This is a genomic window from Actinacidiphila cocklensis, from assembly GCF_907177275.1.
GTDB lineage: Bacteria > Actinomycetota > Actinomycetes > Streptomycetales > Streptomycetaceae > Actinacidiphila > Actinacidiphila cocklensis.
The window spans coordinates 402,132-450,369 of record NZ_CAJSLV010000001.1 but is presented as its reverse complement, the minus strand read 5'-3'; the positions used below and the strand labels follow the sequence as shown (position 1 = coordinate 450,369).

General features: G+C 73.1%; 40 protein-coding genes (1 of these 40 running past the window's edge). 21 read left to right on the top strand and 19 right to left on the bottom strand.

The window, feature by feature from the left end:
* From NFU81_RS01805 to NFU81_RS01765, 9 genes are all read left to right on the top strand, one after another.
* Positions 1-1,746 (top strand): M1 family metallopeptidase (locus tag NFU81_RS01805; protein ID WP_251484076.1); only part of this gene is annotated, 1,746 nt, incomplete at its 5' end.
* Between the two features lie 179 nt (positions 1,747-1,925).
* Positions 1,926-4,763, top strand: coding sequence for an AAA family ATPase (locus NFU81_RS01800; RefSeq protein WP_251484074.1), 2,838 nt, complete (start codon positions 1,926-1,928; stop codon positions 4,761-4,763).
* 87 nt (positions 4,764-4,850) lie between these two features.
* Positions 4,851-5,723, top strand: a complete 873-nt coding sequence (locus NFU81_RS01795; protein ID WP_251484072.1) for a patatin-like phospholipase family protein — start codon at positions 4,851-4,853, stop codon at positions 5,721-5,723.
* A complete protein-coding gene (locus NFU81_RS01790) occupies positions 5,720-6,826 on the top strand; it encodes a lysophospholipid acyltransferase family protein (RefSeq protein ID WP_251484070.1) in 1,107 nt (368 codons plus the stop codon). The genes NFU81_RS01795 and NFU81_RS01790 overlap by 4 nt, the downstream gene beginning before the upstream one ends.
* 339 nt (positions 6,827-7,165) lie before the next feature.
* Positions 7,166-9,094, top strand: a complete 1,929-nt coding sequence (locus NFU81_RS01785; RefSeq protein ID WP_251484068.1) for a lamin tail domain-containing protein — start codon at positions 7,166-7,168, stop codon at positions 9,092-9,094.
* 423 nt (positions 9,095-9,517) lie between these two features.
* A complete protein-coding gene (locus NFU81_RS01780) occupies positions 9,518-10,042 on the top strand; it encodes a PadR family transcriptional regulator (protein ID WP_251484065.1) in 525 nt (174 codons plus the stop codon).
* On the top strand, positions 10,039-10,737 hold the full coding sequence (locus NFU81_RS01775; protein ID WP_251484062.1) for an ABC transporter ATP-binding protein: 699 nt from the start codon (positions 10,039-10,041) through the stop codon (positions 10,735-10,737). Before NFU81_RS01780 ends, NFU81_RS01775 begins: the two co-directional genes overlap by 4 nt.
* Positions 10,734-13,001: an FtsX-like permease family protein gene (locus NFU81_RS01770; RefSeq protein WP_251484060.1), complete on the top strand. Its 2,268-nt coding sequence runs from the start codon at positions 10,734-10,736 to the stop codon at positions 12,999-13,001. The genes NFU81_RS01775 and NFU81_RS01770 overlap by 4 nt, the downstream gene beginning before the upstream one ends.
* A gap of 352 nt (positions 13,002-13,353) precedes the next feature.
* Positions 13,354-14,454 (top strand): NADH:flavin oxidoreductase/NADH oxidase, encoded by a 1,101-nt coding sequence (locus NFU81_RS01765; RefSeq protein ID WP_251484058.1) that lies wholly within the window; start codon positions 13,354-13,356, stop codon positions 14,452-14,454.
* Positions 14,455-14,548: 94 nt separating this feature from the next.
* On the opposite strand, the gene NFU81_RS01760 is transcribed toward NFU81_RS01765, so the two are convergent.
* Positions 14,549-16,480 (bottom strand): hypothetical protein, encoded by a 1,932-nt coding sequence (locus tag NFU81_RS01760; protein ID WP_251484056.1) that lies wholly within the window; start codon positions 16,478-16,480, stop codon positions 14,549-14,551.
* A gap of 461 nt (positions 16,481-16,941) precedes the next feature.
* Between NFU81_RS01760 and NFU81_RS01755 the strand changes: the two genes are divergently transcribed.
* On the top strand, positions 16,942-17,823 hold the full coding sequence (locus NFU81_RS01755; protein WP_251484055.1) for a S1 family peptidase: 882 nt from the start codon (positions 16,942-16,944) through the stop codon (positions 17,821-17,823).
* A gap of 47 nt (positions 17,824-17,870) precedes the next feature.
* On the opposite strand, the gene NFU81_RS01750 is transcribed toward NFU81_RS01755, so the two are convergent.
* Together NFU81_RS01750 and NFU81_RS01745 are read right to left on the bottom strand one after the other, a co-directional pair.
* Positions 17,871-18,044 (bottom strand): hypothetical protein, encoded by a 174-nt coding sequence (locus NFU81_RS01750; RefSeq protein WP_251484053.1) that lies wholly within the window; start codon positions 18,042-18,044, stop codon positions 17,871-17,873.
* Between the two features lie 240 nt (positions 18,045-18,284).
* Positions 18,285-18,455: an RICIN domain-containing protein gene (locus tag NFU81_RS01745; RefSeq protein WP_308208254.1), complete on the bottom strand. Its 171-nt coding sequence runs from the start codon at positions 18,453-18,455 to the stop codon at positions 18,285-18,287.
* On the opposite strand from NFU81_RS01745, the gene NFU81_RS40725 reads away from it, so the two are divergent.
* Positions 18,439-18,570, top strand: a complete 132-nt coding sequence (locus NFU81_RS40725) for a hypothetical protein (RefSeq protein WP_274037460.1) — start codon at positions 18,439-18,441, stop codon at positions 18,568-18,570. The two genes, NFU81_RS01745 and NFU81_RS40725, sit on opposite strands and share 17 nt — an antisense overlap.
* Positions 18,571-18,992: 422 nt before the next feature.
* On the opposite strand, the gene NFU81_RS01740 is transcribed toward NFU81_RS40725, so the two are convergent.
* Complete coding sequence (locus NFU81_RS01740) at positions 18,993-19,835, bottom strand: NAD-dependent epimerase/dehydratase family protein (protein WP_251484051.1); 843 nt, start codon at positions 19,833-19,835, stop codon at positions 18,993-18,995.
* 239 nt (positions 19,836-20,074) lie between these two features.
* Here NFU81_RS01740 and NFU81_RS01735 point away from each other — a divergent pair, with 239 nt between their 5' ends.
* The 4 genes from NFU81_RS01735 to NFU81_RS01720 all read left to right on the top strand — a co-directional run bounded on the left by NFU81_RS01735 (position 20,075) and on the right by NFU81_RS01720 (position 24,136).
* Entirely contained in the window at positions 20,075-21,370 is a 1,296-nt protein-coding gene (locus tag NFU81_RS01735) for an enolase C-terminal domain-like protein (protein ID WP_251484048.1), read from the top strand.
* Positions 21,371-21,815: 445 nt separating this feature from the next.
* The gene (locus NFU81_RS01730) at positions 21,816-22,391 is read left to right on the top strand and encodes a hypothetical protein (RefSeq protein WP_251484045.1); all 576 of its coding nucleotides are present in this window, start codon (positions 21,816-21,818) and stop codon (positions 22,389-22,391) included.
* A 155-nt stretch (positions 22,392-22,546) separates the two neighbouring features.
* Positions 22,547-23,458, top strand: coding sequence for an EamA family transporter (locus NFU81_RS01725; RefSeq protein WP_251484042.1), 912 nt, complete (start codon positions 22,547-22,549; stop codon positions 23,456-23,458).
* Between the two features lie 180 nt (positions 23,459-23,638).
* Complete coding sequence (locus NFU81_RS01720) at positions 23,639-24,136, top strand: FadR/GntR family transcriptional regulator (protein WP_251484039.1); 498 nt, start codon at positions 23,639-23,641, stop codon at positions 24,134-24,136.
* Between the two features lie 101 nt (positions 24,137-24,237).
* On the opposite strand, the gene NFU81_RS01715 is transcribed toward NFU81_RS01720, so the two are convergent.
* Positions 24,238-25,551, bottom strand: coding sequence for a DHA2 family efflux MFS transporter permease subunit (locus NFU81_RS01715; RefSeq protein WP_251484102.1), 1,314 nt, complete (start codon positions 25,549-25,551; stop codon positions 24,238-24,240).
* Between the two features lie 256 nt (positions 25,552-25,807).
* Here NFU81_RS01715 and NFU81_RS01710 point away from each other — a divergent pair, with 256 nt between their 5' ends.
* Both NFU81_RS01710 and NFU81_RS40720 read left to right on the top strand, forming a co-directional pair.
* Positions 25,808-26,374 carry a TetR/AcrR family transcriptional regulator gene (locus NFU81_RS01710; RefSeq protein ID WP_251484036.1) on the top strand — a complete coding sequence of 189 codons (567 nt, stop codon included), beginning with the start codon at positions 25,808-25,810 and terminating at the stop codon, positions 26,372-26,374.
* Complete coding sequence (locus tag NFU81_RS40720) at positions 26,371-26,514, top strand: universal stress protein (protein ID WP_274037457.1); 144 nt, start codon at positions 26,371-26,373, stop codon at positions 26,512-26,514. The genes NFU81_RS01710 and NFU81_RS40720 overlap by 4 nt, the downstream gene beginning before the upstream one ends.
* 110 nt (positions 26,515-26,624) lie before the next feature.
* Here the strand turns inward: NFU81_RS40720 and NFU81_RS01700 are convergent, their stop codons facing one another.
* Both NFU81_RS01700 and NFU81_RS01690 read right to left on the bottom strand, forming a co-directional pair.
* Positions 26,625-27,245: a CBS domain-containing protein gene (locus NFU81_RS01700; RefSeq protein ID WP_308208253.1), complete on the bottom strand. Its 621-nt coding sequence runs from the start codon at positions 27,243-27,245 to the stop codon at positions 26,625-26,627.
* A 325-nt stretch (positions 27,246-27,570) separates the two neighbouring features.
* A complete protein-coding gene (locus NFU81_RS01690) occupies positions 27,571-28,266 on the bottom strand; it encodes a CBS domain-containing protein (RefSeq protein WP_251484100.1) in 696 nt (231 codons plus the stop codon).
* 203 nt (positions 28,267-28,469) lie between these two features.
* On the opposite strand from NFU81_RS01690, the gene NFU81_RS01685 reads away from it, so the two are divergent.
* Positions 28,470-32,081, top strand: coding sequence for a hydantoinase B/oxoprolinase family protein (locus NFU81_RS01685; RefSeq protein WP_251484032.1), 3,612 nt, complete (start codon positions 28,470-28,472; stop codon positions 32,079-32,081).
* Between the two features lie 19 nt (positions 32,082-32,100).
* On the opposite strand, the gene NFU81_RS01680 is transcribed toward NFU81_RS01685, so the two are convergent.
* The 5 genes from NFU81_RS01680 to NFU81_RS01660 all read right to left on the bottom strand — a co-directional run bounded on the left by NFU81_RS01680 (position 32,101) and on the right by NFU81_RS01660 (position 38,473).
* A complete protein-coding gene (locus NFU81_RS01680; protein WP_251484030.1) occupies positions 32,101-33,213 on the bottom strand; it encodes a hypothetical protein in 1,113 nt (370 codons plus the stop codon).
* A gap of 402 nt (positions 33,214-33,615) precedes the next feature.
* The gene (locus NFU81_RS01675; protein ID WP_251484028.1) at positions 33,616-34,638 is read right to left on the bottom strand and encodes a S66 peptidase family protein; all 1,023 of its coding nucleotides are present in this window, start codon (positions 34,636-34,638) and stop codon (positions 33,616-33,618) included.
* Between the two features lie 407 nt (positions 34,639-35,045).
* Positions 35,046-36,095, bottom strand: coding sequence for a magnesium transporter CorA family protein (locus NFU81_RS01670; RefSeq protein ID WP_251484026.1), 1,050 nt, complete (start codon positions 36,093-36,095; stop codon positions 35,046-35,048).
* Between the two features lie 209 nt (positions 36,096-36,304).
* Positions 36,305-37,618: an MFS transporter gene (locus tag NFU81_RS01665; protein ID WP_251484024.1), complete on the bottom strand. Its 1,314-nt coding sequence runs from the start codon at positions 37,616-37,618 to the stop codon at positions 36,305-36,307.
* A 189-nt stretch (positions 37,619-37,807) separates the two neighbouring features.
* Positions 37,808-38,473 carry a cysteine hydrolase family protein gene (locus NFU81_RS01660; protein ID WP_251484022.1) on the bottom strand — a complete coding sequence of 222 codons (666 nt, stop codon included), beginning with the start codon at positions 38,471-38,473 and terminating at the stop codon, positions 37,808-37,810.
* A gap of 161 nt (positions 38,474-38,634) precedes the next feature.
* On the opposite strand from NFU81_RS01660, the gene NFU81_RS01655 reads away from it, so the two are divergent.
* The 3 genes from NFU81_RS01655 (at position 38,635) to NFU81_RS01645 (ending at position 41,042) form a co-directional block, all read left to right on the top strand.
* On the top strand, positions 38,635-39,207 hold the full coding sequence (locus tag NFU81_RS01655) for a TetR/AcrR family transcriptional regulator (RefSeq protein WP_251484020.1): 573 nt from the start codon (positions 38,635-38,637) through the stop codon (positions 39,205-39,207).
* A 113-nt stretch (positions 39,208-39,320) separates the two neighbouring features.
* The gene (locus tag NFU81_RS01650) at positions 39,321-40,082 is read left to right on the top strand and encodes an SDR family oxidoreductase (RefSeq protein WP_251484019.1); all 762 of its coding nucleotides are present in this window, start codon (positions 39,321-39,323) and stop codon (positions 40,080-40,082) included.
* Between the two features lie 135 nt (positions 40,083-40,217).
* The gene (locus NFU81_RS01645) at positions 40,218-41,042 is read left to right on the top strand and encodes an enoyl-CoA hydratase/isomerase family protein (protein WP_251484018.1); all 825 of its coding nucleotides are present in this window, start codon (positions 40,218-40,220) and stop codon (positions 41,040-41,042) included.
* 47 nt (positions 41,043-41,089) lie between these two features.
* Here NFU81_RS01645 and NFU81_RS01640 read toward each other — a convergent pair whose 3' ends face one another.
* The 7 genes from NFU81_RS01640 to NFU81_RS01610 form a co-directional block, all read right to left on the bottom strand.
* The gene (locus NFU81_RS01640; protein WP_251484017.1) at positions 41,090-41,935 is read right to left on the bottom strand and encodes an SDR family oxidoreductase; all 846 of its coding nucleotides are present in this window, start codon (positions 41,933-41,935) and stop codon (positions 41,090-41,092) included.
* Positions 41,936-42,075: 140 nt separating this feature from the next.
* Positions 42,076-42,318 (bottom strand): acyl-CoA carboxylase subunit epsilon, encoded by a 243-nt coding sequence (locus NFU81_RS01635; protein ID WP_251484015.1) that lies wholly within the window; start codon positions 42,316-42,318, stop codon positions 42,076-42,078.
* Positions 42,319-42,389: 71 nt separating this feature from the next.
* Positions 42,390-43,967, bottom strand: coding sequence for an acyl-CoA carboxylase subunit beta (locus NFU81_RS01630; RefSeq protein ID WP_251484098.1), 1,578 nt, complete (start codon positions 43,965-43,967; stop codon positions 42,390-42,392).
* A gap of 70 nt (positions 43,968-44,037) precedes the next feature.
* On the bottom strand, positions 44,038-45,531 hold the full coding sequence (locus tag NFU81_RS01625) for an FAD-dependent monooxygenase (RefSeq protein ID WP_251484014.1): 1,494 nt from the start codon (positions 45,529-45,531) through the stop codon (positions 44,038-44,040).
* 108 nt (positions 45,532-45,639) lie between these two features.
* A complete protein-coding gene (locus NFU81_RS01620) occupies positions 45,640-47,145 on the bottom strand; it encodes an FAD-dependent monooxygenase (RefSeq protein WP_251484011.1) in 1,506 nt (501 codons plus the stop codon).
* A gap of 2 nt (positions 47,146-47,147) precedes the next feature.
* A complete protein-coding gene (locus NFU81_RS01615) occupies positions 47,148-48,092 on the bottom strand; it encodes an aromatase/cyclase (RefSeq protein WP_251484010.1) in 945 nt (314 codons plus the stop codon).
* Positions 48,093-48,167: 75 nt separating this feature from the next.
* Positions 48,168-48,238: the 3' end of an SDR family NAD(P)-dependent oxidoreductase gene (locus NFU81_RS01610; RefSeq protein ID WP_251484008.1), read on the bottom strand. It continues 712 nt past the right edge of the window; 71 of the gene's 783 nt are visible here — the last part of the coding sequence; its start codon lies beyond the right edge, outside the window — the gene reads right to left on this strand; its stop codon occupies positions 48,168-48,170.

Genomic DNA, 48,238 nt, shown 5'->3' with positions numbered 1-48,238 from the left:
GGGTTCGAGAACGGGAGTTCGCCCTGGACGGCGTCGAGCGGTGTGATCACCGCCGACAGCGGCCAGAGCCCGCACTCGGGCAGCAGCTTCGCGTGGCTGAACGGCTACGGGTCGACGCACACCGACACCCTCAGCCAGTCGCTGGCGATACCCGCCGGGTGCAGCGCCGCCTCGCTGACCGTGTGGCTGCACGTCGACACCGCCGAGACGACGACCACCACCGCGTACGACAAGCTCACCGCGAAGCTCGGCAGCAGCACGCTGGCGACGTACTCCAACCTCGACGCGGCCGCGGGGTACGTGCAGCGGACGTTCGACGTGTCGTCCTTCATCGGGCAGAGCGTGAGCCTGGCCTTCAGCGGTACCGAGGACTCCGGGCTGCAGACCAGCTTCGTGATCGACGACGTGGCACTCACCACCTCGGGGGACGGCACCACCCCGCCGACCACTCCCCCGACGACCCCGCCCACCTCGCCGCCGGCCGCGGACACCACCCGGACGCCGGCCTCGCCCTCGTACACCGTCAGCCTCACCAGCGACGCGACCGGCGTGACCTGGAACGGCCACGAGAGCGTGACCTTCACCAACGCCTCGCCGTCGCCGCTGAACGACGTCTACCTGCGGCTGTGGGACAACTACCACGGCTCCTGCCCGACCACGCCGATCACCGTCAGCAACGTGACCGGCGGCACCGCGGGTGCGCTGACGGTCGGCTGCACGGCCCTCGACATCACCCTGCCCGCGCCGCTGACCCAGGGCCAGTCGGGCACCGTCGGCTTCGACCTGAAGATCGCGGTGCCCAGCGGGGCCGACCGGTTCGGGCACGACGGCGCGTTCAGCTTCATCGGCAACGCCCTGCCGCTGCTGGCGATCAGGGACGGCTCCGGCTGGCACCTGGACCCGTACACCAACAACGGCGAGTCCTTCTACTCGCTGGCCGCGGACTTCCGCGTCACCCTCGACCACCCCTCGACCCTCCAGGTGCCCGCCACCGGCACCTCGGTGGACACCCCCGGGACCTCCGGACGTACGGTCACCACGGCCACCGCCACCAAGGTCCGCGACTTCGCCTGGGCGGCGGGCGCGTTCAGCAAGGTCTCCGGCACCTCGGCCGGCGGCGTGAAGGTCAACGTCTACGCGGTCAGCGGGATCAGCTCGTCGAGCTCCCAGTCGATGCTCAGCACCTCGATCTCGGCGCTCGACGCGCACGCGGGCCGCTTCGGCGCCTACCCCTACGGCGAGGTGGACGCCGTGCTGGACAACAACTTCTGGTTCGGCGGGATGGAATACCCCGGGTTCGTGCTCGACCTGGTGGACAGCACCGCGCTCACCCATGAGCTGGGCCACCAGTGGTGGTACGGGATCGTCGGCGACGACGAGTACAACAGCCCGTGGCTGGACGAGGCGTTCACGGACTACTCCACGGACCTCGCGCTCGGCAAGACGGGCACGAGCTGCTGGAACAGCGTGTCGTGGGCGTCGTCGAGCGAGAAGATCACCAACTCGATGGCGTACTGGGACGCGCACTCCTCGCGGTACTCCACGGTGGTCTACGGGTACGGCAAGTGCGCGCTGCACGATCTGCGGCGGCTCATCGGCGACAGCGCGATGACCACGCTGCTGCGCACCTACGCGCAGGCGCACTGGTACGGCGTCTCCACGACCGCCGAGTTCAAGGCGGCGGCGCAGGCGGCGACGTCGACCGATCTCACGTCGTTCTGGAGTACGCACCGGATCGACGGGTAGTCGTCCCGTCGCGGGCTTTCTCAGGGGCCTTTGAGAACGGCGGGCGTGCCCCCCTCACCGGGGGCACGCCCGCCTTCTGCTGCTCACCGCCGGGAGGCGGCCGGCCGGGCCGAGGCGGGATTGACCGATGGGGCGGGGATTCCGACACTGAGGGCTCCGGCTCCCAGGTTGGCAGGTGCATGGTCAGACGGATCGGATCGGTCAGTTCGGACGCGCGTCCCGCCGGCCGGGGCGCGCTGCTCGCGACCGCCAGGGCCGCGCTGGACGCCGGCGGCAGCGTGCTGCTCACCGGCGAACCGGGCATCGGCAGGTCCACGGTGCTGGACACGCTGGCGGCCGAGCGGGCGGGCACCGGGACCGCGGTGCTGCGGTGCGCGCCCGCGGAGGGCGAGCGGCATCTGCCCTTCCTCGGCATGATCGACCTGCTCTGCGAGGTGGGCGACCCGGTCCTCGCGACGCTCTCGCCACGCGAACAGGCGGTGATGCGTGCGGCGTTGCACCGGTCGGGGCACGAGGCGCCGCAACCCGGGAGCGCGTACGACGCCGTCCTCACGCTGCGGGTGGCCGTGCTCAAGACGCTCACCGCGCTGTGCGAGCACTCCCCCGTGCTGCTCGTCCTGGACGACGCGCAGTGGCTGGACCGCCCGAGCGCGGAGGCGCTGGCGTTCGTGGCCCGGCGTGCCCGGCGGCTGCCGCTCGCCGCCGTCGCGGCCTGGCGCACCCCGTACGGACCGGCGGGGGCCGGCAGCGGGCGGGCCGAAGAGCTGTGCCCCGGGCCCGTGGTGCCGCTGGCCGTGCCGCCGATGGCCGAGCGCGAGGTCGCAGCGCTGCTCTCCGGGCAGGAGGGACCCGCGTGGCCGCGACCGGTGCTCGCCCGGCTGCACGCGGCGTCGGGCGGCAATCCGTACGCGGCCCTCGAACTGTCCCGCGCGCTGGCCGAGGAGAGCCGCACGACCGGGCGGGACCCGGCGGGGCCGCTGCCGATCCCGCCCGCCCTGCGCCGCCTGCTGCTCGCCCGGCTCGCCGCGCTGACGCCGCGCGCCCGCCGCACCCTGCTCGCCGCGAGCGCCGCGGCCCACCCCACCGTCGCGCTGCTGCGCCGGGCCGGCTGCGACACCGCGCAGGCCGACGTGCAGGAGGCGGTACGGCTGGGCATCGTCGAACCGTCGCAGGCCGGGGCCGTACGGTTCGCCCAGCCGCTGATGGCACGGGTCGTGTACGACAGGGCCGCCCCCGCCGGGCGCCGCCGGGCGCACGCCGCGCTCGCCGAGGCGGCCGACGACCCGGTCGAACGCGCCCACCACCTCGCGTCGTTGTCGCCCGGCTGGAACGCCGAGACCGCCGCAGCCCTCACCGCCGCCGCCACCGCCGCCCGGCGGCGCGGCTCCCCCGCGACCGCCGCCCGGCTCGGCCGGCTCGCCGCCGACCGCACCCCGTCGGGCGACCCCGCGGCCGACGCCGACCGGCGGCTCACCGCCGCCGAGGACGCCGTCGCCGCCGGCGACTACGCGCTGGCCCGCGACCTCGCGCACGAGGTGCTCGCCGAGTCCGCCCGCCCCGCGGACCGGGTGCGGGCGTGGATCGTGGTCCTCGACTCGTGCGGGCAGGCGATGGCCGAGGTCGCCGACGTCTTCCCGCGGGCGCTCGAAGACGCCCGCGACGACCCGGAGTTACTGGCCCGGCTGTACTACCGGCTCAGCTGGCGGGCCTGGTTGGTGGAGGGCTCGGCGGCCGCCGCGCTGCCCCATGCGGCACGCTCGGCGGTCCTGGCGCTGCGCGCCGGCGACCGGCGGACCGAACTGCTCGCGCTCACCCAGCAGGCGGCCCTGGAGTTCTACCTCGGCCGTCCCGCCGCCGAGCGGACCCTGGCGCGGGCGCTGGCCGCACCGCAGGACCCGCAGGTCCTCTTCGACCACAACGGCCCGGTCTTCCTCAAGCACCGCCGCCACCTCCTGCACGACCGGCTCGACGACGCCAGGACCGAACTGCGGGCGCTGGTCTACACCGTGCGGCACCGGGGTTCCGCCGAGAGCCTGTGCCACTGCCTGTCCGGCCTGGCACAGGTCGAGATCCTGCGCGGCCGCTGCGAGGCCGCCCTCGACCTCGCCCACCAGGCGCTGCGGGTCACCGAGCAGGCCGGGCTGAGCCAGGGGCCCGCCTGGTACGCGGTCGCGCTCGCCGAGGCGGCCGGCGGTGCGGCGGACCGGGCACTGGCCGCCGCGGACCGGGCCAGGCGGCACAGCGAGGACGACGACGACCAGCTGTTCCTGCCGCGCGCGCTGCACGCGGAGGGCCACGTCCGGCTGCTGCGCGGCGAACCGGCCGCGGCCGTGCACGCCCTCCAGCGGGTCCGGCTGCTGGAGACCGGGCAGGGTCAGGGCGATCCCGCCGTACGCCGCTGGCAGCCCGACCTCGCGGAGGCGCTGGTCGCGACGGGCCGCGCGGACGAGGCGGCGGAACTCCTCGCGGAGACCCGCGCGCAGGCGGCCCGGCTGGGCAGGAACGGGCTGCTCGCGGTGCTGGACCGGGCGGCGGGACTGGTCGCAGAGGCGCAGGGCGACCCCGCCGCTGCGGCCGCCCGGCTCGAACAGGCAGCCACGCGGCTCGCAGCCCTGCCGTACCGCCTGGAGGAGGCCCGCACCCACCTCGCCCTCGGCCGGTTCCACGCCCGCCGCGGCGAACCTGCCACGGCCCGCGCCGCCCTCACCGAGGCCGCCCGCCTCTTCACCCGCGCCGGCGCCCACCCCTGGCTGGCCGTCACCACCACCACCCTCGACCGCCTCGACGTCCCCGCCGCCGCGCCCGCCTCCCCCGCCGGCCTCGACGCCCTCACGCCCACCGAGCACCGTGTCGCCCTCCTGGTCGCCCAGGGCGCCAGCAACCGCGAGATCGCCGCCCACCTCACCGTCAGCGTCAAGACCGTCGAGGCCGCCCTCACCCGCGCCTACCGCAAGCTCTCCGCACGCTCCCGGGTCTCCCTGGCCCGCGCGGTCATGGGCACGGGCGGTCCGCCATGAAACCCGGCGCCAATCGGCCGCACCGCGGCCGCAACACCGCTCCCGTTGTGCGTGGTTGGGGTCGGCAACGCGGGGCATCCGAGAGGCATGGACGGCAGTTCGGGTGACGTGCGCGGCCCCGCGTTCGTGCTGGGCGGGGGCGGTGCGCTGGGAGCGTACGAAGTCGGCATGCTCAAAGCGCTGCTGGCCGCGGGAGTGCGGCCGGGCCTGGTCCTGGGGACGTCGGTCGGTGCGATCAACGGGGCCGCCGTCGCGGCTGATCCGTCGCAGGCGTCGGTGAACCGCCTGATCGACCTGTGGACGGGGATGGGCAGGGCGGGGGTGTTCACCGGCTCCGTGGTGGGGCGGGTGTCCACCGCCGTGCGGACGCGTACGCACCTCTACCCGCCGGCGCCGCTGCTCGATCTGCTGCGCACCCACCTGCCCGTCGCCCTCATCGAGGAACTGGCGTTGCCCTTCCAGTGCGTGGCGGCGAGCATCGAGAACGCAGCGGAGCACTGGTTCGGCAGCGGTCCGCTCGTCGAGGCGGTGCTCGCCTCGTCCGCGGTGCCGGGGCTGCTGCCGCCCGTCAGGATCGGCGACGAGCACTTCGTGGACGGCGGGCTGGTCAACAGCATTCCGGTGGGGCGGGCCGTCGCCCTGGGCGCCAGGGAGATCTACGTCCTCCAGGTCGGCCGGATCGAGCGGCGCCTCAGGCCGCCGAGGCTGCCGTGGGAGGTGGCGACCATCGCCTTCGAGATCGCCCGCAGGCACCGCTTCTCGCGTGACATGGCCGACCTGCCGCCGGAGGTCACCGTGCACGTCCTGCCCAGCGGGGCGGCACCGGGCGACACCGGTACGCCCCTGAGACAGCTGCGCCACCGGGCCTTCGGGCAGACGGCGGAGCGCATCGAACGCGCCTACGCCGCCTCCTCCCGCCACCTGGACCTCGTCCTCGACACCGCACGCGGCCCGGCGTGAGCGACGGCCCCCTGACCGGCGGGACGGCCGGCGGCGCGCGTGCCCGTCCCGTCGGCAGAACGCGCCCGCGGCCCACCCGGGCCATATCCGCGCTGTCCACCGGAGCCCGGCGGTTGGTCACCACCGTGCTCCTGGTCGCCCTGATCCCGGTGGCGGCAGCCCTGCTGGTCGCCGTGACCGCCGTCGGCGCCCCCGTCTCGCTGGCCACGCGCGGGCCGTGGCGTCCGACGCGGATGGCCGCCTTCCTGCTGGTCTACCTGCTCGCGGACCTCGGCGGCCTGCTGGCGGCCGCGGCGCTCTTCCTGCGCAACCCCGTTGCGGGGCCGGACGCACGCGCCCGGCGGGCGGCCGACGCCTTCGCGCTGCTCGCCCGGCTGCTGCCCGTACTGCGCCGGGCGGCGGAGCGGCTGTTCCGCCTGGAGGTCGAGACGACCCCGGCTCTGCCCGCGCCCGCCCCGCCGCCGCGCGGGCCGCTGCTGGTCCTCGTACGGCACGCCGGGCTGGGCGACTCCTTCCTGCTCCTGCAGATCCTGCTCACCGAGGCCGGCCTGCTGCCGCACACCGTGCTGAAGGGGGTGCTGCGCGCCGACCCGTGCCTCGACGTCCTGCTCGGCCGGGTCCCGCACTGCTTCCTGCCGCCGGAACAGGGCACCGCCCAGGACGCGATCGCGGAGCTTGCCGCGGGGCTGCTGCCGCGGGACGCGCTGGTGATCTTCCCCGAGGGCGGCAACTTCACCCCCGGCCGCCACCACCGCGCCGTCGCCCGGCTGCGCCGCCTCGGCCAGTACCGGCGGGCCGCCCGTGCCGCGCGGCTGCACTACGTCCTCCCGCCCCAGGAGGCCGGGAGCCTCGCGGCGCTGGCGGCGGCTCCCACCGCCGACGTGGTCTTCGTGGCCCACTCCGGGCTCGACGTCATCGCCTCCCCCCGCGCCGCCTGGTCCTTCCTGCCGCTCCGGCGCCCGGTGCGGGTCCACTGGTGGCGCGTACCGGCCGCGGACATACCGGCGGGCGACGCGGCCCGCGGCGAGTGGCTCCTGCGGCAGTGGGAGCGGATGGACCGCTGGACCGCCGAGCAGGCGGTCGCGGCGACACCGCACGTGTGAGCCGGACGGGACCAGCGCAGCCGACGGTCACCGCCCCGCGGGAGCCGCGTTCGACACGGACCCGTCCGACGGCACGGCCGCGCCCACCCTCAACTGACCCCGTCCCCGCACCCGGAGTGCCGGCTCCCGTGCGGGAGCCGGCACTCCGGCACGGCCTCCGGGTGGCAACGTTGCGGCGGCCAGCGTTCCGGTTGCCAGCAACCGGTATTCGGCCGCAGTTCACGCCGTTTCCACGTTCTGTCAGCAGAGTTCGACCCCGTGCCTACAACCAACTCGCGTGCCCGCGTGGCCACTTTGTGTGCCGCTGCGCTGACGTTTTCCGGACTTCTCGTCACAGGGGTGCTTGCCGCTCAGCCCGCGGCTGCGGCGGACCCGGCCGGCTACCAGAACGTGCGGATCAACGAGGTCACCTCGTCGAACAACGACACCGTGGAGCTGTACAACAGCGGCCCGAGCGCGGTGAGCATCAGCGGCTGGAAGATGTCGGACGACAGCTTCTCGGCCCAGTCGTTCAGCCCGTCCTCCACCACGATCCAGGCCGGCGGCTTCGTCACCTTCAACTCGCCCAAGGGACTGGGCGACTCGGACAAGGTGGTGCTCTACACCTCCGGCGGGACCGTGGTCGACCGCGTCGACTGGGCCACGGACAAGGCGAAGCCGTCGATGGCGCGTTGCGGCGGCGACGGCACGGGGGCGTGGGTGACCGCGACCGCGACGGCCACCTTCGGCGCCGCCAACGCCCCGGGCTGCCCGTCGTCGGTCCCGGCGGCGGGCAAGGTGCGGATCAACGAGGTCACCTCGGACGGCTCGGACACCGTGGAGCTGTACAACGGCGGTACGAGCGCGGTCAGCGTCGGGTCGTGGAAGTACGTCGACGGCGACACCAGCCACTCCGCGGCCTCGGTCTCGTCCTCCTCGCCGAGCGCGACCAGCATCCCGGCAGGCGGCTACGTCACGTTCAACTCCACCATCGGCCTGGGCGACAACGACTCGGCCTTCCTCCTCGACGGCAGCGGCAACACCGTCGACTCGGTGACCTGGGCGACCGGCGCCGCCAAGCCGTCGGACGAGCGCTGCGTCAACGGCACCGGGTGGTTCCAGACCGCCACGACCGCGACGCTCGGCAGCGCGAACTCCTGCTCGGGCGGCGGCGGTTCGACCGGCGGCACCACGGGCGGCACGACCGGCGGCACCGGCGGCGGCCAGCCCGGCCAGCTGCTGGGCGGCGGCGGCTCGCTCACCAGTGGCTGCACCCCCGAGGCGCCCTCCGGCACGGGTTCCACCCCGTCGGGCACCCTCGCGTGGCCCGGCGGGCAGGACGTCACGATCGCCGACGACGTCTGCGCGTTCACCACGTCCACCGGCCCCGAGGGCCGTGACGTGAGCGGCCTGGCGTTCGACCCGGCGAACCCGTCGGTGCTGTGGGCCGCCAAGAACAAGAACTGGCTGTACAAGCTGGTCAAGAGCAACGGCAAGTGGGTCCCTGACGCGTCCTGGAGCGCGACCGGCAAGCAGATCCGCTTCTCCGGCGGCTCCGGCGAGCCGGACTCCGAGGGCGTGACGGTCGGCGGCAACGGCCACATCTACGTGACCTCCGAGCGCGACAACACCAAGAACACCGCGCCCAAGGACACGATCCTGGAGTTCGACCCGGCCGCGACCGGGTCCACGCTCACCCCGGTCCACCAGTGGGACATGACCTCGCAGTTCCCGCAGCTCAACACCGGCAGCAAGGACGACGCCAACCTCGGCTTCGAGGGCGTCGGCTACGTGCCGGACAGCTGGCTGACCGCGGGCGGCTGGGTCGACCCGCTCACCCACGCCGCCTACAACCCGGCGAACTACCCGCTGCACGGTTCCGGCCTGTACTTCGCCGGCCTGGAGTGGGACGGCTCCCTGCACGTCTACGGCCTGAACTCCGACGGCACCTTCACCACCTTCGGCACGATCGCGACCGGCAAGTCCTCCGTGATGGACGTGACCTTCGACGCCGGAACCCAGCGCATCATCGCCAGCTGCGACAACACCTGCGGTGAGACGCACACCTTCATGAAGGTCGACGCCGGCGGCGCGATCGTCCCCGACGTGACCTACACCAACCCGGCCGTCATGCCGATCGACAACCTGGAGGGCTTCGCGATCGCCCCGACCTCCACCTGCGTCGACAACACCCGTGAGGCCGTCTGGTCCGACGACGGCATCTACGGCTTCGGCTCCAAGACCTCCTCCAGCGGCCACGCCATCTACAGCGGCACCTTCCCCTGCTGACAGCTCCGCTTCACTGCTGACACCTCCGCGCCCCGCCCGGGTCCACCGGGCGGGGCGCGCTCACTCCTGGCGCAGCCGCAGGGCGTCCCGCAGCCCGTTGTGCCGGAACCGGTACGCCGCCCCGTACGCCCCCTGAGCACGACGACGACACCGCCGAGTGCCGCCGGAAATACCGCCGGGCCTTGATTGCCGCCCTGCTGTACCAGCTGTAGGAACCGTCCGCCAGGGACATCGAATAGCCCTGCTGAGCGGATACGTCCGACGACGGGACCGTCACCGCATTGCCCCCCAAGCGCATACGGCGAGTGTTGCTCTCACGTTAGAGCAAGCACGGACGATTTCAGCGAGTCGGTTGAACTGACGCAAAGTGACCGGCCGTTGGCGCTGTTGACCGGGTGTGCACACCGAGTGTATACACGGAGTGTGAACGTACCTCTGACACTCCTGGGACTGCTGGAACGGCAGTCGAGCCACGGCTACGACCTCAAAAGGGACTACGACACGTACTTCAGCCCGGGCAAGCCGCTGCTGCTCGGGCAGGTGTACTCGACGCTCGGGCGGCTCGCCCGCGACGGCAAGGTCGTGGTCGGCGCGGCGGAGCCGGGGGCCGGCCCCGACCGCAAGCGCTACGTCATCACCGAACGCGGCGCCACCGAGGTGGAGGTCTGGCTGACCGAACCGGTCGAGACCGAACAGCACCTGCAGACCGAGCTGTTCACCAAGGTCGTCCTCGCCCTGATGCTGGGCCGCGACGCCTCGGCCTACCTGGACCTGCAGCGCACCGCGCACGTCGCGCGGATGCGCGAGCTCACCGAGATCAAGCGCACCGGGCTGCTGATCGACAAACTGCTCGCCGACCACAGCATGTTCCGCCTGGAGGCGGACCTGCGGTGGATCGACGTCACCCAGGCCCGGCTGGGCGCGCTCGCCGAGGAGGTGCGCAAGTGACCGGCTCCACCACTGCCCTGATCGAGGCGCGGGACGTCGTGCTGTCCTTCGGGCAGACACCCGCGCTGCGCGGCGCCGACCTGTCGGTGGCGGCAGGCGAGATCCTGGCCGTCATGGGTCCGAGTGGCTCGGGCAAGTCGACGCTGCTGCACTGCATGGCCGGCATCCTCGTACCCGACAGCGGCGAGGTCCTCTTCGACGGCCGCCGGGTGGACCGGATGCGCGAGCCCGAGCGCAGCGAACTGCGGCGCGACCGCTTCGGCTTCGTCTTCCAGTTCGGCCAGCTCGTACCGGAGCTGACCGCGGAGGAGAACGTCGCGATGCCGCTGCTGCTCGGCGGGGCACGCAGGGGTCCGGCGCTCGCTGAGGCCCGCGGATGGTTCCCGCGGCTCGGTCTGGACGGACTGGAGGGCCGCAGGTCCGGTGAGTTGTCGGGCGGTCAAGCCCAACGAGTCGCGCTGGCACGCGCCATGGCCGCGCGGCCCGACGTGCTGTTCGCCGACGAGCCGACCGGGTCGCTGGACTCGCTCACCGGCGAGCAGGTGATGGAGCTGCTGGTCGACGCGGTCCGGGAGAACGGCACGACGGCCGTCATCGTCACCCACGAGGCGCGCGTCGCCGCCTGCGCCGACCGCGAGGTCATGGTGCGCGACGGCAAGGTGACCTCGCTGCGCCTGGAACGGACCGGCCCGTGATCCGCCTCGGAGTGCGGCTCGCACTCGGCGGCGGCCGCGACGCCCTGATCCGCCTGGTCATCATCGCCTCCGCCGTCGCGCTGGGCACCGGCCTGCTGCTCGGCACCCTGGCGGCGCTCAACGCCACCGGCACCCAGAACGACCGCAACGCCTGGCTGAACACCGGCCGGGACGGCTCCGGCGGGGCTCCGGCGGCCGATCGCCAGGAGGGCGCGGCGGCCGACCCGCTGTGGTGGCAGCTCGGCGCGGACGGCTTCCAGGGAAAGCTCATCGGCCGGATCGACGTCGCCGCCACCGGCCCGCACTCGCCGGTCCCGCCGGGCATGCCCCGGCTGCCGGGGCCGGGCGAGTTCTACGCCTCCCCTGCGATGAGCGCGCTGCTGCGCGACACCCCGGCCGGTGAACTCGCCGCCCGCTACCCGGGCCGGCAGGCCGGCGTCATCGGCGACGCGGCACTCCCCGGCCCCGACTCGCTGATCGTCGTCGTCGGCCACCGCCCCGCCGAACTCGCCGGGCAGCGCAACGCCGTGAAGGTCGCCGCGATCGCCACCCTGTCGCCGAGCACCTGCAACGGCCCGAGCTGCGACATCGGCACCGACAGCAACGGCATGATCCTCATCCTCTCCGTCGTCGCCGCAGCAATGATCTTCCCGGTGCTGGTCCTCGTCGGCACCGCCACCCGGCTCTCGGCGGCCCGGCGCGAGCAGCGCTTCGCCGCGATGCGGCTGATCGGAGCGACACCACGGCAGATCTCGGTGATATCGGCGGTCGAGTCGACCGTCGCCGCGGCGGCGGGGGTCGCGGTCGGCTTCGGCCTGTACGGGCTGCTGCGCCCGCTGCTGGCGAAGGTCAGCTTCACCGCGACGCCGTTCTTCTCCAGCGACCTGTCCCTCACCACCGCCGACGTCCTCGCGGTCGCCCTCGGCGTCCCGGTGGCGGCCGCGGTCTCCGCGCGGATCGCGCTGCGCCGGGTACAGATCTCCCCGCTCGGCGTCACCAGGCGGACCACGCCGCGGCCGCCGCGGGCCACGCGGGCGATCCCGCTGGCGCTCGGTCTGCTCGAACTCGGCTTCTTCATCGGCCGCCGCCCCGCGACCAGCGGCGGCCAGGCGCTGGCCTTCCTGCCCGGCACCCTGCTGGTGCTCGGCGGGATCGTGCTGGCCGGCCCGTGGCTGACCATGGTCGGCGCCCGGCTGATGGCCGCCCGTGCCCGCCGCGCCTCGGGGCTGGTCGCCGGCCGCCGGCTGGCCGACGACCCCCGGGCGGGTTTCCGTGCCGTGAGCGGGCTGGTCCTCGCGCTGTGCGTGACGACCGGGGCGGTCGGCGTGATCGACGCGATGGTGCACGAACGCGGAGTGCCGAGCAGCCCCGAGCCCGTACGCAACACGGTGCTGAGCGACCACACCGAGTACCTCCCCGGTCGCACGGTCGGCACCGCCGCCCAGCCGGCGGACGGCCTGCTGGCCGCGCTGCGCGCGGTGCCCGGTGTCGGCGGCGTCACCGTCATCCACTCCGACCCCGCGGCCTTCGACCGCTCACCGCGCGGGGACGGCGGCGGGCTGGCCGACTGCACCGAGCTGGCGGCCATGCCGGTGTACGGCACCTGCCCGCCCGGCGCCCGGACCGCGTCCGTGCCCGTCGGCTTCAGCTCGTACGGCCTGGGGCCCGACCCGTCGTGGCCGTCCGGCTGGCCGGCCGCCACGGCGAGCCCCGAGCAGCTGCGGCGGCTGCCGGTGACGCAGATCGCCGTCACCACCGACGGCTCCCGCAGCGCCGTCGAGACGGCACGTACCCTGCTGGCCGCCGCATACCCGGCGGACGACCCGCCTTATACGATCGCCGAGGGCCGCGGCCGGATGTCGGCGGAACTGGACGGCTACCGGCAACTGGCCGACGTGGTCATCGCGGTGAGCTTCCCGATCGCCGGATGCAGCATGGCGGTCAGCGTGGCCGGCGGGCTCAGCGACCGCCGACGCCCCTTCAGCCTGCTGCGGCTGACCGGAGTACGGCTGCGCACCCTGCGCGGGGTCGTGCTGCTGGAGAGCGCCGTCCCGCTGCTGGCGGTCGCAGTGGTCGCGATCGCCACCGGATTCCTCGCCGCCCAGCTCTTCCTCCAGGCGCAGCTGGGCTACTCGCTGCACCCGCCCGGCGGCGAGTACTACGCGATCGTCATCGCCGGCGTCCTCGCGGCACTCGCCGTGATCGCCGCGACCCTACCCCTCCTCTCCCGCCTCACAGGACCGGAGAACACCCGCAACGAATAGCGCCGCCCTGGACACCGGCCTCCTGCTCCGCACCGCGGAGTGGGGGGTCGTCCTGGGCGTCAACTCCCGGCGAGCGTTCAGGGACCTCCGCGCAGCCTCGGGCGACCGTCGGCACGGAGCCGCACCGCGCCACCTCCCTCACGGACGGGCAGGCCGCATTGACCTGCATGGATGAGGGCGCGGACGGCTCCGGCGCCGCCGAACACGCGGCCGCGTGACGGAGATCATATCCATGCGTAGACATATACCCGCTTGTGCAAGTATTATTTGGGTCAGGCACCGCCCGCCCGCCGGCGAGGCGGCCGCTCGCCCCGTGTATCGTCCGGCACTGCCTCAACTGCGGAGACTCCCCATGCCCAAGCTGTTCGAGCCGTACACCCTGCGGTCGCTGACCGTGCGCAACCGCGTCTGGATGGCGTCCATGTGCCAGTACAGCGCCGCGACCGCGGGAGCGGACACCGGTATCGCGAACGACTGGCACTTCACCCACCTCTCCGCGCGGGCGGCCGGCGGCACGGGACTGATCCTCACCGAGGCCACAGCGATCAGCCCGGAGGGCCGGATCACCCCTTACGACCTCGGCATCTGGAACGACACGCAGGTCGACGCCTTCAAGCGGGTGACCGCGTTCCTCAAGGAGCAGGGCACCGTGGCCGGCATCCAGCTCGCCCACGCCGGCCGCAAGGCGTCCACCGAGCGGCCCTGGGTGGACCGCGGCGCCCCGATCCCGGCCGACGCGCCGCTCGGGTGGACGCCGGTCGGCCCGAGCGCCGTCCCCTTCGGGCCGGGCTCGACCGTGCCGGAGGAGCTGACCGAGGACGGCATCCGCCGGATCGTCGGGGAGTTCGCCGACGCGGCCCGCAGGGCGCGCGCCGCCGGCTTCGAGGTCGTGGAGATCCACGGCGCCCACGGCTACCTGCTCCACCAGTTCCTCTCGCCGTACACCAACCGCCGCACCGACGCCTACGGCGGCTCCTTCGAGAACCGGGTCCGCTTCCCGCTGGAGGTCGTCGAGGCGGTGCGCGCCGTGTGGCCGCAGGACCTGCCGGTCTTCTTCCGGGTCTCGGCGACGGACTGGCTCAGCGAGAACGCGGAGGACGACCGCGAGGGCTGGACGGCCGATGACACCGTGGCCTTCGCCAAGGAGCTGCACGCCCGCGGGGTGGACCTGCTGGACGTCTCCACCGGCGGCAACGCCCCCGACGCCCGCATCCCGGCGGCCCCAGGTTTCCAGGTCCCTTTCGCCGAGCGCGTGCGCAACGAGGCCGGTATGCCCGTCACCGCGGTCGGCCTGATCACCGAACCGGCCCAGGCCGAGGAGATCGTGGCCTCCGGCCGTGCGGACGCGGTGCTGCTGGCCCGGCAACTCCTGCGCGACCCGTACTGGGCACGCCACGCGGCGGAGGAACTCGGCGCCCAGCCGTACGTACCCCAGCCGTACCACCGCTCCTAGCGGACCGCCCGCGACCGGGCGCCTGGGTACCCCCCGGCGTACCGCGGGCTCGCAACCGGGAGGCTGCGAGCCCGCGTTCGCGCGGCGCCGGGGTCTAGCGGGTGTTCGCGCCGACGGCCGTGCGGCCGTCCTGGGTGTCCTCGCTGAAGGCGACGTTCACCGGGGCCGGTTCGCCGATGAACTCGGTCGCCCCGACCTCGCCGAGCACGCCCACGTCGAGGGTGCAGGCCTCGAGGAGCGTGGCGTCCCGCACGCCGTCCTTCTGGCAGATCTCCAGCGCCTTGGCCTGCACGTCCTTGGGCAGCTGGTCGGCCCAGAAGGGGGCAGCGGGGTCGGCTGCCTGCGTCTTGTCGCCGCACACCGCGACCAGGGACTGGCTGTCCGGCACCCGCCAGCTGTCGCCGTACACGCTGTAGAGCGTCTTGAAGTCGACCGGGATGGACAGGACGGCGCCGGTGCTCGTGCGCAGCTTGTCGTTGGTGCCGGGCGCGTTGGCCAGCAGTCCGGTCACCGGCTGCGGATACGAGCCCAGGCCGACGAAGACGTCCACGTAACCGGGGTTGACGGTGGCCGTCATGCTGTCGCCCTGCGGGTCGGTCACCACGTACTGGCTGCCGTTGCGCACGATCCTGTCACCGGAGGCCAGGGTGATCGTCCCGCCCGAACCGAGCGACGTGGGAGCCCCGTTGACCACCAGGCCGCGGGCGGCGCACACCGCCACCTTGTCCGCGCCCATCTGCGTGGCCACGCCGCTGTTGACGGCCGCCCCCGGCCAGCCGAGCGGTGCCCCGGAGACCTGGTTGTTCTGCACGGTCATCGCCGAGGAGCGGGCGAGCGTGAAGGCGCCCTCCGCCTGGAAGTCGTAGTACGTGCCGCCGAAGGTCTCCAGGTGCGTGTCGCCCGTGCCGTGCGCCGCGGCGCAGGAGGGCGGGCTGGTCAGGATGTTGCTCTGGACGCTCTGTATGGACGGCGACGCCCCGACGCCGTAGCCGGGCGTGCCGACGAGGTTCAGGTTGTTGGTCTCACCGGTGTAGCCCTGGGTCAGGCAGGTCGGCGCGGCGGTCGTGCCGTTGTGGGTGACCGTCCGCACCGTCAGGGTGGAGCCCGGGTTGAAGGTCGCCATGGACCCGCCGCCGTTGCCGCCGATCATGAACTCGACCGCGTTCCATGCCGCGGACAGGCTCAGGGTGCTGTCGGCGGTCGAGGCGCTCAGGGTGCCGCCGCCGGTCGACATCACGACGGTGTCCAGCGCGCTGGTCACGTTGCCGGACAGGCTCAGGCCGGACAGGTTGGCGATCGGCTGCGACGGGACCGTGACGGCCGACCCGTTCTTGTAGCAGTGGACGGAGTACGTCCACCAGCCGGCGGGGCAGGTCGCGGCGTAGTTCAGGATCCAGAACTGGATGAAGGCAGAGCTGGGGCCGGAGCCGGGGTTGGAGAAGATGAACTGCTCCCAGCCCTGGCACCCGGGGTGGCCGGCGCACACCGGGCTGCTGAAGGGCGCGCTGTTGAGCTGCAGCGAGTACGAGTTGGCGACGCCGCCGCCGGTCTCGCTCGTGACGCCGGAGACGGAGGCGAACGAGCCGGTCGCCCCGTTCAGGACGCCGGACACCCCGGCGGAGAAGTCGATGCCGTTGCCGACCACGTAAGGCGCGGCTCCGGACGACGGGTTCGCGCCCGCGCCGGCGAGCGCCACGGCGGGCAGGTGCGGGCCTGCCGCGCTGTCCGCGCCCTTCGGCACGAAGGGCTTGGCCGGCGCCGTGGTGCAGCCGGTGGCCTGCCAGGTCAGCGCCGGGTAGGAGGCGGTGTAGCAGCCCTTCGCCGGGGTGGCGAGCCGGGCCATGGAGGTGTGCCACTGCTGCGCGGTCATCGGCGAGGGGGCCGCGGAGCCCGCGGCCGTGCTGGTGGGGATCAGCACGATCGCCACCAGGGTGGCGATCGCGGTCGCGATGATGCCGAAGAGCCGGCTGTGCCGTCCGTGCCGCCCTGACGTCCGTGCGTCGGGACCGGCCAAGGGTCTGTCCACGCTTCACCTTCTCGCGAGTGGGGGTGACCGGGCCGGGATCGGCCCGTCCTGGGGTCGTGCCGCGGAACTTTCGCGCATCGTAAGCAGGTGCCCACGATGCGTCGATGTCATGTACAGAAAAAGCCCATGATTGGCGACAAGTCGCCGGTCCCAGAGAAGCGACGGAAGTCTGCGGCGGGGGTCACGGCACGTCGCGGCGGTGGGCGGACCGAGGACACCCGGACGCGCTGGCCGATTCGCGCCGCTCCACGCCGCCGGAAGCCGGCGCACCTGCGCGGTCCGCGACACCCACGCCAACGGCGGCCTTCGTGCGCAGAGTTGTCGTCGATTCGCGGGATGCGACGTCGGCGGCGCCGACCAGCCCCCGAACTCACTTCACTTCCGCCTCACACATACTATGGTTCTCATAGTTGTTCTGCGGCGGCAGGACGGCAGATAGCCGAGTGGAGGAAAAGAGCCGTATGGCCATGAAGAATCGGGATCCACAGGGCAGTTGGAAGCGGCGGCTGGCCCACGGGGCTGTGGCACTGGCCGCGGTCGGGCTGACCGCCGGCCTGGGAACGGCGCAGGCCACGACGTCCGGCGCCGTCACACCGTCCATCATCGGCGGCCATCCGGCGGACCAGAACTACTCGTTCATCGTCTCGCTGCAGGTGGCGAAGAACGGCGACCCCGACCACAACCGCTGCGGAGGCGCACTGGTCAGCGCGGACTGGGTACTCACGGCGGCGCATTGCGTCACGGACGTGACAACGGACGGAACACCCTATGCGATTCAGGACCCGTCGCTATTCCACGTCAGGGTGGGATCCGACGACCGGACGGCCGGTGGCACCGTGGCCCAACTCACCGACATCGTGGTCGATCCGGGCTTCGTCGCATCCGACACCCGGGCTTCCGGCGCGGACCTCGCCCTGCTCCACCTGGCCACCCGGGTGCCGGAACGGCCCGTGAAGCTCCCCGTCAGCGAGGCCGCACCCGGCACCAGGATCCGTGAGCTCGGCTGGGGTTACACCGTCGACGCCGACTCGACCTCGGTGACGACCTTCCTCCAGCAACTCGACACCAGGATCCTGCCGTCCGACACCCCCACATGCGTGGCCGCCGCCAACGGCGACGACTCCTGGGGCATCCGGCCGGGCGACGACTGCGCGGACAACGTGGACGGCACGTTCGGACCCTGCAACGGCGATTCCGGCTCGCCCGTGGTCAGGCTCCTCGACGGCGCCTGGGTCCTGGTCGGCGCGGACTCCCGCGGCCCCGAGGAAGTCTGCGGCGCGGGACCCGACATCAGCACCAGCGCAGCCCACTTCCGCGGCTGGATCACCCAGGTGATCGGCTGACGGGGCCAGCGCGGAAACGCGGTCCGGTGACACCGCGGGCAGCGGTGTCACCGGACCTTCGACGCTCGCCACTCGATGTCGTGGTCAGGCAAGGGCAGTTCGCCGATCGCCCGGTGCGCGTAGCGGCGCACCACCGGGTCGGGGTCGTCGATCCGGTCGATCAGATGGCGCGCCTGCCGTCCGGCGACGGCGGCCAGCGCGGCGAGCCGGCGTTCGTACACGCCGCGGCCGTCCCAGTCGCCAGCAGGGTCAGCAGGTCGGAGGAGGCGAGGGCGGCGGCGGTGCGGGCCACCTCGCGCAGCCGGAGCGGGTGGGGCAGCGGTTCGACGGCGGCGAGCAGCCGGTCGGCGATCAGTTGGGGCAGCGGCGCTGATTGTGCACGGCGGAGGCGGCCCTGGCACCCGGTTTACCGCCGGCCTCCGCCGGTGTCGGACGGTAAGTGACCGTCGCGGTACCGGAGTTCAGCGAGGGTCGAGTTTCCAGATCTGCGGGGAGAGTTCGTTGCAGGTCCACTGCTGGACGTTCGCGCCCGGAGCGGAGGAGCCGCCGGCCACGTCGAGGCACAGGCCGCCGGCGGTGTTGCGCCAGGTCCAGTAGCCGTCGCCCTGGCAGTTCGTGAACCAGCCGTTCAAGCTCACCAGCGGTTCGCTGCCGGCCTGCGGGACCTCGCCGAGCGCGTACCTGACCGCCGGCTACAGCCCCGTACTGGACGCGACGGCCGGCGGGACGACCGTCTACGTGAACTGACCCGCACCCCTGGCCGGCGTGCCGGGCGGCTCCCGGAGCAGTAGACCCCCGCCTGCTCCGGGAGTCGGGCGCGCGGGCCGCGCGACCTCGCCGGTGCAGGACCCTGCCCCCTACGGCAACAAGTCCGGCTGCGAGCGCGGTTCGGGGGTAGCCGAACGGTGAAGGGCGGCATTCCGCCCGTTCGCGCCGGGAGTTGACGCCTGGGAAGGGCGTCGACCGGGGCAGGACATCGTGAGGTCGAGGTGCAGGGTCCAATGGAGATGGCCTACAAGGGAATGCCCACCGGGAGTCCGGAGTGGGTTTTCATGACCGTGCTGGTGATCGTCTTCTCGCTGGCGGTCATCGTCAGGCTGCTGCGCGACAAGCGCTGAGCTCTGCGGCACAGCCGCTGCGAACGTGCCGGGTCACGGCTGTGCGCCGGTTCAGTTCCGGGGCCGCCAGGCGTGGCGGGTGGCGAAGCCGAGCAGCTCCTGGCTGCGGCGGGTGGCGAAGGGGACCGCGAAGCCTTCGAGCGGGGCGTCGAAGCGGGTGCCGGGATGGTAGCGGCGGACGAGGTCCGCGGTCGGCACCAGCGCCGTGGTGTCGGGTGCGGCCACGTTGACCACGGTGTGGCCGTCGAGCGGGGCGGTCAGCGCCAGGCCGATCGCGCGGGCGGCGTCCCTCGTGTCCAGCCACCCCCACAGCGAACCCCGGTCGACGCGCGGGTCGGCGTGCACCCGTTCCAGGTGCCGCCGCAGCCGGTCGCCGGTGCCGAGGAAGGGGAAGCGCAGGCTGACCGCGGTGGCGCCCCAGCGGCTGCTGACCCGCGCGGCGATCTCCTCGCCGACGTACTTCGACAGTCCGTACACGTCGTCACCGGTGAAGGTCTGATCCTCGGTCACCGGCACGCTGCGCGGGGACAGGTCGTGCCGGGAGAAGGCGAAGCCGAGCGCGGACAGGCTGGAGACGTTCACCAGGCGGCCGGCACCGGCCCGTGCGGCGCCGGCCAGCACCAGGTGGGAGGCGGTGACGTTGTTGAGGAAGACCTCGTCCTCGGCGGCGGCGGTCGGGGAGGGCAGCGCGGCGGCGTGCACCACGGCGTCCACCGCGTCCACCGCGCGGGCGAGCACGCCGGCGTCCCGCAGCTCGCCGGTGAGCACCTCGTCGGCGGCGGACGGGTCGGCCGGGGTGCGGTCGTGCGCGCGGACCGTCCAGCCCTCGCCCCGAAGGTGCGCGACCACTTCGCGGCCGAGCGTGCCGCCTGCGCCGGTGACCAGGACCTTCACGGTGAACTCCCTCCAGAGCGACGCGCCGCACCGCCGCTTCCGCGACCGTCCGGCGCTCCCCGCCGCAACCAGTCGACAGGGTTATTGCAGAATTTACCCATGAATTTACCGCCTTCCAGCCAATCTCTTGCCGTGGTTGACTGATCGGCAGCCGGCTGCCGCACGCCCACCACCCGACGCGGGGGCCGTCGGCAGGGCGCGTGCCCGTACCGCCGTCCCCCGCCGAAGGAGATCCCGAGATGACCGCAACCGGCCCCAACGCGCTGCTCGACGGCGAGGGCGGCCTGCCCGAGGCCCGCCCGCCGTGGCACCGGCAGGACGGGCTGCGGGTGACCGCGGTCCGCGCCGTGGTCACCGCACCCGAGGGGCTGCCGCTGGTCGTGGTGCGCGTCGACACCTCGGAACCCGGGTTGTACGGTCTGGGCTGCGCGACCTTCACCCAGCGCTACGCGGCGGTCGCGGCCGCGGTCGACGAGCACGTCGGCCCGCTGGTCGTCGGACGCAACCCGGCCGACATCGAGGACATCACCCGGCTGGTGCACTACTCCTCCTACTGGCGGGGCGGCCCGGTGCTCGGCAACGCGCTCTCGGGCATCGACCAGGCCCTGTGGGACATCGCAGGCAAGCGGGCCGGCATGCCCGTCTACGAACTGCTCGGCGGCCGCAGCCGGGCCGCCGTCGAGGTCTACTCGCACGCCGCGGGCACCACCGTGCAGGAGACGCTGGAGCAGGCCGAAACGCTGCTCGACCAGGGCTACCGGCACATCCGGCTCCAGGTCGGCGGTCCGGGCCTGGGCACCTACGGCGCTCCGGGCACGCGCGGCGGCTACCCGCGCTCGCCCCACCCGGACGGCTGGGACACCGCCCAGTACCTGCGGGCCACGCCCCGGCTGTTCGAGGCCGCCCGGGCGCGGCTGGGCGAGGACGTCAGCCTGATGCACGACGTGCACAGCCGGCTCACACCCAAGCAGGCGGTGGTGCTGGCCCGGGCGCTGGAACCGTATGCCCTGTCCTTCCTGGAGGACGTCATCGCGCCGGAGTTCTACGACCGGCTGCCGGAGGTACGCGCCGCCTCGCCGGTGCCGATCGCGGTCGGCGAGCAGATCGGCAACGTCACCGACGCGGTCCGGCTGATCCGGGACGGCGGCATCGACCTGCTGCGCCTGCACACCTCGGCGATCGGCGGCCTGACGCCCACCCGCAAGCTGGTGGCCCTGGCCGAACTGCTCGGCGTGCGCACCGCCTTCCACTCCCCCGGCGACATCTCCCCGGTGGGGGTGGCGGCGAACCTCGCGGTGGACGTCTCGACGCCCGCGTTCGGCTACCAGGAGTCGCACACCTACAACGAGGCGACGCACGAGGTCTTCCCCGGCACTCCTGTGGTGCGCGACGGGTACCTGGCACCCTCCGACGCGCCCGGCTGGGGCGTCGACCTCGACGAGCGGGCAGCCGCGAGGTACCCGCCGGTGAAGTTCCTGCACGAGCGGTGGTCGGCCGGAGTACGCCACCCCGACGGCGGCCTCGACGCACCCTGAGCGGGCCCGGCGACTGTACCGGGACCGGGACCGCCGGCTGGCGCGATCCGCCGGTGCGGGCAGGCCGCGCGGGTGGCGCGAACCGCCGACCGTCGCACGGGATTTCGGACGTTCTCCGCCGCGCCCCGCGCGGCGCCCGGTGGTGTGCTGCGGTCCGGTCGCACCCGGGCCGGCCCCCCACCGTGCCCTCCGACACACCCGCCTCTCACCCGCCACGGGCCGCGCGGGCGTTCCGCGCTCCCCCGCGCTCTGCGGGTGGCTCGTATCCTCCACGCCGCGCCGCGCGCTTCCGTCATGTCCGTTTCGCCGCGTTCCGGCCACAAAAAGCGTCCGCCTTGACGCCCCGCTCGGACGGAACCGACCATATGTACGCATCGCGGAAATCCCGTACCGCGAGGGCGAAAGCGTTCACCGCGGAATTCCGCGGACAATCCGAGGAGACAGCGTGACACCGAAGAGGAAGCACTTAGCCAGCCGTTCCGCGCTGGGCGCCGCGGCCGTCGCCGCGCTCATGGCGGCCGGCACGCTGGTCGCGGTCCCCGCCGCGGAGGCGGCGGCGCCGCAGCCGGACGCCGCCCAACGCGCCGGCACCAGTACGACGTTCGTCATCCCGCCGGGCGTCACCACCTACCGGGCCGGGACCGCTTCCGCACACGTCACCGTCACGCGCTCGCCGAGCGTGTCCCCCGCCGTCGCCATCACCTGCCAGGTCACGGCCTCCAACCCCTTCCGCTTCTACGGCGGTCCGTTCCCCTACCCCAGCGGGGTGGAGGGGATCGCGCACGTCACCTGCAACAACGTCGTGAACTCGATCGACCTGCTGGTCGTGCTCTTCAGGGGCACCACGGCGCTGTCCTCCAACGAGCGGGTGACCTATTCCACCCTCACAGCCGCCGCCGACACCGAGTACCAGTACAGCCCCGGCAGTTACCAGACCGGGGCCATCGCCTCGGTGACGTTCCCCGACGGCAGTTCGGGGACGAGCAGCCCGGCGTACAGCGCCGTCACGACCATCCCGTAGCGGCGGCACGGACAGCGGAGGGCGGGCCGCCCAGTGCGGGGCGGCCCGCCAGGAGTCACCGCGGGGTGAGGGTGGAGGACCGGGCGGGGCCGCGCTCTCGCCCGCACGGGCGAAACTCGTGTGCCGTGCGCCGCCCGATCGCCGAGAATCCGCCTGTGGCCATCTTCAACGTCGACGGGACCGAAGCCGCCCCTGCCCCGCGTCCCTCCTCGACCACGCCGGCCGGCCGGGCCTTCGGGGCGATCCCGCCGCCGGCGCTCGTACTGGTCGGCATCGTCAGCGTCCAGATGGGCTCGGCGGTGGCCAAGCAGCTGTTCGGCGAGGTGGGCAGCTTCGGGACGGTCGCGTTGCGGCTCTTCTTCGCCGCGGGGGTGCTGCTCCTGTGGTGGCGGCCGTCGCTGCGCATGGACCGCAGGGCGTGGACGGTGGTGGTCGGTTACGGCCTGGTCCTTGGCGTCATGAACCTCTCCTTCTACCTGGCGCTGGACCGGCTCCCGCTGGGGATCGCGGTGACCGTCGAGTTCCTCGGCCCGCTGGCCGTGGCCCTGGGCGGGTCGCGGCGGTGGCTGGACGCCCTGTGGGCACTGCTCGCGGGAGGAGGCGTGGCCCTGCTGATGGACGGGCGGGGCGAACTCGACCTCGTCGGCCTGCTGTTCGCCCTTGTCGCGGGAACGTGCTGGGGCTTGTACATCCTGCTCGGTGCGGCGCTGGGCCGGCGCACCTCGGAGGGCAACGGCCTGGCCCTGGGCATGGCCGTCGCCGCGGTGGTCGCCGTGCCGTTCGGCGTGGCCGGCAGCGGAAGGGCCCTGGTCCAGCCGTGGGTCCTGCTCGCGGGGTCCGGCGTGGCACTGCTGTCGTCGGTGGTCCCTTACTCGCTGGAGCTGGAGGCGCTGCGCAAGATCCCGCCGCACGTGTTCGGCATCCTGATGAGCCTCGAACCGGCGGTGGCGGCGCTCATCGGCCTGGTGGTGCTGAAGGAGTCGCTGCACTGGTCGCAGTGGATCGCCGTGCTGTGCGTGATGGCAGCGTCGGCGGGCGCCACCCGCACCGCCCGCCCGGACGCCTGACCGGGGCTACTGCCGTCCCGGTCCGTGCGGCGCACGCCTGAGGGCCGCGGCCTCCTCGGCGCTATGCTGCCGGCCGTTTCCAGGCGGGCATGACGTCGAAGGGGCTGGCGACCTTGCCGGGGTCGCGTTCGACGAGGTCGCCGTGGGCGTCGTCCACCAGGGCGGCGTCCATGCGCCGGGATGCTCGACGTCAGGCACGGCGACGGGACCTACGTGCGCGCCCGCAGCGAGACCGAGGGCGTGATCGTGCGGCGGGCCGCACTGGCGCCGCTGCTCGACGTCGTGACGGTGCGGCGCGGGCTGGAGGTCGAGGCGGCGCGCCAGGCCGCGGAACGCCGCACCGAGCAGGATCTCGCCGACCTGACCGCCCTGTCCCGCAGTCCCGACGCCGGCAGCCTCGACCAGCGGGTGGAGCGCGCGGTCCGCTTCCACAGCGCGCTGGTGGACGCCTCCCACAACCCGCTGCTCAGCGAGCTCTACCGGGCGATGACCGAGTCCATCGCCCGCGGTATCCAGCAGGCCACCGCCGATCCCGAGCCGGCCGACGTCGGCACCGCGAGCCACGAGGACCTGCTGGCGGCGATCGCCGCGCACGACCCGGACGCGGCGGCGGCCACCGCCGCCCGCCACCTCGCCGCGCTGATCACGCAGATCCGCGAGCAGCTGCAGGCGAGGTGATCCGCCGTGGCGGAAGGGCGGATGTCACGAGCGGTTCACGGCGTGGCCCAGCGCTGGTTGTCGGTGCCGTTGCAGGTCCACTCCTGCGCCGCGCGGGCGGCTCACCCGCGGTCGGACCTCGTCAGCCACCGGCCGGTGAAGACGGCAGTGACCAGGGTGACGGCGCCGGCCGCGAGGAAGGCGCTGTCCAGGCCGGTCTCGAAGGACCCTCCGCCGGACTCCCGGGTGCGGACGACGGCTCCGAGCAGTGCCACGCCGAGCACCGCGCCGATCTGCCGCGTGGTGCTGCTGACCCCCGAGGCGAGGCCGCCCTCCTGCGGGCTGACCGCCTGGATGGCGGCGCCGGTCAGCGGGGACAGCGTCAGCGCGAAGCCGGCGCCGACCGCCGTAAGCCGCCACCACACGTTCCCGTAGCCGGTGTCCGCGTGCACGAAGCCCAGGGCCAGCAGCCCCAGCCCGGCCAGCGCCAGGCCGGCGGTGACCACGATCCGGAAGCCGTACCCGGCGGCGAGCCGGCCCGCGTACGGGCTGACGGCGACCATGGCGAGCGAGGTGGGCAGGGTCTGCAGGCCGGCCCGCAGGATCGAGCTGCCCTGCACGTACACGAAGAACTGGGAGAAGAAGAACGACGAGCCCATCAGGGCGAACCCCACCACGACCATCGCCGCGTTGGACACCGTGAACAGCCGCTGCCGGAACAGCCCCAGCGGCAGCATCGGCGCCGCCCGGCGGCTCTCGACGGAGACGAAGAGCCCGAGCAGCACGACCGCGGCGACGAAACCGCCGAGGATCACCGGCGAGGTCCAGCCGCGGGAACCGCCCTCGATCAGCCCGTAGGTCAGCGCCCCCACTCCCAGGACCGACAGGACCGTGCCGGGGAGGTCGATGGCGGGGGCACCCGGGTTGCGGGACTCCCCCAGGACGCGCAGGCCGGCCAGCAGCAGGACGAGGCCGATCGGCAGGTTGACGAGGAAGACGGCGGGCCAGCCGAAGGCCTCCGTCAGCACCCCGCCGGCCAGGGGACCGGCGGCCAGACCGATACCGCTGACTCCGGCCCACAGCCCGATCGCCTTGACCCGATCCGCGGGCACCGGATGGGCGGCGGCGAGCAACGCCAGCGACGCCGGGCTGAGCGCCGCGGCACCGATGCCCTGCAGTACCCGCCCGGTGATCAGCCAGCCGATCGACGGTGCGAGGGCGCACAGCCCTGACGCGGCGGTGAACACCGCGACGCCGGCCAGGAACACCCGCTTGCGGCCGAAGCGGTCGGCGAAGACGCCGCCGGTCAGCAGCAGCATGGCGACGAGCAGCACGTAGGCGTCGACGATCCACTGCAGGCCGGTCAACTGGGTGTGCAGGCGCTGCCGCATGTCGGGCAGCGCCGTGCCGACGATCGTGTTGTCGAGCAGCACCATGAACTGGCCCAGGCAGGTCACCGTGAGAAACGCGACCCGCTGGGACCGGCTGCCCACGGCCACCGGCGATGCCGCCGTCGCAGTGTCCTCGTACGAGGTCGTCACTACCGGTCCTCTCGTCCGTCCGCTGCACCCCGGCTCCGGCCGACCGGCGAGGGGCGGCGACTCGGGGCACTAACGCAGTTTTTTTCTGCGTTAGTGGATACTAGGAGGCTCACCACGCAAACGCAAGCACGGGCTGCGTTAAAGTGGGGGCATGGACGATCCACAGCCGGTCCGGCGGCCCGGCGGGCGCAGCGCCCGCGTCTCCGCGGCGGTGCACCAGGCCGTCACCGAACTGGTCGGTGAGCGCGGCTACGGCAGCTTCACCGTCAGCGATGTCGCCGACCGTGCGGGCGTGGCCGACAGCAGCATCTACCGCAGGTGGGGCAGCCTGGACAAACTGCTCACCGACGTGACGCAGACCCGCCTCAAGGCGCGGTCGCCGATGCCCGACACCGGCAGCCTGGCCGGCGACCTGCACGCTCTCGCGGCCAACGTCGCCCGCGAGATCACCGGCCCCGACGGTCTGGCGGTGCTGCGCCTGACCGTCGCCCTGACCGGCAACGGCGAACAGGGCCTGCAGGCACGTGACGACTTCCTCGCCGAACGCGCCCGGCTCCTGCAGTCCGTCCTCGATCGCGCCCGTGCCCGCGGCGAGCACCCGCCCGACACGCTCACCGTGCTCGACCACGTCATGGCCCCGATGTACATCCGCGTCCTGTTCGGCGCGACCCCCCTCACCCCTGACTACGTCAAAGGACTGGTCGACCGGCTGCTGTGAGCGGCGGCCCGTCCCCGAGCCGAGGCAAGCAGGGGGGACGCGGGAGACCGGCTCACTCCTTCGGGGCGCCCCTGGGCAGGGTCACGCACGCCGTCCTGCACCACGCCCACTGCCCGGTCGCGGTGGTACCGCGCGGATGACCGCACGCCAGGGAAGTACGCGACGTCCTGGACACCGGCGGACGGCTGCCGCGCTGACGCGGCAGCCGCCGGGGGCGCTCGGCGGTACGGTCACGAGCTCGGCGGTACGGTCACGAGGCGGCCGCCGACGCCTGGATCTCGCAGCGGACGTCGACGACGCCTTCCACCGCCCGGGCCAGTCGGGCCGCCACCAGGATCAGACCGGGCTCCAGCACCTGGCCGGTCAGCGTCACCACACCGTCGTGGACGGCGACGGCGGCGGACGGCTCGCCCGGGAACAGCGGGTGGACGACGTCGCGGGCGACTTCCTCCGCGATCTCCTCGTCCTTCCGCAGGAACACCTTGAGCACATCGCTGCGGCTGACGATGCCGCACAGCATCCCCTCGGCGTCGGTCACCGGCAGCCGCTTCACACCCCGCTGGGCCATGATGCGGGCCGCCTGGGCCACCGTGGAGTCGGCGTGCACGCACACCGCGGGAGTCGTCATCAGCTGCCCCGCGGTCACCGCTCCGGCCTTGGCCACGTCGGACAGCCTGCGGATCTCGTCCAGCCTGGCCGGATCGCTGTTGCGGAACTCCTCCTTGGACAGCAGATCGGCCTCCGACACCACTCCCACGACCCGCCCCTCGCCCTCCAGCACGGGCAGGCCGCTGACCTTCCACTGCTCCATGGTGGCGACGATCTCCTTGTAGGCCGCGTGCTGTCCCACAGCGACCACGGTCTGGGTCATGACATCACTGACAGTGCACGGTGACGCAGACACGCTGCTCTCCTCTTCGCATCCGTACGTATCGGCCGGGGCTCATCGGACCTCGGCGGGGCGGCCACCTCTCGCGCGGCGCGACCGGCCCACCCGCTGGTCTGCGCGCGCTCGCGGAAGTCGCCCCCCCTGCCCGCTGCGGAGGATCATCCGGGCCACCGGGCCGCGGGCGCCAGGGACCGGCCGGCCGCCGAAGGTCACGCGTTCGCGCGCGTCGAGCATGTCGGCGACCTTCACACCGCGCCGGGAACCGGCAGGAGGTCGCTCTCCGACGCCGAGGGGTCCAGCGGCCCGCTCATGGCAGCACGCCCGGACGCCCGGACGGCGCAGCCGTCGCGACCGGCTCGTCGGTGCGGTGGCCGAGGGACTCGGTGACCTCCACGACGCCGTCGACACCTTCGCAGAGCCGGAGTACGACCGGTATCAGATCGCGGCGCTCGACCGTGCCGCGCAGCGCCACCCGGCCGTCGGTGACCGCGACGGCCACCTCGTCGGGCCCGATGCCGAGCGTACGGTCCAGGATGTCCCCGCTGATCTCCTCCCGGATGGCGTGGTCGCGGCGCAGGAACACCCGCAGCAGGTCGGCGCGGCTGACGATGCCGACGAGCCGGCCGGTGTCGTCCACCACGGGAAGCCGCTTGACATGGCCGTCGTCCATGACGCGAGCGGCCTGCACCACCGTCCACTCGGGGTGGGCGACCACCGCGGGGCTGGTCATCAGCCCTTCGGCCGTGGTCGCCGCCGACTGTACGGACACCTCGCCGGGTGCGTCGAGGACGGCAGACAGCCCCGCGGGGTCGGGCTGGGCCGACTCCCTGTGCAGCAGGTCCGCCTCCGAGACCACGCCCAGCGTGCGGTCGGAGGCGTCCACCACCGGCACGGCCGTGATGTCGTTGTCGGCGAGGGTCTTGACCACCGCCTTGAACGGGGTCTGCGCGCGCACGCTGACGACGGAGTGGGTCATCAGGTCGCGCACGGTCCGGTGCTTCAACATGCTGTCGCCTCCTGCCGGGGGGCCGGTTCCTCACCTCCATCGTGGCCGGACGGCGCGACCGCGCTTAGGGCCGACCGGGGCCGGGACCCGGGTCCAACGGCCCTTCCGGCCGCGATGCGCCGCGGCCCGCTGGGAGCGGCCCCTCTATTCCATTTGGTGATGATTTGCTCGCATATATGAGATGACCGGATACTGAGGCCATGGCGGAACGGCGGTGGCAGTTCTGGGTCGACCGGGGAGGCACCTTCACGGACATCGTCGCCCGGCGCCCCGACGGGCGGCTGCTGAGCCACAAGCTGCTGTCCGACGACCCCGCGCGGTACCGCGACGCGGCCGTCGCCGGCATCCACCACCTGCTCGGCCCGCTGGAGGACGAGGATGCGCCCGCCGCCCTGGTGGAGTCCGTGCGGATGGGCACGACGGTGGCGACCAACGCGCTGCTGGAGCGCAGCGGCGAGCGCGTCGCGCTCGTCATCACCCGCGGCTTCGGCGACGCGCTGCGCATCGGCTACCAGAACAGGCCGCGGATCTTCGACCGCGAGATCACCCTCCCGGAACAACTGTACGAACGGGTGATCGAGGTCGACGAGCGGATCGCCGCCGACGGCACGACGCTGCGCCCGCTGGACCTCGGCCGGCTCGCGGACGACCTGCGCCACGCCTACGCCGACGGGATCCGCGCGGTCGCGGTGGTCTGCCTGCACAGCCATCTGCACCCCGGGCACGAGCGGTCCATCGGCGAACTCGCCGAGCGGGTCGGTTTCCCGCAGGTGTCGCTGTCCAGCGAGGTCAGTCCGCTGATGAAGGTGGTCCCGCGCGGCGACACGACCGTGGTCGACGCCTACCTCTCCCCCGTGCTGGGCCGTTACGTCCGCCAGGTCGCGGAACAGCTGGGCGGGGTGCGGCTGATGTTCATGCAGTCCAACGGCGGCCTTGCCGAGGCGGGGCACTTCCGCGGCAAGGACGCCGTCCTGTCGGGACCGGCAGGGGGCATCGTCGGCATGGCGCGCATGTCGCGGACGGCCGGCTTCGACAAGGTGATCGGCTTCGACATGGGCGGCACCTCCACCGACGTGTCGCACTACTCCGGCGCCTACGAGCGGGTGTTCGACAACCAGGTGGCCGGTGTCCGGTTGCGGGCACCGATGCTCGACATCCGCACCGTCGCGGCGGGCGGCGGCTCCGTCCTGCACTTCGACGGCAGCCGCTACCGCGTCGGGCCGGACTCGGCAGGGGCCGCCCCCGGCCCCGCCTGCTACCGGGCCGGCGGCCCGCTGACGGTCACCGACGCCAACGTGATGCTCGGACGCGTCCAACCCGCCCACTTCCCCGCCGTGTTCGGTCCCGACGGGACCCAGAGGCTGGACGCCGACCTCGTAAAGCGGCGGTTCGCCGGCCTCGCCGGGCGGATCCGTGCGGCGACGGGCGACGAGCGCACGCCCGAGCAGGTCGCAGCGGGATTCCTGCGGATCGCGGTGGCGAATATCGCCAACGCCGTCAAACGCATCTCCGTGCAGAAGGGCTACGACATCACGGAGTACGCACTGACCACCTTCGGCGGCGCGGGCGGCCAGCACGCCTGTGCCGTGGCCGACTCCCTCGGAATCCGTACCGTGCTGGTACCGCCGATGGCAGGCGTGCTCTCCGCGCTGGGCATCGGCCTCGCCGACACCACCGCCATGCGCGAGCAGTCGGTGGAGACCCCGCTCGCTCCCGACACCATGCCCGAGGTCGAAGCGGCCGCCGCGCAACTGGAGTCGGAGGCCCGCAGGGAACTCCTCGACGAAGGGGTGCCGGCGGAGAGCGTCCGGATCACCGCGCGGGCACACCTGCGATACGACGGCACCGACACCACCGTGACCGTCGACCTCGGCGACCCGGACGCGATGGCTGCCGCGTTCGAGGCCGGACACCGGGCGAGATACTCCTTCCTGATGGACCGCCCGATCGTCGTGGAGGCGCTGTCGGTGGAAGCGGTCGGCCTCACCGAGCAGCCCGACCTCGGGGCCGGCAGCCGGCCCGCGCCCCGCGACGGGTCCGCGGCGGACGAGACCGTCCGGATGTACACCCGGGGGGCCTGGCGGCAGGTGCCGCTGCACCGGCGCGAACTGCTGCGGCAGGGCGACACCGTCACCGGGCCGGCCCTGGTCACCGAGACCGACTCCACCACGGTGGTCGACAGCGGCTGGCAGGCGACCATGACACCGCAACGGCACCTGCTGGTACGGCGGACGGCAGCGCCCGGCGGCCAGCGGGTGGGCACCGAGGCCGACCCCGTCATGCTGGAGATCTTCAACAACCTCTTCATGTCGATCGCGGAGCAGATGGGGGCACGTCTGGAGGCGACCGCCCAGTCCGTGAACATCAAGGAACGGCTGGACTTCTCCTGCGCCCTGTTCGACCCCGACGGCAGTCTCATCGCCAACGCCCCGCACATCCCGGTGCACCTCGGCTCCATGGGCAGGTGCGTCAAGGAGGTGATCCGCCGCCGCGGCCCCGCCATGAGGCCCGGTGACAGCTACGCGGTCAACGACCCGTACCACGGCGGCACCCACCTGCCCGACGTCACCGTGATCTCCCCGGTCTTCGGTTCGGGAACGGCGGGAGGGGAGATCCTCTTCTTCGTCGCCTCCCGGGGCCACCATGCCGAGATCGGCGGCATCACCCCGGGCTCCATGCCGTCGGACAGCCGCCGCATCGAGGAGGAGGGCGTGCTGTTCGACAACTGGACGCTGGTCGAGGACGGCAGGTTCCTGGAGCAGGAGACGCTGGCGCTGCTGACCCGCGGGCCGTATCCGTCCCGGAATCCCGAGACCAACCTCGCCGACCTGCGCGCGCAGATCGCCGCCAACCGCAAGGGAGTCGACGAGGTCGGCGCGATGATCGAGCACTTCGGCCTGGACGTGGTCCAGGCGTACATGCGGCACGTCCAGGACAACGCCGAGGAGGCCGTGCGGCGCGTCATCGACGCGCTGAGCGACGGCTCCTGCCGCTACCGGACGGACTACGGCGCCACGATCTCGGTGGACGTCACCGTGGACCACGCCCAGCGGTCCGCAACGCTGGACTTCACCGGCACCTCGCCGCAACTCGACACGAACTTCAACGCGCCCTCGGCGGTGACGACGGCGGCGGTCCTCTACGTCTTCCGGACGCTGGTGGCCGACGACATCCCGCTCAACGACGGCTGCCTGCGCCCGCTGCGCGTCATCGTCCCCGAGGGCTCGATGCTCGCCCCCGCCTTCCCCGCGGCCGTGGTCGCCGGGAACGTGGAGACCTCCCAGGCGGTCATCGGGGCCTTGTACTGCGCCATGGACGTCCAGGCGGAGGGCTCGGGAACCATGAACAACGTGACCTTCGGCAACGAGCGGAACCAGTACTACGAGACCGTCGCCTCCGGCTCGGGGGCGGGGCCCGGCTACCACGGCGCTTCCGTGGTGCAGACCCACATGACCAACTCCCGGCTGACCGACCCCGAAGTCCTCGAATGGCGCCATCCGGTCCTCGTCGAGGAGTTCGCGGTCCGCCACGGCAGCGGCGGCGCCGGGAAGTGGCACGGCGGCGACGGCGCCGTCCGCCGCATCCGCTTCCTCGAACCCGTGACGGTGAGCACCCTGTCCAGCCACCGCAAAGTACCGCCCTACGGAATGGCCGGCGGATCGCCCGGCGCGCTCGGCAGCGGGCGGGTGGAACGCGCCGACGGCACCGTCGAGCACCTGGACGCCTGCGACAGCGCATCTCTGGGGCCGGGTGACACGCTGGTGATCGAGACCCCCGGTGGCGGCGGATACGGCTCGCCCGAGCGGCACTGATCCTGTGCGTCCACGCCCGCTACAGCGCCTGCTGGGCCGCGCACGTCCAGATCACTGGGACGCCCTCGCCGGAGGCAAGCACGGCGTAGCCGCCCACGTCGCCGTTGTCGGCGACGGCGGAAGCGCCCGAGTCGGCGTCGGCGTCGGGCGCCGGGAGGGCGCGGATCGGGCCGGAGCCGGTCCAGATCTCGGCGGTTCCCGCCGGTAGGTCGCCGTAGTAGCTGGTCGGGGCCTCGCCTGCGACCAGGCCCGTGGTGGGGCTGATCGCACGGAAGTAGCCCTCGTTGTAGTAGCCGGGGAGGCCGGGGACTTCGGTGGCGTCGGCGGTGTAGGGGGCGTCCCAGTAGGTCTCGTAGGAGCCGTCGGCCCAGAAGGACGTCTTCTCGCCGACGATGCGGCCGTTCTCGTCGATGTCCTCGGGGTTGTAGCTGATGCCGGAGTCGTCGGAGGAGTCGATCGGAAGCAGCGGCACCGCGGGACCGGTGGTGCCGGACGGCCAGACCAGGCCGACACCGGCGCTGCTCGGGAATCCGGGCTGGTAGTCCGAGGCGGCGCCGATGACGGTGCCCGCGTTGTTGATGCCGGACACCCGGGGGAAGCTGAAGCCGGGGCCGACGGTGAGTTCGCGTTCGACCTCGGTGCCGTGCCAGACGTAGAGGTGGTCGGCGGGGAAGGGACCGCCGCCGACGATGCGGCCGCTGTCGTTGACGTCGTCCGCGTAGCTGCCGCCGGGCAGGATCCTGGCCCTGGCGGCGCCGATCCGGTAGCTGAAGGCGACGTTGGCGCGGGTGGTGTCGTCGTAGACGGTGCCGACCATCAGGTCGTGCCGGTTGATCGCGTTGACGGTGCCGTAGCCGCTGTAGCGGGCGGCCAGCGGGACCTTGATGACCGTGCTGCCGATCCAGTACGCGGGAACTCCCGCGCTGCTGCCCGCCGCGATGGTGCCGCGGCCGAGTGCCATGACGCGGCCGCCGGAGCCGCCCAGCGTGTCGAGGACCTCGATCCCCGGGTGGGCGCAGCCGGTCGCGGCGGCGGCCGGGAGCTGAGTGGCCAGGCCCATCGTGCAGGTGAGCGCGGCGACGACGAGTGTGGTGCCGGCGGTGGAGCGTAAACGAGCGGCTCGCACGAGCATGTCCTGTCCCCCCACATCGTGCCCGTGGCTCGGGCCACATGGCTGACCACTGTGCTGGGTCCGTCGCGTGCGGGCTTGCTCCGGGGACGGAAATCGGTGGCGATTACGCCGATTACGGCGGCCGCGTGCGGTACGAAACGGCCATCTTCGCCCGCCACGGCGGCAGTGCTGGCCGCTGCCGCGGCGCCTTCGCCGTCCGCCGGGAAGGGAGCGGGTGATCGACGGGACGGCCGCGCGCGCGGTGCTCGCGGCACACGATGCTCGCCGACCGCCGCCTGTGGGACGACGTCCGCGCGGCCGGCGCCGTTCTCACCGACGTCGGGCATCTCGCGCCGGCCGCTCCGTAACCGTCCGGGTCTCCGGCGTGGCGCCGGCGCCCGATGCCGGAGCCGGTCGGGTGGCTCAGCCGGCCGGTCGCGTCGACGCGTGCGGACGTACCGCCGGTTCGAGCAGCGACAGGGTCCGCTGCCGCGCGTCGAGGGCGACCCGGATGCCCACCGGCATCGGCAGGTTGGGGCCGGCGTGCCCGAACTCGACGTTGCCCAGGACCGGTATGTCGCGGTCGCCGAGGGCGTCCAGGACGATCTCGGGGAGGGTCGGGGACGCGTCCTGCGCCCCGAGCCCGTCGATCGCGTGCGGGACGCCCACGACCATGCCGGAGATCCGGTCGAGGACGCCGGCGTGCCGCAGCACCTGGAGATAGCTCCACACGTGGGAGATGTGGCCGCCCGTCTCCTCCCAGAACAGCACCGCGCCGTCGAACCGTTCGAGTGGCAGGGCGAAGCGCGTCGCCTGCGCCAGCACGATGCGGTTGATCACCCCGCCGATCAGCGGGCCTTCGGCGCGGCCCGGGCGCCAGCACTCCCACGTCGGGGTGGTGGGCAGCGCGCCGACGGCCTCGTCGCCGGTCAGCAGCCTCACGTAGAGCTTCTCCAGCGCCGCTCGGCGCGCGGCGGGCGCGGTCTGCCAGTGCCCGCCGAGTCCTGGGGTGGCCAGGTCGGCGTGGAAGCCGACCAGGCCGGTGCGCGCGTGGAGCACCAGATGCAGCAGCGAGATGTCGCTGTAACCGAGGATCGGCTTGGGGTCGGCCGTGATCGCCTCGACGTCGATCAGGTCCAGGTAGCCGAGCGCCGTCTGGCCGCCGTCGTGCGCGACGATCGCGCGCACCTCGTGATCGCGCAGCAGCCCGTTGAACTCCTCGGCGATCTCCGCGGGACGGGCCGCACTCCACCAGTGGCGCCGCCCCGCTTCGAGCAGAGGTGCCCGGCGCACGCGGAATCCCATCCGCTCCAGCACGACCACCGCCTGCTCCAGGTCGGGCTCGTATGCTGCGTGGAGCGGCCCGGACAGCGAGGCGATGACGACGAGGTCCCCGGGCCTGAGGGCGCGAGGTCGCAGCAGCGGAGGCAGTGCGGAGCCGGTCACGGTGGCAGTGTCCCGGCACGTGCGGCAACTCGCCACCGATATACCGCCGTCCACGGCCCGGGGCCGGAGCGCGGAATCGCCTGCCGGTCCTGGGGGCGGGAGCGTATGCCCGTGCCCCCAGGCCTCCCGCGTGCGGGAGTGGTGTTCCCCTTACGCCGTCAGCCGGATCACGACGGCTCCCGGCTTGCTCGCCGGCTCCACGGTGAGCTCGCCCGACGCGTCGTCCCAGCCGATCGGTGCACCAGCCGCCGACCCGGGGAAGAACCGCCCGCAACTTCACCGCGGCCCGCCTCGGAATCGCCCGCGCCGGGCGCGATGCGCTCATGGCCTGGCTGGCCTGCGGCCTGCTGGTGGTGCTCGCCGCGGTGCCGGCCGCCGCACCCGTCCTGAGTCCGGTCCCGGCGCTCCTAGATCCAGTCCCGCCGCCTGAACGTCACGTACAGCGCGACGGACAGCACGACCACCAGGGCTGTCGAGATCCAGAAGCCCGAATGGGCGTTGAAGCCGGGGTAGGGGACGTTCTGGCCGTAGTAGCCGGTCACGGCCGTGGGCACGGCGATGATCGCGGCCCAGCTGGTGACCTTCTTCATGATCAGGTTCATGCGGTTGCCCTGGACCGTCAGGTTGGTCTCCATGACGGTCGTGACCAGGTCGCGCAGCGACTCGGTCCACTCGGTCGCGCGCAGCACGTGGTCGTAGACGTCCTGGAAGTACGGCTGCATCGGCTCGCCGACCACGTGCAGGTCCCTGCGCAGCAGCCCGTTGACGACCTCCCGCATCGGCAGGACGACCCGGCGCAGCCGCACCAGGCTCTTGCGCAGCTCGAAGGACCTGCGCTGCACCGCCTGGATCTCGCCCGGGCTGTCCTCGAAGAGCAGGTCCTCCAGCTCCTCGATGCGGTCGTCGAGGTCCTGGACGGCGGAGAAGTGGCCGTCGACCAGGCAGTCCAGCAGCCCGTGCACGAGGAACCCCACGCCGTGCACGGCCAGTTCCGGCGCGCCGTCCCAGCGCTCGACCATCGGTTCGACGGGGCACGCCTCGCCCCTGCGCACCGTGATCAGCGCGTTGGAGGTGACGAACGCCGACACCTCGCCGGTGGTCACGGCGCCGTCGTCCGGCTCGACCGTCACCGCGTAGGCGCTCAGGAACAGGTGCGTGCGATACGTGTCGAGCTTGGGGCGCTGGTGCTCGTGCCGCGCGTCCTCCACGGCGAGGGAGTGCAGCCCGAACTCCTCGGCGATCATGTCGAAGTCCGCGGACGCGGGGTCGCACACGTCCAGCCACACCGTGCACTCCGGGTCGCCCACGTAGTCGGAGATGTCCCGCACGGGGAAGTTCTCGCGCTCCAGGTTCCCGTTCCGGTACAGCCGCGTCCGCGTACTGCTCACCGCGCCCGCGTCCCGTTCGCGGGGGCGCGAGCCGTCCGGTACGTCCGCTGCGCGTCGTTCACCGATCATGCCTTTCGGCTGTCCCGGAATCGGCTGCGCATGCGGACCGGTCGTGTGGCGCGCGGGCCGGGGCCTCGCTGCGCCACCTCGCGCCGGGGCCTACCTGCGGATGAACCCGTGGCTCCGCTCCACCTTGGCCACATGCAGCGTGTGGCTCTGGTACCGCTCCCGCACCGCCGGCCACCGGCCACCGGCCACCAGGACGGTGCGCCCGGCCGCTATCTACCCGGCGCTTCCTGTCCGGCGACCGCCGCCAGATCCGGCCCCGGCAGGGACGGACCGCCCGACGTGCCCGCGTCCATAGCGGAGTCGGCGTCGTCGGCGACCACGGACCCGCCCCGGGTCCTGCGGGTGTGCAGGGCCAGTACGACCACCGCGAGCCCGAGGAAGCCGAAGCCGCCGCCGATCGCCCCCGACCAGCCGTAGGCGGCGAAGAGCGCGCCCGCGACAGCCGTCCCGGTGGCGCCGCCGGCGAACACCGAGAACATGTACAGAGTGTTGAGCCGTGCGCGGACCTCGGGTCCCGCGGTGAAGACGCGGACCTGGTTGGCGATCTGGCCGCTGGTCGTTCCGTAGCCGAGCAGGTTGCAACCGACCAGCAGCGCGACCAGGGAGTCGCCCGCCACCAGGAACAGGGCGAGGGCCAGCGCCACCGAGGTGAGGGAGACGGCGTTGACGGCCGTCGGTCCCCACCGGTCGGCCATCCGGCCGGAGTACCGGGCGGCGAGCGCGCCGGGGACCGCGGCGATTCCGAAGAGCCCGACCGCGGCGGACCCGAGGCCTATGGGCTGCTGGGTGAGGTGGAAGGCCAGCATGGCCCAGAAGCCGGAGAACGCCGCGAAGACGAGGCCGCCCAGTGCCGCCGACATACGCAGCGCGGGGTAGCGCGGGAAGAGGCCGGGCAGCGATCCCAGGAGCCGGCGGTAGCCGGGGCTCTCGCCGGCCTCCCGGCCGGCGCCCGCCGGCATGTACCGGGGAAGGATCAGGAGCATGGCCGCCGTGGCGAGCGCCGAGAAGAGGAAGCCGGCCCGCCACGTCCCGGTGATCTCGGCGAGGACGCCGGAGACGCTGCGCGAGACCAGCGCGCCCATCGTCAGCGCGGTGCCGATCGCCCCGAGGACGCGGCCCGCCTGCCCCTTGGCGGCCATCGACACGGCGGTCGGCATGATCACCTGCGGGAGCACGGTCGTGGCGGACAGGATCAGGGCGGCCATGCTCAGCAGGGTGATCGAGGGCGCGAACGCGCCGGCGACCAGGGCGAGCGCGGTCACCGTGAGCAGCACGGCGGACAGCCGCCGCAGCCTGGCCCCGTCGGCCAGCGGGACGATCGCGACGATGCCCAGGGCGTAGCCGATCTGGCCTGCGGTCGCCACGAGACCGGCAGCCGCGGCGGAGATGTGGAAGCTGCGGGCGATCTGCTCCAGCAGGGGCTGGGTGAAGTAGATGTTCGAGACGGTGACGGCGGTGGCGGCGGCGAAGACGGGGATCGTTCCGCGCCTGGCGTTCGGCATGGCGGCTGCGGCTGTGGTCACGGTGTCCTTCCTGCGGAAGTCGGGGTGGAATGGCGGACGCGGCCCGGGGCCGCCCCTAAAGCGGCACGCCGGCGGACCTCCCGGGCGGGTGCGGGTTGCGGCCGAGCTCCAGCCGCCGGCGGCGGCCGAGGAGCTCCAGCCGCGGGCGGCGGCCGAAGAGCTCCAGCCGCGGGCGGCGGCCGAAGAGGTCTAGCCGACGAGCGCGCCCAGCTCCGCGGTGGTCACGATGGCGTGGGCGAAGGTCGGGCCGTTCAGCTCGTGGGCGGCGTGCATCATCTCGGGCTTGAACGCCGCGGTCGCGTCGCGCACCAGCGTCACGTGGTAGCCCAGCTCCATCGCGAAACGGCCGGTGGACTCGATGCAGGTGTTGGCGAGCAGTCCGGCCAGGATCACGTGGGTGACGCCGTGCTGCTTGAGCTGGAAGTCCAGGTCGGTGTTGGGGAACCCGCTCTGGCCCCAGTGCTCCTTCACCACGACGTCGCCCGGCGCGGGCTGGAAGTCGGGGTGGAACTCGCCGCCCCAGGTGCCCCTGGCGAAGGTGTGGCGCTGGGCTATGAGCCGCTGGGTGGGGTTGGGGTGGTCCCAGTTCTCGTAGTCACCCTCCTCCCAGCGGCGGTGCGGGACGAAGACCAGCGGCATCCCGGCACGCCGGCCGGTCGCGACGACGCCGCGGAGGTTGTCCAGCAGGCCCACCTCGGCCGCCATGTCCGACAGCAGGGGCCAGATCTTGCCGCCCTCGGAGAGGAAGTCGTTGTAGGGGTCGACCAGCAGGACGGCGGTCCGGCTCGGGTCGTAGGCCGCGGGCGCGGCCGTGCTCGCCGAGGTGGTCGCGGCGGCGGTGGAGCTCGTGGTCATGGTCTTCCTCAATGTGGAGTATCGTCATCATCCACATTCAGGATGATGGATGTCCTCCAAAATGGCAAGCGCCCTCTCCCCGCATCGATGTGATGTGTATGATTGCTGTCATCCAGATGGCGGCCGGCAGACCGGCCCGCCGGAGATCGGAAGGGGCAGCGGTGGGCCACTCACAAGCCGAGAAGGCCGAGTCGCGGGACCGCGTTCTGCGCATCGCGGCGCGGCGCGTCCGCGAGGAGGGCATGGAGCAGCCGGGCATCTCGGCGCTGATGAAGGAGGCCGGCCTGACCCACGGCGGCTTCTACAAGCACTTCGACTCCCGCGACGACCTGATGAACCAGGCCGCGGCGCGGGCCCTCGCCGACGGCGAGGAGGCGATGGCGCGGGCCGCACGGGCGAACGCCGACGTGCCCCGCGACGGGCTGATCGACGCCTACCTCGGCGCGCGCCACCGCGACACCCCCGGTACCGGATGTGCCCTGGTCACCCTCGGTGAGACCGCGGGACGCGGCGGCGCCGAGATCAAGGAGGCGTACGAGAAGCAGGTGCGCGGCTACCTGGACCTGATCGGCGCGCCGGGCGGCGGGGCGGAGGACCGGGCCGACGCCATGGTCACGCTGAGTGCACTGGTCGGGGCCATGCTCATGGCGCGGGCGGTCGCCGATCCCGAGCTGTCGGACGAGCTGCTCGGCACCGTCGCCGAGCGTCTCAAGCAGGGCTCCGGGACGCCGTAGGCAGCTGCGCCGACCGGTCCCCCGGCCCTGCGGCGGACAGGCGAGGACCGGACCACCGCGTGACAATGGGTGCTGGAGCTCGACGGCGAGACCCTTTCAGGAGGTGGCAGCGCATGAGCGCGACAGCGGGCGCTTCGGGAGCCGCAGGCCCGGCCGACATGACGGGCCAGACCGTGGTGGTGATCGGCGGCAGCGCCGGGATGGGGCTGGAGACCGCCCGCCTGGCACGTGCCCGCGGCGCGGGAGTCGTGCTGGCCGGCCGCAACCCCGACCGGCTGCGGCAGGCGGCGGCCGAACTCGACGCCGCCGGCACGGCGGCCTTCGACGCCACCGACAGTGACAGCCTCAAGAAGTTCTTCGAGGAGCTGCCCGGTCCCGTCGACCACGTCATGAGCACCGCGGGCACACCCACGTACACGCCGCTGGACGGCATGGACCTCGCAGAGGCGGTGCGGGGCTTCGACGAGCGCATGGCCCTGACGCTCGGCATCGCCCTCTACAGCCGTGACAAGGTCCGCGCCGGCGGCACGCTGCTGTTCGTCGGCGGCACGGGCGGCCGCCGCCCCGGCATCGGGCTGTCCGTCATGTCGGCCATGACGGCGGCACTGCCCCCGCTCGTCGCGAACCTGGCACTGGAGATGGCGCCGGTCCGCGTGAACCTCATCGCCGCCGGATTCGTCGACACTCCCCTGTCGGCCTCGCTCCTGGGCGACCAGCTGGAGGCCCGGCGCGAGGAGTTGCGCACGAAGCTCCCCATCCGCCGGGTGGTCGGCCCCGACGACATCGCCGCCCTGGCCGTGCACCTCATGTGCAACGAGGCGGTGACCGGCGCGACTTACGACATCGACGGCGGCCAGCAGCTCATCGGGGGCTGAATCCGCCCGGGCGGGAACGCGTCCGGGCGGCCGCGCTCCAGCGCGCGTGCTGCCCCTGCACCATCAGGCGGAACTTTCCGGTCGAGAGCCTGGCGAGCCCCGTGCCCGCCGGTGCCCGCGCCTACCCTTCGCGGCATGAGCACTCCCTCGCAGTTCCAGGTGGACGAGGTGACGCCCTCCTACTGGAAGGTGACGTTCGCCAACGGGGACGTCAACCTGTACGACCCCGACAGCGTCGAGCAGCTCGCCGAGCTGGTGACCCGCATCGAGCAGGCCCCTGACCTCACCGTCGTGGTGTTCCGGAGCGCCAACCCCGACTTCTTCATGGCGCACTGGGACATGCTGTCGGACCAGGCGCGGGTGGCCGCCATGCAGCCAGGGCCGACGGGGCTGCACCCTTATGCGGACAACCTCATCCGCCTCAGCCGCGTGCCGGCCGTCACGATCACCTCGATCAACGGGCGGGCGCGGGGCGCCGGCAGCGAGTTCGTGCTGGCGACCGACATCCGCTTCGCGGGCCCCCAGGCGATCCTCGGTCAGTTCGAGGTGGCCACCGGCTCCGTCCCCGGCGGCAACCCCATGGGACGGCTGGCCCGGCTGGTGGGCCGCGGCCGCGCCATGGAGATCCTGCTGGGCGCCGACGACTTCACCGCCGAACGGGCGGCCGAGTACGGCTACGTCAACCGGGTCCTGCCCGCAGCGGAGCTGGAGGGCTTCGTGGATTCCTTCGCCCGCCGCATCGCCGGCTTCGACAAGGTGGCGGTGACTCAGGCCAAGGCCCTCATCGACGCGAGCGTGGCGGTTCCCGACGAGGAGTCCGCCGCCAGTATCGCGACCTTCTTCCGCACCTCGGGCCGCCCGGAGAACTCCCACCGGGTGCGCCGGCTCTTCGACCAGGGGCTGCAGCGCCCCGACGGCGTCGAACTCGACCTCGGCCGCCATGTCGCAGAACCGGCCTGACCCGATGCTCGCCGACGCCCCTGGGCGCCGGCTCCGCGGACGACGCGTCAGCGGAAGGCCGCGATGTTGCGGGCGGCCCAGTCCTCGAAGGAGGCCGCCGGGCGCCCCAGCAGGCGCTCGACCGCCGGGCTCACGCGCTGCTCGCTCGGCAGGGGCGTGCCGAGGAGGTCGAGCGTGCCCTCCACCACCGGCTCGGGCATGAACTGCAGCATGGCCTCGCGGGCCTGTTCGCGGGTCAGCTCGGCGAAGTGCACCGGCTCGCCCAGGGCCGCCGCGATCGCCGCGGCCTGCCGGCGCGGCGAGACGGCCGCGGGGCCGGTGAGTTCGTAGGTCCGGCCGGAGTGGCCGTGCGAGCGCAGGACGACGGCCGCGACCGCGGCGATGTCGGCGGGATCGACGACGGGCATCGCGACGTCGGGGAAGGGCGCGGCGACCGTCCGCCCGCTGCTTACGCTGCCGGCCCACGCGAAGGCGTTGGTGGCGAAGCCCGCGGGGCGCAGCACCGTCCATTCCAGGCCCGACTCCCGGAGGGCCGCCTCGAAGGCGCGCAGGCGGTCGTGCGAGACGGCCTCGGGCCGGGTCCCCGCGGCCTGCGAGGACAGCAGCACGACGCGCCGGACCCCGCTGGACTTCAGCACGTCGAGGAGGGTGGCGGGGCTCTCGCCCGCGACGTTGAGCTCACCTGCGAGCAGGAGGAAGAGGGCCTCGGCGCCCTCGGCCACGGGCCGCAGGCTCTCGGCGTCGGCCAGATCGGCCCGCCGGTGGACGACGCCCTCGGGGAGGGCGGCAGCCGGGGCGTTCCGCGAGACGGCCGTGACCTGCTCGCCGGATGCGGCGAGCAGGGGGACCAGCGACCGGCCGATGGTGCCCGTCGCTCCCGTGACCACGATCATCGGTGCCTCCCCAGCCCTGCCGCCATGTCGCGACGACCGTAACAGCACGGGCGCGGTAGGTACCTAGGGGAAAGTGACCGCCCGCCACGGGAGCGGGTGGGCGTCAGGGACGAGTCGCCCACCCGGCTACCGGTGGGGCGTCAGGGACGGGTGGCCGGGGTCGGCGGAGCGTGCCATGAGCGCGGGTCGGTGTACGGGGCGTGTCTTTCCGGGCGGTGCCACTCGGCGAGCGGGCGGACGGAGTCCGCGGGGTCGCCCGGGTCGCCGCCGAGGGCGGCGGCGCGGGCGTGCAGTACGGCCATGAGCGCGGCCACGTCCTCGGGACGTGCCTGGCCGTGGCGTACGCGCAGCAGGCCGGTGGTGTCGGTGGCCGGGAGATCCACGGGATGTCCTTCGGGTCGGCGGAATACGGCTGATGACGGGCGGGGCGGGGTCAGGCGCGGCGAGGGCCGGGTCACTGCGGCGGGTTGCCGTGCTTGCGGCTGGGCAGCGACGCGGACTTCGAGGTGAGCATCGCCAGCGTGCGGGCGAGGACGGCCCGGGTGTCCCGGGGGTCGATCACGTCGTCCACCAGCCCGCGCTCGGCGGCGAAGTACGGGTGGACCAGCTCCTTGCGGTATTCCTCGATCTTGCGCCGCCGCATCTCCTCGGGGTCGTCGGCGGCGGCGATCTCCCGGCGGAAGACGACGTTGGCCGCGCCCTCCGCGCCCATCACGGCGATCTCGTTGGTCGGCCACGCCAGGGACACGTCGGCGCCGATGGAGCGGGAGTCCATGACGATGTACGCGCCCCCGTACGCCTTGCGCAGCACCACTGACACGCGCGGCACGGTGGCGTTGCAGTAGGCGTAGAGCAGTTTCGCGCCGCGCCGGATGATGCCGTCGTGCTCCTGGTCGACGCCGGGCAGGAAGCCGGGCACGTCGACGAGGGTGACGAGCGGGATGTTGAAGGAGTCGCAGAACTGCACGAACCTCGCGCCCTTCTCGCTCGCCCTGATGTCCAGCACCCCGGCCGTGGCGGCCGGCTGGTTGGCCACGATGCCGACGACGCGGCCGTCGAGACGGGCCAGCGTGCACACCAGGTTGGGTGCCCAGCTCGCCTGCACCTCCATGTGCTCGCCGTCGTCGGCGATCTGCTCGATCACCCCGCGGACGTCGTAGGAGCGGTTGCCGTCGGCGGGAACCAGGTCGAGCAGGGCGTCGCCGGGCCGGTCGGCGGGGTCCGACGTGTCGGCGCGGGGCGGGAGTTCGCGGTTGTTCTGCGGCAGCAGCGAGAGCAGGTAGCGGACCTCTTCGAGGCAGGTCTGCTCGTCGTCGTAGACGAAGTGCGCGACACCGGAGACGCTCGCGTGGACGTCGGCGCCGCCCAGCCCGTTCTGGGTGATCTGCTCGCCGGTGACGGCCTGGACGACGTCGGGTCCGGTGATGAACATCTGCGAGGTCTCGCGGACCATGAAGACGAAGTCGGTCAGCGCCGGGGAGTAGGCCGCGCCGCCCGCGCACGGGCCGAGCATCACGCTGATCTGCGGGATGACACCGGAGGCACGGGTGTTGCGCTGGAAGATGCCGCCGTACCCGGCCAGCGCCGAGACGCCCTCCTGGATACGGGCACCGGCGCCGTCGTTGAGCGACACCAGCGGGGCACCGGCCGAGATGGCCATGTCCATGATCTTGTGGATCTTCGCGGCGTGCGCCTCGCCCAGCGCACCGCCGAAGATCCGGAAGTCGTGCGCGTAGACGAAGACCGTACGACCGTGCACCGTCCCCCACCCGGTGACGACACCGTCGGTGTACGGCCGGCGGGCCTCCAGGCCGAACCCGGTGGCGCGGTGCCGCCGCAGTGCCTCGACCTCGGTGAAGCTGTCCTTGTCGAGCAGCAGGTCGATCCGCTCGTGCGGGGTGAGCTTGCCCTTGGCGTGCTGCCGTCGCGTGGCCTCGGGGTCGGGGCCGGAGCGGGCCTGCTCCCTGATCGCCCGCAGTTCCTCGACGGAGCCCGGGGCCGGGCTCGTGGGTTCGTGTCCGTTGACGGTCATTGCGCTGGCGGTCATTCCGCCCGCCTTTCTGTGTCAGATGCGGTTGCCGGGTCGGGGGCGCGGCGGCCGGTCAGCCCGCCGCCGGTGCGCCGAACCAGCGGCGCAGCGCCGCGTCCAGCCCCTCGGCGCCGCGGTCCGCCGGCTGTCCCGACCAGGCGACGTATCCGTCCGGACGCACCAGGAGCGCGCGGGCGCCGCCGAGCGCACCGGGTTCGGCCGGCGCGGCACTGGTGAGCAGCACCCGGTCCTTCCAGCCGTCTGCGGCGGCCCGCACCTCCGGGTCGGCGGCGAGGTCGAGCAGCACCCCCTGGGCGGAGTGGAGCAGCCGGGTGGTGGTGGTCCTCCCGTCCTGGCCGGCCAGGTCCCGCGGCGGCAGCCGGCGGCCGTACAGCGGGCCGGCGGCCGCCTCGTCGCCGCCCATGTCGTAGACGACGTCGAGGCCGCTGACCAGGCCCGCCAGGTGCCGCTTGACGTCGTCGACGGCGATCAGCTCGGCGAACAGCCCGCGCAGCGGGTCGGACTCCTCGCCGCCGAGGAAGACCAGGTTCTGGGCTCGGGTGTTCATCAGCAGCCGCGCGCCCACCGGGCGGCGCTCGGAGTCGTAGGTGTCGAGCAGGTCCGCCGGTGCCCACCCCTGCACGACCGCGGCCAGTTTCCAGCCCAGGTTGGCCACGTCCTGCACGCCGGTGCTCAGGCCCTGGCCGCCGGCCGGCAGGTGGATGTGCGCCGCGTCACCGGCGAGCAGCACCCGGCCGCGGCGGTATTCGGCGGCCTGGCGGGAGGCGTCGGTGAAGGAGCTGACCCATTCCGCGGAGCGGCCGGCCAGGGAGTCGCCGGTGATCCGCTCCCACGCGTCGGCCACCTCGGCGAAGCCGACCGTCTCGGCGCGCTCCCGGACGGGCGTGCCCTGGGGGCAGACGATGATGCGGTCCACACCGTCGTGGAGCGGGGCTGCCATCACCATGCCGCGGGGGTTCCGCTCGCCCAGGAAGCGGGGGCGTATGCCGCCGCCGACCACGTCGGCGAGGTACATCTCGCGGGTGGCGGGCGTACCGGGGAAGGCGAAGCCCGCCAGGCGCCGGACGGTGCTCTGCCCGCCGTCGCAGCCCACCAGCCAGGAGGCACGCAGCCGCTGCTCGCCGTGCGGGCCGGCCGCCACCACCTCGACGCCGTCGCCGGTGTCGGTGAGCGCGCCGACCTCCCAGCCGCGCCGCAGGTCCGCGCCCAGCTGCGTGGCCCAGTCCTCCAGTACCGCCTCGGTTTTGTACTGGGGTACGCCGCGGGCGCCGAAGTGGGCGTCAGGCAGCACCGTGTAGTCGAAGCGGACCCCGCCGAAGTGGCCCAGCGGGCTCTTCTCCAGCGGGCCGAACCGCGGCAGCAGCCCGCGCTGGTCGAGGATCTCCATCGCCCGCGCCGTGAACCCCAGTCCCCGGGACTGCCCGGTCGGCTGCGCCAGGCGCTCCAGAACGGTGACCCGGGCGCCCCCCAGCCGGAGTTCACCGGCGAGCATCAGCCCTGCCGGGCCGGCGCCGACGACGATCACGTCGGTCTCCACACGCTCCATGCCTCTCCTCCCCTGCTTCTCTGCTCGTCCGTGACTCTGCTCGTCCGGGTGCCGGTCGGTGCCCGGCGGTGCCTTTCGGGTACGCGTCCGTGCGTGCGGGTCCGCGTCTCACCGATCCGGTAGGGGTGTGCCGAACCACCGCCGGAGGACGCCCGGCACGGCGTCCTGGCCGGCTCCGGCCCAGGCCACGTAGCCGTCGGGCCGGACGACGACGGCCTCGGCGGCAAGCGTTGCCGTCGCGGCGCGGGACGGCCGTACGGCGACGGTGGTGACCCGGCCCGACCACGCCTGCGCGAGCCGCTGCATGCCGGGGCGACCGACCAGGTCGAGCAGCAGCCCGCCGCCGGGACGCAGAAGCTCCGCGGTCGTGGCGGGGCCGGTGGCGGTGTCCAGCTCCAGGTCCGGCAGCCGGGCGCCGGTCAGCGGGTGACCGGGCTCCGGGTCGGCCGGGTAGCGGATGTCCAGGCCGCTGATCATGCCCGCCAGGTGCTCCCGGGCGCCTTCGGCGGCGAGCAGCTCGGCCAGCAGCGCCCGCACCGGTTCCACCTCCGGGCCGCCGAGCAGCAGCAGGCCCTGGGCGCGGATGTTCGCCAGCACCCGGCTGCCGACCGCGTGCCGTTCGGCGTGGTAGGTGTCCACCAGCCCCTCGACCCGGTGCGGGCCGACCTCCAGGGCGAGCTTCCATCCCAGGTTCGCCGCGTCCTGGAGGCCGAGGTTGAGGGCCTGCCCGCCGCTGGGCATCTGCACGTGGGCCGCGTCGCCCGCGAACAGCACCCGGCCGTGGCGGTACGAGGCGAGCTGCCGGTTGGCGTCGTCGAAGGCGTTCACCCACACCGGGCGGCCGTGCCCGATGTCCTCGCCGGTGACGTGCCGCCAGGTCTCGACGACCTCGGCGAAGCCGGGCTCGCCGGTCCGCCGTCCCGCGGGGCGGCCGAAGGCGTGCACCATCACCCGGGTCACCCCGCCGGGCATCCGCGAGGCGATCGCCAGGCCGTTCGGCAGCCGCTCGAACCGCCGGTCGGCGACGGCGATGCCCTCGACGTCGGCCCGCAGCAGCTCCCGGACGGCGGCGCGGCCGGGGAAGTCCGCCCCGAGCAGCCCGCGGACCGTACTGTCCTGGCCGTCGCAGGCGACGACCCATGCCGCGCGCAGCCGCCGCTCGCCCTCCGGGCCGGCCGCCACCACCTCCACCCCGTCGCCGGTGTCGGTGAGCGCCCTGACCTCCCAGCCGCGCCGCAGGTCCGCGCCCAGCGACAGCGCCCACTTCTGGAGCAGCTCCTCGGTCCTGGTCTGCGGCACCTTCCACTGGCCGGGGTGCAGGGAGGGCAGCGTGAGGTCCATCGGCACCCCGCCGAAGTGGCCGCGCGGCTCGTTCGGCGGGGTGCCCAGGTCGGTGAGCAGGCCGCGGGCGTCGAACATCTCCATGGTGCGCGCGTGCAGCGTCGAGGCCCGTGACTCGGTGGTCGGTGCCTCGCGCCGCTCCAGGACCACCACCTGCGCGCCGCCCAGGCGCAGCTCCCCGGCGAGCATCAGCCCGACGGGGCCCGCGCCCACGACGACGACCTGCGTGTCGTCGGCGGCGCGGCTCCCGGCCGGATCGGTCGCTGCGGACATCGTCAGCGCGCCTTTTCTGCGTACGTCCTGGCGTGGCCGAGGGTGGCCAGGCTGTTGGTGCTGAGTGCGGAGTGCACGTAGGCCCGCGCGTCCTCGACGGTGGCCTGCGGGCCGAGCACGCCGGCGATGGTCTCCGGGTTGAGGACGACGGTGTGCTGGGAGCGGGCGACGACACCGCCGCCGGGCTGCTCCTGGAACGTCCACAGGCCGGTGTGCAGGGTGAGCAGCGCGGGCAGCGTGACCTGCTTGTAGGCGATGGAGTGGACGGGGAAGGTGACCCGGTAGGACTTGGTGGTGTGGGTGGAGCCGTCCTTGGCGACGGTGTCCATCTCCAGGGTCTGCAGGCCCTGCTCGTCCTCGTCCAGCCTGACCTTGGCCACGTGCGGCAGTCGCTCGGACCACAGGCCGGCCTCGTTGATGAAGGCGAAGGCGTCCTCGGCACGGCCGTCGATGTGGACCGAGTCCTCGAAGGAGAAGGTCAGTTCACCCGCCGCGTGGGCGGCCTCGACGTTCTGCTTGAGCGCGGCCAGCTCGGAGCGGGAGTTGCGGTCGACGGCCTGGTCGATCCAGTCCATCGAAGCGGGGTCGTCGTCGACGGCGCGGTATTCGTGCAGCAGCCGCACCAGGGCGCCGCCGGGCTGCTCCTCGATGAGCCACGCGCCGCCCATGGAGGCCACCGGCGCGACCGAGACGGTCTGCTGGAAGTTGATCCGGAGCTGCTCGGGCTGGAGGATGCGGCGCGAGGTCCAGTTCTTGGCCTCGCCGTTGGCGGTGGCCCAGATCTGGATGTACTCGTCGTGCTCGCCCTTCTGGACGTACTCGACATGGATGGTCGGCGGGAAAATCCGCGGCCAGTTGCGGACGTCGGCGATCAGCTCGTAGACGGCCTCCGCCGGGGCCGCCACCGTGATGGTGTGCTCGACCTGGCGCGGGGAGTGCGTCGTCATGCTCGGACTCCTTGGCTGTGGGAGACGGACGGGAGGTGCGGGCGTCGGGCGGGGAGGTGCCGCGACGGGGCGGCGTCAGAAGTTGCCGAGGCCGCCGCAGACGTTGATGGCCTGGGAGGTGACCGAGCCGGCCGCGTCGGAGACGA

Bases quoted from the DNA above. Each gene is read 5' to 3' on its own strand.
- NFU81_RS01800 (WP_251484074.1), top strand. From the start codon at position 1,926: ATGGTCAGACGGATCGGATCGGTCAGTTCGGACGCGCGTCCCGCCGGC.
- NFU81_RS01795 (WP_251484072.1), top strand. From the start codon at position 4,851: ATGGACGGCAGTTCGGGTGACGTGCGCGGCCCCGCGTTCGTGCTGGGC.
- NFU81_RS01765 (WP_251484058.1), top strand. From the start codon at position 13,354: ATGCCCAAGCTGTTCGAGCCGTACACCCTGCGGTCGCTGACCGTGCGC.
- NFU81_RS01755 (WP_251484055.1), top strand. From the start codon at position 16,942: ATGGCCATGAAGAATCGGGATCCACAGGGCAGTTGGAAGCGGCGGCTG.
- NFU81_RS01735 (WP_251484048.1), top strand. From the start codon at position 20,075: ATGACCGCAACCGGCCCCAACGCGCTGCTCGACGGCGAGGGCGGCCTG.
- NFU81_RS01720 (WP_251484039.1), top strand. From the start codon at position 23,639: ATGCTCGACGTCAGGCACGGCGACGGGACCTACGTGCGCGCCCGCAGC.
- NFU81_RS01715 (WP_251484102.1), bottom strand. From the start codon at position 25,551: ATGGTGCTGCTCGACAACACGATCGTCGGCACGGCGCTGCCCGACATG.
- NFU81_RS01710 (WP_251484036.1), top strand. From the start codon at position 25,808: ATGGACGATCCACAGCCGGTCCGGCGGCCCGGCGGGCGCAGCGCCCGC.
- NFU81_RS01700 (WP_308208253.1), bottom strand. From the start codon at position 27,245: ATGACCCAGACCGTGGTCGCTGTGGGACAGCACGCGGCCTACAAGGAG.
- NFU81_RS01685 (WP_251484032.1), top strand. From the start codon at position 28,470: ATGGCGGAACGGCGGTGGCAGTTCTGGGTCGACCGGGGAGGCACCTTC.
- NFU81_RS01680 (WP_251484030.1), bottom strand. From the start codon at position 33,213: ATGCTCGTGCGAGCCGCTCGTTTACGCTCCACCGCCGGCACCACACTC.
- NFU81_RS01670 (WP_251484026.1), bottom strand. From the start codon at position 36,095: ATGATCGGTGAACGACGCGCAGCGGACGTACCGGACGGCTCGCGCCCC.
- NFU81_RS01660 (WP_251484022.1), bottom strand. From the start codon at position 38,473: ATGACCACGAGCTCCACCGCCGCCGCGACCACCTCGGCGAGCACGGCC.
- NFU81_RS01650 (WP_251484019.1), top strand. From the start codon at position 39,321: ATGAGCGCGACAGCGGGCGCTTCGGGAGCCGCAGGCCCGGCCGACATG.
- NFU81_RS01645 (WP_251484018.1), top strand. From the start codon at position 40,218: ATGAGCACTCCCTCGCAGTTCCAGGTGGACGAGGTGACGCCCTCCTAC.
- NFU81_RS01640 (WP_251484017.1), bottom strand. From the start codon at position 41,935: ATGATCGTGGTCACGGGAGCGACGGGCACCATCGGCCGGTCGCTGGTC.
- NFU81_RS01630 (WP_251484098.1), bottom strand. From the start codon at position 43,967: ATGACCGTCAACGGACACGAACCCACGAGCCCGGCCCCGGGCTCCGTC.
- NFU81_RS01625 (WP_251484014.1), bottom strand. From the start codon at position 45,531: ATGGAGCGTGTGGAGACCGACGTGATCGTCGTCGGCGCCGGCCCGGCA.
- NFU81_RS01620 (WP_251484011.1), bottom strand. From the start codon at position 47,145: ATGTCCGCAGCGACCGATCCGGCCGGGAGCCGCGCCGCCGACGACACG.
- NFU81_RS01615 (WP_251484010.1), bottom strand. From the start codon at position 48,092: ATGACGACGCACTCCCCGCGCCAGGTCGAGCACACCATCACGGTGGCG.